The sequence below is a fragment of the Lunatibacter salilacus genome (assembly GCF_009797935.1).
GTDB lineage: Bacteria > Bacteroidota > Bacteroidia > Cytophagales > Cyclobacteriaceae > Lunatibacter > Lunatibacter salilacus.
This window is the reverse complement of record NZ_VOLC01000007.1, coordinates 171,514-229,184: the sequence shown is the minus strand read 5'-3', so window position 1 is coordinate 229,184 and position 57,671 is coordinate 171,514. Positions and strand designations below refer to the sequence as shown.

The following is a 57,671-nucleotide window of genomic DNA, read 5'->3' as shown; positions in this document are numbered from 1 at the left end:
CCGGCCCGGGCATGAACCCATAGAGGAAATAAATAATTATCCCATCAATCCATTTGAATACACGAAAAGGGAAGCGTTTGAAGTGGTGAATTTTGGTGGAGGAAATGTGCCCCGCGTTATCACAGACCTTTCTGTAATTCCGGAAATAACAGAAAAGGAGCTTAAGAACGTTGGACATTTTTACCTTCCTGAACTCGATAAATGGAAAATGAATGATCAGGGTTGCGACTATGTCTACTCTGGATCCAATCCCATTTCATTTATGCTGCCCAATGGGTTGAAAGAAATCCAAGACGCATCCGTCTGGCAGAAGGCGACAGATCAAAAGAATACCTTTCCCTTATACGGCTTGGAATCATTTCGGGATGCTGAAATCTTTCATCCTATCTTGAATTTTCTGAGTATATCGGATCAAGAAGTGAACGAAGCAATCCCACTGATTCATGGAAGAAACGATGTTGTTATTCTGCTAAGAACAGATAATCAGCATGCCATGCCTGCACTACGGAGGGCGTTTGTCTCGTTTATACAAGAGAAGGTGACTAATCCCATCGTAGTTCAGGTGTCTTATACGCGGTTGGAAACCGATCAGGTGATGCTTTATCCGGCTACCGACGTAGGCGGGTTGCTGATTGATGGTTTGGGAGATGGCATCATGTTGGGGCTGGGAGCTTATTCGGGCGATCCAAGGGAAGATTTATTGGTACAGGTCAAGGTTCACAATGCCGTAAGTTTTGGGGTGTTGCAGGCTGCTCGTACGAGGATGTCAAAGACGGAATACATTAGCTGTCCTTCCTGTGGGCGTACACTTTTTGACTTGCAGGAAACAACTGCCATGATTCGGAAACGTACCGATCACCTAAAGGGTGTTAAGATTGGGATTATGGGTTGTATTGTAAACGGTCCCGGGGAAATGGCTGATGCTGATTATGGATACGTTGGATCAGGAAAGGGCAAAATCACCCTATATAAGGGAAAGGAAGTGATGAAAAAATCAGTGCCTTCCGAAAAAGCGGTTGATGAACTGATTGAAATAATACGGAAGGGCGGTCAGTGGATTGAGCCCGAACACGTAGATTAAATGAATGATTACTGCTAAGAAATCGAGCAGGAAGAAAACCTCACACGGAAGATGATTATCATAGCGAGATTCCATAGCTTGCCCCGACTCATCGGGGTGACCTCTGAAAAACAAATTAATAACACATGAAAAATATGACATGGCAAATAAAGTAAAAGAGTTTTTCCAATTGGGAGAAGTTGGAAATTATTTCATTCGGGTTTTTAGAAAGCCCGATCCGGATAACAAGCCAAACTTCAACCTTCGGATGATGCATGGGATTAATAAAATCTCCATTCTAATGTTTCTGTTTGCATTTATCATTTGGCTGGTCAAGCGTTTGGCCTGATTTTCCAAAAGTTTTAAGGTTGTGATTAATGGAAATTACATTTTTTCGATCGTATTGCCTTTCTAAAAATGGAGTGACAGAGGACACACCATTTGATCCTGACACGCTATGTTTTCGTGTTGGTGGGAAGATTTTTGCCATCGTGGATATATTGGCGTTTGAAAGTGTTAATTTGAAATGCGACCCTGAATTGGCGATTGATATTAGGGAGAGATATAGTAGCGTCACCCCTGGTTACCACATGAATAAGAAGCATTGGAATACCGTGCCTTTTGATGGAAGTGTGCCGGATAGTATTATTCTTGAATGGGTAGACCATTCCTACGAATTAGTTTTCAAAAGCCTTCCTAAAAAGGTACAAGCCGATCTTTCCCTGTGACATTTTTAACAATTGAGGGACTTCACAAGCGTTATCAAAATGCGCCGGGGACTGCGTTGAATGATTTCTCACTTTCCTTGATAAAAGGTCAGCGGCTTGCCATTATCGGTGAGAGCGGTTCAGGCAAAAGCACCCTACTTCGGATTATTGCAGGATTGGAAGTGCAGGATGAAGGTACTGTGACCTTGAGCGGGAATCCAGTTTTGAATCCATCGCAAAAGTTGGTGGCTGGGTACGATGATATTCAGTTGATTCATCAGCAATTCAAACTTTATCCATTTTCTACCGCGGAAGAAAATATCAAACGTCCCCTAATCCAGTACGATAAAACCTATGTGAAGGAGCGGACTTCTTTCCTGCTTGATTTGTTTGGCCTGACCGACAAAAAAGATCGGCTGCCGAAGCAGCTGTCTGGGGGAGAACAGCAGAAAGTAGCTATTGCCAGAGCCCTAAGCATAGAGCCTGAACTGCTACTGCTGGACGAACCTTTCAGTAATTTGGATGCCATCCAGAAAAGAGTTTTGCTGGAGGAACTGCATGATATTTTTGAGGAAATTGACCTGACAGTTATCTGGGTGACGCATGATTTGTCAGACGCATTGGCGGTAGCCGATGAGCTGTGTGTGATGCGTGGAGGAAAGATCGTGCAGCGGGGAAAGGCCGCCGAAATATTCAGTAAGCCAAAAAACCGCTACGTAGCTTCCATGTTTAGCAGACTTAATCAGCTAGGTCAGGAAAAAAACAAATACATAAGACCGCAACATGTACTTGCGGATACATCAGGCACAGGAATGGTAGGTGTAGTGAAGAAATGCCAGTTTCGATTGGGTTATAATCACCTTACTGTTTTGCTTGAGGAGGAAAATATTTACTGGAGGATACAGGATAGCAGGCGGGTATTTAACCTGGGCGACCGTCTTATACTTACTTATAATGAAAAAGATGTGCTTGTTTTAGAGGAGGATTGACTCTGCGTTTTCGCAAAGTCAATCCCTTGAGCCTATGTGAACTCCTATGTGGTGTAAAATAGACCACGGAGGACACAAAGAAGGCATAAAGAGCACGGAGTTATTTTTTGATACTGCCTCTCCTTTTTTCACGCAACGGACGCAACGATGGCGCGGCGGAGGCACCTGATTTCGAAAACTGCTATGTGAACTATGTGGTTTAAAATAGACCACGAAGGACACAAAGAAGACACAAAGATCACAAAGTTTTTTTTAGATAACTCTCCGTGTCCTCTGTGTAACCTCAGTGTCCTCTGTGGTTCTATTCAAAAATTTACTTTGAGTGGTCGCTGACTAACCGTTATCCGCTATACTTCCGTTTTCCACTTCTTCTCCAGTAGCCTCCCGAACTTCAAAGACCTCCCCGTTAAAATGAAGATTCATGCCTACCAAAGGATGGTTGAAATCCAAAAGTAACTCCTCTCCCAGATCCTTTAGTATTTTAGCCTGCATCGGGTATCCGTCCTCATCCAGTAACGGTAAAAAATTGCCTTCTTCCAACATCCCTTCCTGAAATCCCCTTTCCTGGGTAAACTGGGATTTTGGAACTTGTACGATCATCTCTTCGTCGGGATTCCCGTAAGCTTCTTCTACATTCAGGCTAAATATGAAGGTGTCACCTGCAGCTTTGTTTTCCAGTTCAGTTTCAAACTTTGGCGGTAAACCACTATTTCCAAAGACAAAATAAAAGGGATCTTCTTGATCTCTTACTTCCGCGGGAAATGGATCAGAGCCATCTTCGTTGTTTGTTACTTTTAATTCATAGGTCAATCCGACCACCGTATTTTCACTGATTTTCATAAGTATGTATTTCAGCGTACAAAGGTAAGGGTTATTGAATGGAAAAAAAACCTATAAAGCGGTTCCGACTTATTATGCGGATGGAAATTCTTATCGGTGGTTCGCAGGCAATCAGTTGGCGAATTATTCAGTTACCTAATTCCAGCAGAAATCCGAATCCAAATCAATATCATGGCAATCACAAAACAAAAAAACACCCCTTTCCATTTTCCTAAAATGCTGAAAACTAAAGAGGAAATCCCAATAAGCAAAAACAATATTCCAAAACTCAATAAAGCATTTGGGGAAAGGACCATTTCTCCGGTATAAAAATGAATGCTGTCCGCCTCACTGGGTTTGGGGCTATTGGATTCCTCGCCACTAATCCACCATTGCGATAGGTGGGCATAGGCCAACACTAAGGAGGCCCCAATACTTGCAAGGGAGAGAAAGATCCGATTTAGCATGAATGAGCGGTCTTGCGGTATTTGAAGTTAGGATTATAATATAGGAAAAAGCCCCGGAATCAAATCTTGGTTTCGGGGCTTTATTTTTACATAACGATATTGACGATTTTTCCTGGAATGACGATCACCTTTTTTGGAGATTTTCCTTCTAGCCATTTTTGTACTGTTTCATTGGCCAGAGCCTGTTCTTCGATCGCTTCTTTCGATAGGTCCAAAGATAGACTCACCTTTGCCCGCATCTTGCCGTTGATCGACACTGGGTATTCGTGGGATTCTTCAGCAAGGTATTTCTCCTCAGCAATAGGATATGTGGAATGAATGATGGAAGTCTCATGTCCCAACTGTGCCCATAATTCCTCCGCTATATGTGGGGCATAAGGAGAAAGGATAATTAGAAATGGCTCCAAAATAGCCCGTTTATTGCATTTCAATGCGGCCAATTCATTGACGCAAATCATAAATGTAGAGACAGAAGTATTGAACGAATACTTGTCAATATCTTCTTCAACCTTTTTGATGGCTTTGTGCAGGGCTTTGAGTTCCTCCTTGCTCGGTGCCGTATCCGTCACCTTGAAATTGTCTTGGGCATCGTGAAAGAGCCGCCACATTTTCTTCAGAAACTTAAACACGCCGTCTATACCGTTAGTATTCCACGGCTTAAACTGCTCCAATGGACCCAAAAACATTTCATAAAGCCGCAGTGTGTCAGCTCCATATCGCTCGATTACATCGTCGGGGCTCACAACATTGTATTTGGATTTGGACATTTTCTCCACTTCAGCACCGCAGTGGTACTTGCCGTCTTCCAGGATAAATGCCGCATCCGCCAAGTCCGGTCGCCAATTTTTAAATGCCTCCAGGTTAAGCTGGTCATTGTACACGATATTGACATCCACATGCATGGGTATGGTGTCATGGTTGTCTTTCAATCCGGCGCTGACAAAGGTATTTGTTCCTTTTTGTCGGAAGACAAAGTTAGACCTGCCTTGGATCATCCCCTGGTTGATCATCTTTTTGAAGGGCTCCTCGATGCTTACAAAGCCTCTATCATAAAGAAATTTTGTCCAAAACCTGGAATATAGCAAGTGTCCGGTGGCATGTTCCGCACCTCCTATATATAAGTCAACGGCACCCCAATACTTTTCCGCCTCTTCTCCCACAAACTGGGATTCATTGGTTGGATCCATGTACCGGAAAAAATACCAGCTAGATCCTGCCCATCCCGGCATAGTGCTTTTTTCAATCGGGAATTCGCCATCTACGGCTTTGTAGGTCCAATCCTGCGCCCTTCCGAGAGGAGGGTCTCCGTCTTCGGTCGGAAGAAATTTATCCACTTCCGGCAACACCAATGGCAGGTCTTTTTCATCCATCAGGTAGGGAAGTTCGTCTTTGAAATAAACAGGAAGGGGTTCTCCCCAATACCGCTGACGGGTAAAGATGGCATCCCGCATGCGGTATTGGATTTTGCCTCTACCTATGTTGTTTTCCTCCAAGAAAGTAATGGCTCTGTTCATGGCATCCTGCATTTCCAGCCCGTTTAGCATGGCGGAGTTCATGATTGTCCCTCCTTTTCCGGGGAAGCTTCCGTTTTCCAAATCGCCCTCAATCACCTGTCTGATTTCCAACCCAAAATGCTTCGCGAAATTGTAATCCCGCTCATCATGGCCTGGTACGGCCATTACGGCACCAGTTCCGTATCCTGCCAACACATAGTCGGCGACCCATATTTGGATTTTTTCACCGTTAAATGGATTAATGGCGTAGCTTCCGGTAAAGGCTCCGGAAATTGTTTTCACATCACTCATTCTATCCCGTTCAGACCGATTCTTGGCCGTAGAGACATATTCACTAACTATTTCTCTCTGATCGGGGGTAATTAGCTGATCCACCCATTCATGTTCCGGGGCCAATGCGAGGTAGGTCACCCCATATATGGTGTCAATTCTTGTGGTAAATACTTTAATTTGGAGATCGTGCCCCTTTACCTTGAAGACCATCTCGGCACCTAACGATCGGCCGATCCAGTTTCGCTGCATTTCTTTTACGGGTTCGGGCCAATACACCTTTTCGAGGTCATTGAGCAGGCGTTCGGCATAGGCCGTGATGCGCATGCTCCACTGTTTCATTTTTTTACGTTCTACCGGATGCCCTCCTCTTTCGGAATAGCCGTCCTTTACCTCATCATTCGAAAGCACAGTACCCAGTGCGGAACACCAGTTAACGGTGGTTTCTGCCAAAAAAGTCAATCTATATTTGAGTAGGATTTCCTGCTGGGATTTTTCTGAAAAGGCTTTCCACTCAGAAGCACTGAAAGCAAGTGTCTCCTCATCACAAACAGCATTCACCTCTGCATTGCCGGATTTTTCAAACTTCTCTACCAAGGATTGGATAGATTTAGCCTTATCTTCATCGCTGTCATAATAGCTGTCGAAGAGCTGCATAAATATCCACTGAGTCCATCTGTAGTACTCAGGGTTGGAAGTACGTACCTCTTTACTCCAGTCAAAGGCAAACCCAATCCGCTTAAGCTGCTCTGTATACCTTTTAATATTTTCTTCAGTAGTGATGGCGGGATGCTGTCCCGTCTGGATTGCGTATTGCTCGGCGGGCAATCCAAAAGAATCATAGCCCATAGGATGCAATACGTTAAATCCTTTTAACCGCTTATATCGGGTCACGATATCAGAAGCGATGTATCCCAATGGATGCCCTACATGAAGGCCGGCACCTGAAGGATACGGAAACATGTCTAGGGAATAGAATTTGGGTTTTGATGGGTCAATGCTTGCTTGAAACTGCTGGGAAGATTCCCAAAATGATTGCCATTTTTGTTCTACTTCTCGAAAGTTGTATGCGGACATTTTAGTTTTTTGTAAGTAAAGGATATAATCGCTTCAAAATTAAAAAAAATATTCGGTATAAATTTCGAAAAGCGTAAGGGATATGCGATTACATGCCAATTAACTTATCTATACCCAATTACCAAAACCGCCAGCCTCGCCCTCTATGACGGAAGATCCAGTTATCCCAAATATCCTGGGCAAAGTAAATTTCCGCCCCAAAATTAAGACTGAAATAACCATCGTATTTGGCATTGGGCTCATTTTCTCTAGGATCGCCGCTGCCCCTCCGGGGAGCTCCTCTAGAAGATCTTATAAGCTCAACATTCGGTTCCCCATTTTCCAACAGATACCTTGTTTGTCTGACAGATAAGCGAAGTCGGTCTGGGTTTTCGCCGGAAACATAGTCGGCAATGAGCTCTTCATAAAAACCTGACATATTAAAGGCACTTACATCATCGAGATGATCGGTGAGTGTAAATCGGTAATTTCCTTCGATGAAAAAATCCATGTATACATTCACCTTGTATTTTATGCCTAGACCCATTGGGAAAACCATGACGACACCCGGATAGGCTTCATTTTCGGTCCGAAGGGGACGGAGATCTACCCATCGGTCACGGTACCGAGCCTGCGGATTGTTGGTACTAACACCTACACCCGCAAAAATATAAGGATTGAAAAATTCCCTGGTGATATTGTAAACTTTTACAGGCTTCAAGTAATATTCAGCCAAAAGTGCGGTCTCCCAATTTCGGGCCCTGAAATTTAAACCTCTTGGAATTCTTCCACTTCTAGGGTCTGCGGGATGATCTTGACCCGATATTTGATAATATGTAAAATCCGCCCTTGCTTTCAGATTGGTTCCAAATGTATAGCGGCCGCTAAATGCGACGTTGAAGTCAGGTTGTACCCCTTCGTTGTATTTCCACAATGAATATAAATCACCAAAATATTGGGTAGGGCCTAAATGTAAGGCAACTGACCAAGGTTCTTCAAACCTAAACCGATAAAAGGCCTGGGCATTGGCACTTATTGATACTAAAGTGAAAAAAATACTAATTATAAAGCCTCTCATTCCAACCTGCTTTATCAAAACTACTGATGTACAACTTCCAAATATAATGCAATCTGGTGAATTAATTCCCTATCAATCATGCTTTATTTTCCAAGCCGGATCGAATATGAAGGTCTCGCTGAGGAAACGGAATTTCTATACCTTCCGCTGTGAAGCGTTTGAATATCTCGTAATATAACTGGCTTTTTAACACTCTAGGCTTGCTGGTATATTCTGTGGTCCAAATCCTCAAATTAAAATTCAAACTACTGTCCCCATAACTGTCGAAAAGCACATCAGGACCTGGGCTTTTAAGTACCCCAGGGTTTTCTTTCGCAACCTCAATAAGGATTTCCTTTATCCGTTCTGGAGTTTCTTTATAAGAAACTCCCACTGGGATATTAAACCGAACATTTCGATCATGGTGGGACCAGTTTATAACCGGACTGTCAATAAACTGGCTATTGGGTACGATAATGGATATGTTGTCATTGGTGACTACCATGGTAGACCTTGCGGAGATTTTGATCACATCCCCATTGACTCCATTTACTTCTATCCTATCCCCGATTTTGATGGGTCGTTCAAAAAGGATAATAAGTCCACTTATAAAGTTGTTGGTGATATTCTGTAATCCAAAACCAATACCTACACCAATTGCTCCGGCCAAAATACCGAGTGCGCTTAGGTCTACATTTGTATTTTGTAAAATTGTAATGAAGCCAAGGCAAATTAGTATATACTTGACAATTGTCGCTATGGACTGCCTTGTGCCAAGGTCCAGATCGTATCTGGAAAGTATTTTATTGGCTAACACTTTCCGGATTAACTCAGAGAGAATAAAGATTGCAGAAATCGAAATGATCAGCCACAATAACAATCCCAGGGTAATTTTTGAATCTCCCAATGAAAGAATATTCCACTGCAGCCAGTCTTTGAGCTGATCCCAAAAAGACCCCAGATCGCCATCTTTAATATCTTGATATATTTCGTCCATAGAATTCGGCAATTTAACTTAATCTAATCCAACTGTTCCGCCAGAAAAGTAAGCATATTTGTTGATATTTTTAAATTCTGGTTTAACGGTAGCGTTTTAAACGCATTAAAGAGGATCTGTTCACACGTAATACAGATTCCACTGTCAATTTTTTGTACCTTTGCGGTAAATCCAACTAACTATTTTTAACCTCGGCATTTATGAGTTTAACCATTGAAAATATTTTACTGATAGGATCTATACTATTGATCCTAAGTATTTTTGCAGGAAAGACTTCCTATAAATTTGGGGTTCCTACCTTGGTGTTGTTCTTGGCAGTGGGCATGCTGGCTGGATCGGACGGGTTTGGGGGTATTCAATTCAACGATCCGCAGTTGGCACAATTCATTGGAATAATTTCGCTAAATTTTATTCTATTCTCTGGAGGGCTCGATACGAATTGGAAGACGGTTCAGCCTGTCTTTTGGCAAGGATTTTCACTGTCTACATTGGGAGTATTTCTCACAGCTATATCTTTGGGTGTTTTTGTTTGGTGGGTGACTGATTTCACCATTTATGAGAGCTTGCTGTTGGGGTCAATTGTATCTTCCACAGATGCAGCGGCGGTATTTTCCATTTTAAGGTCAAAAAATTTAGCGCTTAAAACAAACCTGAGACCAACCCTTGAACTGGAAAGTGGTAGTAATGACCCGATGGCTTACGTATTGACCATCGCTTTTTTGGGATTGGTGGTGAATCAGGACATGGGGCTTGTTTCGGTCATACCCTTATTTTTAAGGCAGATGATTTTGGGTGGAATTGTTGGGTATCTTTTTGGAAGATTGAGCAAAATAATCATCAACCGGATCAAATTGGATTTTGAAGGGCTCTACCCGGTATTGGTTATAGGACTTATGTTTTTGACCTTTTCTGCAACTGATTTTATTGGGGGAAATGGTTTTTTGGCTATTTATATCTGTGCCGTTTATCTAGGCAATCAGGATTTGATACATAAAAAGGCGATCCTGAAAATGTTTGACGGCTTGGCCTGGTTGATGCAGATTGTTCTCTTTTTGACCTTGGGCTTACTGGTTTTTCCTTCACATGTATTCCCGGTGATGGGATTGGGTTTGATGATTTCACTGTTTTTGATTTTTGTGGCACGACCGATTGGTGTTTTTATCAGCCTCATTTTTTTTAAGATGAAAATTCGAAGGAGGTTTTATGTTTCTTGGGTTGGTCTTCGGGGGGCAGTGCCAATCGTATTCGCAACCTATCCGCTGCTTGCCGGAATAGAGAAAGCGGATATGATTTTCAACATCGTCTTTTTCATTTCTCTTACCTCCATCTTGATTCAGGGTACCACACTTTCTATGGTAGCTAAGTGGCTTCATGTGTCCCTGCCTGAAAAAGCGAAGCCCATCAAACCAACAGATGCGTTTCTGGCGGAATATCCCAGAACCATTATGAAAGAAATAAAGATAAATCCGGAAAATCCCATTATTGGTACGAGGATCGTGGATCTAAATTTTCCCAAAACTGCAATCATCGCCATGATTCAGCAGGGAGACAAATTTATCACCCCAAGTGGATCTACTGTGATTGAAGAAAACGAAATCCTTATCGTTCTTTCCGATAATCAACAAGGGTTGGCAAAAGTCTATGAATGTCTGCACGTTGATCCGGTCGACGAAAAGGTTTAATGCGCAAAGATTTCTTCTCAGCGGTCAATTCGAATTTTTGGTTGTACCTGTTGACTGGGAGTAAATATTCAATGTGAAATTGCCGAGGTCACCACATTTTGTGGGTAGGGTGCAGACATTCCTTTTTTGCTTGTACACCGTTAAGGTACGCAATTGCGGACTCGATACGACTATTGCCTTTTTGGTTTGATAATATTAAATATAAGGTCGGGGCTTCGTTTACATATTTTCTTACGGGGATTATACCCATTTAATTTAGTACTTTTGTGGCATGAGTAACAAAAAAGAAGAGTTAGAACATCGACTTAAGCTTAGAAATATCAAACCTTCTGACTATGAAGGCATTCGGGAAATCATGGTCAGTATTTATAAAAATCAGGGCATGGCTTGGACTAAGGAAGAATTCCTTAATCAAGTTAAAGCTTTTCCAGAAGGCCAAATCTGTATTGAGGACAACGGAAAGGTGATAGCAGTAGCGATGAGCCTTATCGTTGACTATTCCAAATTTGGAGACACCCATACGTATGATCAGATCACCGGATATGGGAAATTTGACACCCACGACGAGGATGGGGATACACTATATGGAACTGACGTATTTGTTGACAAGGAATATCGGGGCCTAAGGCTCGGCAGAAGGTTGTATGATGCGCGGAAGGAACTTTGCGAAAATCTAAACCTACGATCCATCATTGCGGGAGGGAGAATCCCGGGCTTCAACAAATATGCCGAACAGATGACTCCCCGGAAATACATTGAATTGGTGAAAAACAAAGAGATTTTTGATCCCGTATTGTCCTTTCAGCTGGCCAATGAATTTCACGTAAGAAAAGTCATTACCAAATACCTTCCTGAGGATCTAGATTCCCGGGCTTATGCGACATTGCTCGAATGGATAAATATCTATTACGAAAAGGAAGAAAAGCTGATTGGTAACAAAAAGACCAGTGTGCGTCTTGGGTTGGTTCAGTGGAAGATGAGGCGTTTTGCCAATGTGGATGATTTGATGCAGCAGGTGGAGTTTTTTGTGGATACCATATCCAACTACAAATCAGACTTTTGCCTTTTCCCGGAATTTTTTAATGCGCCGTTGTTGTCTGAATTCAACAACATGGAAGCGTCCGAAGCAATAAGAAACCTGGCTGATTTCACCGAGGAGATCATAGGTAGGATGAGGGAATTGGCACTTTCCTACAACGTGAACATCATCGCGGGAAGCATGCCTGAATACGATGGGAAAAAATTGCGGAATGTCAGCTACCTCTGCAGAAGGGACGGTACCATGGACAAGCAATATAAGCTGCATATTACACCGGATGAACAGGCCTACTGGGGACTTCAAGGTGGCAATGGATTAAAAGTGTTCGATACGGATGCCGGGAGAATTGGAATACTTATTTGCTATGATGTTGAATTTCCGGAGTTGGGAAGAATCCTTGCTGAAATGGAAATGGATATCCTCTTTGTCCCTTTTTGGACCGATACGAAAAATGCCTACCTTAGGGTAAGTACCTGCGCAAAAGCTAGGGCCATAGAAAACGAGTGCTACGTGGCCATTACTGGTTCTGTAGGTAACCTTCCGAAAGTGGAAAACATGGATATTCAGCATTCTCAAGCTGCTATTTATTCCCCTTCAGATTTTTCCTTTCCACACGATGCTACGGTGGCAGAAGCTTCCTTAAATACCGAAACGACCATTGTCGCGGATGTGGACTTGGATCTGCTTACCAAATTAAGGAAAGCGGGAAGTGTAAGGAACCTTGAGCAGCGCCGGCTGGATCTGTATTCAATCCAATGGAAGAAAAAACGTTAATATGTACACCCCGCAAACTCTTTTACCTGAGCTGGTAAAGAAAATCCAAAATATTCGCGTGCTGATTACTGATGTAGACGGGGTACTGACAAACGGCGGAATCATTCTGGACGATAAGGGGATGGAATACAAACAGTTCCAGGTAAAAGACGGACAGATTATTGCGTTTTTGCAAGCTGCTGGTATTCAAACAGGGGTGATTTCTGGAAGAGATGTAGCTGTGGTCAAAAACCGGTGTCAACAAATGGGGCTTGATTTTCATTATCACGGCGTCCGTGACAAATATGCCAAAGTTCGGGAAATCCTTTCAGATTTGGGGTTTACTCCAGATCAGTGTGCCTATTTGGGCGATGACCTGATCGATTTGGAGATTCTTTCAAAAGTAGGTTTTTCAGCAGCACCTATGGATGCATTGCCCTATGTTAAAGATCAAGTAGATTTTATCTGCTCTTTAAGGGGCGGAGAAGGTGCTTTTAGAGAAGTTGCTGATACAATATTGGCGACTAAGGGGGCACTTCAGGGGATAGTTGCAAAATTGATAAATCGCCAGTATGAAGGTTGATCTAGCAACCGCGAGGATATAGAATTCCGTTAACACTAATAGAAATGAAAAAAAATAGGAATCAGATGAATATCCGCGAAGGGATCTCTTTGGGAGGAGATATCCCAGTTCTTTTTGCAGGACCCTGCGCAGTGGAAAGTTTGGATATCTGCTTGGAGGTAGGGGAAAAGGCAAAATCGCTGGCAGAGGCTTATGGATTTCATTATGTGTTTAAGGCATCATTTGATAAAGCAAACAGGACATCTTCCGGTTCTTTTCGGAGTGTGGGGAGGGAAAAAGCACTTCAGGTGTTACAAGAAGTTGGCAATCGCTTGAAGGTCCCCTTGTTGACTGACATTCATGAGAGTTACCAAGCGGCTGAAGTAGCTGCCGTGGTGGATGTGTTACAAATCCCCGCCTTTTTATGCCGGCAGACAGATCTGCTTATCGCCGCCGCGGAGACAGGAAAGGCAGTTAAAATCAAGAGGGGACAATTTATGGCACCCGAAGACATGCGGTATGCAGTGGACAAAGTTCGCGAAACAGGCAACCAGCAAGTTTGTCTGACTGAGCGGGGCTTTTCCTTAGGTTACCATAACCTGGTTGTAGATATGCGTGCACTTCCCATCATGAGACAATTTGCTCCTGTCGTTTTTGATGTGACGCACAGCGTGCAGCAACCCGGAGGTATGGGGGGAAGCAGTGGCGGCCAGCGAGAATTTGCTCCTTTCCTTGCCCGTGCGGCCGCGGCTGCGGGTGTGGATGGATTTTTTATCGAGACCCACCCAGACCCTTCTAAGGCCTTAAGTGACGGCCCCAACTTGATTCCACTCAATCGGTTGGAATCTTTTTTAAAAATGATTAAATCATGCTGGGAGATTGGCCATGCTTATGAAGACTACACATTAGAAAATTAGAAAAAACTTCTGCATTGATCCACATTTTTGTTACATTGTCCGAAATGGAAAGAGTTAGCGGATGGATATGTAGTGTTTTATTAGTGTTAATCTGCTCCAATGCACCTGCGCAGCAAACAATAGACCAACACCACATCGCATTCGAAATCAGAAATCTTTTTGAAGTACATGGTGGTGTTGGAAATTGGGATGTCGGTGCCCATCGCGCCTTTCATTTTAGGGAAGGATTGGATTTTTATGCCGAGAGGGGATTCAGGGAAGCCTGGATAGATGGGGATAAACTTTCCTGTACCGCATATGAAATGCGCTATGAGATCCAACAGTGTAAATTCGATGGCTTAGACCCAGAAGACTATCATTTGGACGCGATTAACATCCATTTTGAAGCTATGGAGAATGCGAGCCGTGGCCTTCGAGAACCACTAACCGCTATAGAATTGGCCATAATGGATGTATTGCTGACGGATGCTTTTTTAGAATTGGCCACTCATATCTATCAGGGGAAAGTTGACCCCAGTCATAGTGTATATGGATGGGAAATACAACGGAAGGAACCCAGAAAAGAAGTTCTTACCAAACTTAAAATAGCTATCGAATCAGGCCGTGTTAGAAATGGAGTTGCAGCTCTTTATCCTAGTTTTCCAATGTATAGCCGGATGAGGCGAAGTTTGATGGATCTATTTCAAAATGAGAAACAAATGCCAAGAAACTGGCAAAAACTGGCAGTGGCGAAATCCATCAAACCACTTGAATCCAATGCCGCCATACCAAAAATTAGGGAAAGGTTGGATTTTTGGGAGAGTAGTTTTATGGATTCAACGGTATCCCCAGAGACGTATGATTCAGCTCTTTTGAGACGGGTACAGGTTTTTCAGGAAAAACACGGTTTAAATCCTGATGGAGTGATTGGGAATGCCACCATTCGTGCGTTAAATAAATCTCCTAGAGATTTTATACTTCAAGCTACAGTAAATATGGAGCGGTTGAGATGGTTGCCCGACACGGTATTATCGGAGGTGATCTTGGTCAATATTGCCAATTACTCCATGGACTACCTTAGAGGAAAAGACACCCTGCTTCACAGCAATGCCATAGTGGGCCAGGCTTATCGAAAAACTCCAATATTCAATGCCCCTATGACTTATCTGGTTTTTAGTCCTACATGGACTGTCCCGCCAACTATCCTCCGCAATGATGTCATCCCTGCTATAAAGCGAAATGTAGGATACCTGGCGAGCAAAAATATGCGGCTATTGACGTATAGCGGGCAGCAGGTGGATCCAAAATCGGTGGATTGGAGTAGAATTACGGCAAACAATTTCCCCTACATGGTAAGACAGGACCCCGGACCATCAAATTCGCTTGGGTGGGTAAAGTTTATGTTTCCAAATTCATATAATGTTTACATACACGATACGCCATCCAGGGAGTTATTCGCACGGGACGACCGGGCTCTTAGTTCAGGGTGTATTCGTATTCAGAAACCACTTGAATTAGCCAAGCTACTATTGGCGGATCAACCGTTGTGGTCAGATGACCGCATTTTAGCGGCTATGTATAGCCGCAAAGAACAGACTGTCATGCTTAAAAGAAAAATTCCTGTTGTAATACTGTATTTGACTTTTTGGACAGATTCAAGAGGTATTCCGATGTTCAGGCATGATATCTACGAACGGGATGAGGAACTGTACAAAGCACTTTCTACGTCCATACCTCTTATCCGAGGGGTTTAAGTAAGGGAGATTTAGCTAAATACTCAGGAACTTCCGCATAGATAAAGAGAGGGCTTTTTTCTTTGATCACGTTAATGATTTCTTCATGAGTATCCATGGGCAATGCCGGACAGCCTAAACTTCTTCCCAGCCGTCCTGTCGTAGAAATGAATTTTTCGTCCACATAATCCGCACCATGTATGACAATAGCTCGGGATCTGGCCTGATCGTTAAAGCCTTTTTCCAATCCATCCAGTCGCAGGCTATACCCGTGGTTTCCCTGATAGGTTTCGCCGGTCAGGTAAAAGCCCACGCTACTCATATAACTGGAATGTTGATTCGAAAAGTTTTTGGCCAAATTTTCACCCGAATTCCTCCCATGGGCCACAAGAGATTGAAAGTGTATTTTCATTTTCTCCATATCAATCACCCAAAGGCGGTCATCCGTAGATGGCATGGAAAAATCAATAATAGTGAGTGGTCGTCCAGTGGCAATGGCTCCTTGTTCTATTAGATTGAAATAACCGGTTAATGCTTTTTCAAGCATGCTTTTTTGAGGAGATGGCTTTGATTCATCAAACTCATCGAATATTAATTCGGTAAGGTAATTGATGTCTTCCGCATATTTGGGTAAGATGGAGGCGTTGGAAAACCTTTCTTCGGAACTACTGTGAATTTTTGGGGATAATAGGGGTCCAAAAAGGGATAAAATTATAATACACCAAATTCTTTTCATTGTGTTACTTATATCAAATGGCTAAAGTTTTTTAACGATCTCTGAGTAAGATAACAAAATGTGTTGTAAATAATTGCATGGAATTAAAAATATCGCCAATTATTTATGTAGATTGGTTTGAACCCAAAACCCATTCCCGGATGTTACCTGCTTTAAAATAGACGTTTTAGTAATTCCCGGTGGTCAGGATATGTAATTTTGCTGGAACTGAAGGGATTGTGAAAAATGTTTAATTATTTTAACAAAATATTAAACAAAGTTATTTTATTCAAGTTTGTATCCATATGAAAGTAACCGTGTATCGAAAAGAACATTTTAATGCCGCCCACAGGCTTCACAACCCTAATTGGTCGGAAGAAAAAAACAAGTTGGTTTTCGGTAAATGCAATAATCCTAACTTTCATGGGCACAATTATGACTTGGTGGTAAAGTTGCGTGGATCTATAGATCCGGAAACAGGCTATGTTTATGACATGAAGTTGTTGAAAGATTTAATCCAAGAACATATCATCAAGAAATTTGACCATAAGAATTTAAACTTAGATACCCATGAATTTAAAAGCCTCAACCCAACAGCGGAAAACATTGCTGTGGTTATTTGGAATATTTTGAGAAACCAAATTGATAAAACATACGAGTTAATTGTACGATTATATGAAACAGAAAGAAACTTTGTTGAATACGACGGGAATGACCTATAGTGAAGCAATCGATGAGATTGGAGATTCTCATGTAGGTACGTCACACGAAACACCCCTGCGGGAAGATGCTTTTGAGATGGATGATGAGCTCAAAATAGAGCTTATTGAGAAACATTTCAGGGAGATCATGTACGTTTTAGGATTGGATTTGACAGATGATAGCCTTAAGGGGACACCAAAACGGGTGGCTAAAATGTTCATTAACGAGGTCTTTTCAGGTCTTGATCCTAAAAATAAACCTGATGCGAAGCTTTTCGATAATAAATACAAATATAATGAGATGTTGGTGGAGAAAGACATAACATTTTTCTCTCATTGTGAGCATCATTTTGTGCCTATTTACGGAAAAGCGCACGTTGCATATATTTCCAACGGCAGCGTCATCGGACTCTCTAAAATAAACAGAATCGTACAGTATTTCGCCAAAAGGCCACAGGTTCAAGAAAGGTTGACGATGCAAATAGGGAACGAACTGAAAGAAATTCTGGGAACAGAAGATGTTGCTGTAATTATTGATGCAAACCACATGTGTGTGTCCTCCAGAGGGGTAGGCGATGTGAATAGCAGTACAGTGACTTCATTTTACAGTGGTAAGTTTGAAAAAGACGAGCAGTCCCGCAACGAGTTTATGAAGTATCTGACTTTAAAAAAATAGTCGTTAAATAATAAGATAGTTTTTAATTTCTTCTACGTAGGCAATATTACAGAAAAAACCGAAGTCAACTTCGGTTTTTTCTGTAATAACAAAGGCAAAACAATTTGTCCACTTTTCAATTATACATTATAGAAAATGGTAAATATGGAAGATAAAAATATAGTAATTATAGGAGGGAGTAGTGGCATTGGTAAAGAAATTCTCGAAGCCTTGGAGAAACTTGGAGCAAATACGTTTGTTTATTCTAAAAGTAGGACGGATGCCAACCGGTTTGATGCAACTAAAGGCGGAGATTCACTATATGAATTACCCGAGAAGATTCATGGGGTAGTGTATTGCCCGGGGAGTATTACGTTAAAGCCCTTTCATCGTCTGTCAGTAGAAGATTTTCAGCAGGATCTGGATATTAATTTTCTGGGTGCTGTGCGGGTCCTGCAGGATTGTTTTAAGTCGTTGAAGAATTCGAAAGGTGCATCTGTGGTTCTATTTAGTACGGTGGCGGCCCAAACGGGTCTGGTTTTCCATTCGTCAATAGCAGGAGCGAAGGGAGCTGTAGAATCATTGACCCGCTCTCTTGCGGCGGAATGGGCACCTTTGCAGATTCGAGTAAATGCTGTTGCACCGTCCCTGACCGATACACCATTAGCCTCCTCATTGCTGTCCACCGAAGACAAGAAGGAGGGGGCAAAGAAGAGACACCCTCTAGGTAGGTATGGGGACGCTAAGGATATAGCCGAGGCTGCACTTTATCTGTTGTCAGATAAGTCATCATGGATAACTGGCCAGGTTCTCCACGTTGATGGTGGAATGTCGGTGATCCGTTAAAAAAAAACCGTGAAAAGTTAAAATATGAGTTGTTGAAATGGGTATTTTCCCCTGTGAATTAAGTAGAAATAGCATGAGAACTCCACCTGAAGCATATTTGATTTTTAAGGCCGAATTGAAAAATGCGCAATTGGAAAAAGAGAAGCTTAGAAAAGCCTATGAGGACAAATTAAGTGAATTAAATAAGGAATTGGCGCGTTTAAAGGAACAAATTGCTGCTCAACAGGAACTTATGAAAACTACAATTGATTATGCGATCAGGATTGAACAAGACATGGACCATTTCAAACAAGAGGTTGAGCATAATAAAACGCAACGCAAAAACACATTTCATTGAATTCCGTTGTTTAATGGTGAGGCATCATTACTAAATCGTATTTGATTTTACCTCATTCTCCTCTTGATACCAAATAATTTATTCCCGATGAAAGAAACCCTAAATAAGTCTGCTTTGGAAAACTTTGACTTGTTATTTGAGGAAAGGTATGCGAAAATTTTTGTAAATGATGATGAAGGCATTGTTATCTGTGAATTGTTGACTGACTACGTTCCCATTGAAGATTTCAAACAGACTTTTGACAAGATTTCCGAGATAATCAAACCTGGAAATTTTGAAAAATTTATTTTTGACAAAAGGGCTTTGCGTGCTTTTCATCAACCGAGTATGGAATGGTATTTCTTGGTTTGGAAAAAAGAAATGTTGCGCTATGGAGTCAGCAAGCATCGCAAAATCCTTCCCGAGGAGAAGTGGTTTGAAAAAATGGTAATGATTGCGAAAGAGCAAATCATGAAAAATAATCCAGATAATATAATTGACAAATTGGACATAAAATATTGTAGCTCAATTGAAGAGGCGATTTCAATATGATAAAGCATTTCGACAAGAAAGCCATTTTATCTGCTGATAAATCCTTTCGTAGAGACTTCGTTAATAGCCTTACAGGCTATAAAAGCCTGAATTTAATCGGCACAAAAAGTACTTCCGGAAAAACTAACCTAGCTCCATTTTCGCAAGTTTTTCATATAGGGGCAAGCCCCCCTTTGATAGGGGTTCTTTTTAGACCACACACCGTGGAGCGACACACACTGGAAAATATTCTGGACAATGGCTTTTTTACCCTGAACCATGTGACCGAAGCATTTTACAGGGAGGCCCACCACACGAGTGCTAGATGGGAGGAGTCAGAGTTTCAGGCAACCGGATTGGATGAAGAATATTTAGAGGGATTTTGGGCGCCTTATGTCAAAGCCAGTCCTTTGAAGATAGGGTGTACCCTTGCGGAAGTCCAAACCCTTCAAATTAATGGCACAGTTATGGTCATTGGAGAAATCGCACATGTCTTTGTGGAGGAAGAGGCACTCGGAGAAGATGGGTTTATCAGTTTAGAGAAACTTGGCACGGTGACTGTGTCTGGTTTGGATGAATACCATGTAGGCCGAAAGCTCGCAAGACTGAGTTATGCGCAGGCGAACAAACCGCTGAAGGAAATTTAAAAGCAGATCTCTACTATGGCACTTTTAGAATTAAGGGAAAATGGACTGTATTGTCCACAGGGAAATTTTTATATTGACCCTTGGCGTGAAGTAGACATGGCAATAATAACCCATGCCCACGCTGACCATGCCCGGTGGGGAATGCACCATTACCTCGCCCATGAAGATTCCGCAAAAATATTAAAATACCGACTGGGCGAATCCATCTCCTTGGAGACAATGGCTTATGGTAAATCCATCATAAGGAACGGGGTGAAAGTTTCACTCCATCCGGCAGGGCATATTCCTGGATCAGCACAGGTTCGGATGGAGTATAAAGGTGAGGTAAGTGTGGTAAGTGGGGATTATAAGACAGAAGCAGATGGGGTGTCAACCCCATTTGAACCTGTCAGATGCCATCAGTTTATTTCTGAATGCACATTTGGTCTTCCGATTTATCATTGGGAACCACAGGAAGTGGTGTTTAAAGCCATTAACCAATGGTGGAAGGACAATGCATCTCAGGGACGTTGTTCGGTGATTTATGCCTATTCCTTGGGGAAAGCACAGCGCATATTGAAGTATCTCAACTTGGAAAATGGGCCTGTTTATCTCCACGGAGCGATATGGAACAGCAACAGGGCATTAATAGAAAATGGAATCTCCCTACCCCAGGCCGAAAAAGTAGCCGAAGTAATTCCCAAACAGCAATATGGGACCGCCTTGGTTTTAGCGCCGCCCTCGGCAGCGGGTACCCCTTGGCTCAAGAAACTATCTCCATACAGAACGGCGGCCTGCTCAGGTTGGATGAATATCCGGGGAGCGAGAAGGAGAAGGGCGATGGATGCTGGATTTGTGTTATCTGATCATGCGGATTGGAATGGGCTCAATGAAGCAATCGCAGCTACAGGGGCAGAAGATATTCTATTGACCCATGGCTTTAGCCATACATTTGCCAGGTATCTGTCTGACAAAGGATTCAATGCCAAGGTACTTGATACACTATTTGTGGGAGAGACAGCTGACGCGTTGGACGATTGACCAACCTTGAACAGCTTTTGTTTTGGGATAAAAAACCTGTTTTATTTCGGGAATTAAGGAGGGCTGATTAACTTTGCGCATGGCAGAACAGATTTTGATCCTAGATTTTGGTTCCCAATATACCCAACTGATTGCCCGAAGGGTAAGGGAGCTAAATGTATATTGTGAAATTCACCCTTTTAATAAAATCCCAACTCTCACTGATGATATCAAAGGAATCATTTTATCCGGAAGTCCTTGTTCGGTAAGGGATGAAGGTTCTCCTGATTTGGACTTGGATAGTCTACGGGGGAAGCTTCCTATCCTAGGTGTCTGCTACGGTGCTCAATTGTTAGCTCAGAAATACGGGGGAAATGTAGCTCCCTCAGAAATTAGAGAATACGGACGTGCTAATTTGAGCCATCTTGACACCCACTCCAGTCTTTTTGTTGAAATGACCCACGGATCACAGGTTTGGATGTCTCACGGCGATACGATCAAGGAGTTGCCGGAAGGTTTTGACATCATTGCAAGCACTTCCTCCGTCCGGGTGGCTGCTTTCAAAGTTGAAGGAGAGCATACCTATGGGATTCAGTTTCACCCGGAGGTAACCCACTCAACTGAGGGGAAAAACCTCTTAAGGAATTTTGTGGTGCAAATCTGTGACTGCAATCAGGAATGGACATCCGATGTTTTCATAGATGCTACGGTTGAAGAATTGATACAGACGATTGGCAAAGATAGAGTCGTGATGGGCTTATCCGGAGGAGTAGATTCTTCGGTAGCAGCGACACTGATTGATAGGGCTGTTGGAGAGAACCTTATTTGTGTATTTGTAGATAATGGACTGCTGCGAAAGAATGAATTTGAGGAAGTTTTGGAATCCTACAAGGGATTGGGGCTAAATGTTATTGGCGTAGATGCCAAGCAGAAATTTTACGATGCCCTAAAAGGGATATCGGATCCAGAGGGAAAGCGTAAGGCAATTGGGAGAACGTTTATTGAAGTGTTTGATGAAGAGGCACATAAATTGGAAGGTGTAAAATGGCTAGGGCAGGGGACAATCTATCCGGACGTGATCGAGTCAGTATCTGTAAACGGTCCATCTGCTACCATCAAATCACATCACAACGTAGGTGGTCTACCGGATTTTATGAATTTGAAAGTGGTAGAGCCTTTAAAAACCCTATTTAAAGATGGCGTAAGAGAAGTAGGCAGGGCTTTGGATATTCCAGAAAACATAGTCGGACGACATCCTTTTCCGGGACCGGGGCTGGCCATCCGGATTCTGGGGGATATTACCCCTGAGAAAGTTCATATTCTACAAGAGGTCGATTCGATATTTATAAATGGACTTAAAGAAGCCAATCTATACGATATAGTTTGGCAGGCAGGAGCAATTTTGCTTCCAATACAATCGGTAGGGGTGATGGGAGATGAGCGTACCTATGAACAAGTGGTAGCATTGCGAGCCGTGTCTTCGGTAGATGGAATGACCGCAGACTGGGTACATCTTCCCTATGAGTTTTTGGGAAAAATTTCCAACGATATCATCAACAGGGTAAAAGGCGTAAATCGAGTGGTATATGACATTAGCTCTAAGCCACCCGCCACCATAGAATGGGAATAAGTTTTTGGACGTGTGAAGATATTGGGGATTTCAGTCTTAACTTGAATCAAAATCCACTATTTTCGTCCACGATATCCTAAAAGGTATAATAATTGATATAATCCTTTGAATCAACTTCCAACTTAATGAAGACCATTGCAATCCTTTTGTTGTTTTTGCTTTCTATACCCCAGTGGGGATTTTCCCAAGAGGGAGCAGAGAATTATAAGCAGGCAATTCAATTAATAGAAAGAGAAGAGTATAAAGTGGCCATGGATCTACTGCGTCCGTATATGGACGATCAACTATTTGGAGATTTGGCGGGATATGCTAGATATCACTTCGGAAGGGCAGCGATGAACAATGCACAGCCGGAATTAGCCAAAACCACCTTGCAACCTCTTATTGATAGAGGGACTAAAGATCAGAAAGAAAAGGCAAGCTTTTTATTAGCCTTGATTGATTTCGGACAAAATAAATTTAATGAAGCCCTGACTGCTGTCGGACGGATAGAAAGCGAGTCGCTAAAAATGGAGGCTTACAAAGCCACCTACTCTTTCATGAAATTCGTGCCAACCAGTGTGCTGATGGTACATTTGGATCTGTTTGAAGAGAATTACGGTTTAGTGCTAGCCCTTAGAGAAAAGCTTGCTGCTCAGCCCTCACTTTCATCCACAGAAAGTAGGGTGTACGAACGGATTAAGCTTGTGACACCACCAAATATAGAAGGAGAAAACGAAAAAGTTTTCGAGCCAAAGGAACAAAATCAAACCCTCGACATTGCATTAATACTTCCATTTAATTACGTTGGAGGGACTGGTGTTAATAGTCTTCCCGCTTCAAATTTTGTATTCGAACTGTACCGTGGGATTCTACATGCGGTAAATGAAGCGAAAAGAAACGGAGTAAAGGTGGATCTTAGGACGTTCGATACAGAAAGAAAACCAGAAGAAATTGAAAAAATTTTTAATGACCCTTTTTTTTCTAAAGCAGACGTAATTGTAGGACCTATCTATCCCGAAGAAATTGAAGTAGTTGCTACTTTTGCCAGCGAGCGCAAGATTCCTTTTGTTAACCCGCTTTCAAATATCAATGAAAGTCTGACATCAATGGAAGAGGCATTCCTGTTTCGTCCTTCCACCATTTCGTTGGCAAGAAGTGCTGTCAATTATTTAAAGCGTTTTCAAGGTAAACGCGTCGCCTTGGCCTATTCAGGGACAACCCGGGATGAGTTGTTGGCGAAAAACTTCGAGACTTTTTCTCGAATCGAAGGAATAACCATCGTCAAAAGCCAGAAAGTTGCCTCCAAAGATATGCGGTCCTTTTTTGACCAGGTTGGCCTTTCCAATGGCAACAGTAGTTCTAAAGCAGATATAGTCGTAATATTCTCCGATGATCCTAACATAGCTTCCCCAACATTTTCTCTGGTTGAATCTTTAAGTTCAAGTGTCCCCATTATCGTGATGGACAGTTGGCTTTACTTCAATTTTGCCAGTTATGAAATGATGGAGGCCCAGGATTTTCATTTTATAAGTAATAATACGCCCAACCTATCCTCACCTTCTGTGGAGAATTTTAGAGGATCCTATTTTGAATATTTTAAAACCTTTCCCGGTCTTAATTCTTATTTAGGGTATGAACTTATCCATTGGGTTTTAAGTGTGGCCAACACGGAAAAGGGATTTGACTTCAAAGGTAACCTCCAGAAGAGTAATTATATGGATGGAGTTTTGACATTTGGCTTTGATTTTTCCGAAGCATCATATAATAATTTTGTTCCCATATTACGATTGGAAGAGGGGGCAATCGTCATTGAATAGTATAGCATGAGCGAAACATCAAGAAGTAGATCACTATTTGCAAAAGCAAGAAATTTCATCCCGGGAGGCGTAAATTCCCCGGTAAGAGCATTCAAAGCGGTAGGAGGAAACCCTATCTTTATCAAGCGGGCCGACGGAGCTTATATTTATGATGAAGATGGCAATGAGTATATTGAATTAATCAATAGCTGGGGTCCTATGATTCTAGGTCACAACCATCCTTTAATACGTGAAGCGGTTATAAAAGCCATGGAAAATGGAACTTCCTTTGGCGCACCAACAGCTAGGGAAGTAGAAATGGCAGAACTCATCACCCAAATGGTTCCCTCTGTAGAAAAAGTCCGAATGGTAAACTCCGGGACCGAGGCGACGATGTCAGCCATTCGAGTGGCTAGGGGGTATACCGGAAAGGATAAATTCATCAAATTTGAAGGACACTACCATGGACATGGGGATTCTTTTCTTATTGCCGCAGGTTCTGGAGCCATCACCATGGGGCATCCGGATTCTCCGGGAGTTACCAAAGGAACAGCTAAAGACACCCTGCTGGCACCTTTTAATGATCTGGAAGCTGTAAAGAAGGTCGTTGAAGCTAACAAGGGCGAGGTTGCCGCAATCATTCTCGAACCTGTCGCAGGCAATATGGGATGCGTACTTCCGGAACCTGGATTTTTGGAAGGCCTGAGGCAATTATGTGATAAGGAAGGAATTGTGCTGATCTTCGATGAGGTGATGACGGGATTCCGACTTGCAACTGGGGGAGCCCAACAGTATCTGGGTGTAAAACCGGACATGACTACCTTGGGTAAAATCATCGGCGGAGGTATGCCTGTCGGTGCTTATGGAGGCAGGAAAGAAATTATGGATTATGTGTCTCCGGAGGGTCCAGTATACCAAGCGGGTACGTTATCTGGAAATCCCATTGCCATGGCTGCAGGTTTGGCTATCCTAAATCACCTGCACGAGACTCCTGACGTATATAAAACCTTGGAACACACTGGGTCGAAGATTGTAAATGGTATAAAAGATAGCCTTACTACTCTTGGGTTGCCTTTTACAGTTAATCATGTAGGAAGCATGTACAGTTTGTTTTTCACAGAACAAAAAGTGACCGACTTTGAATCTGCAAAAACCTCGGATACTGTAGCTTTTGGGAAATACTTCCAAGAAATGCTTAAGAGCGGTATTTATTTAGCACCCTCCCAATATGAAAGCTTATTCCTTTCTACTGCGTTGAAAGATACCCATATTGATCAATTTCTCTCAGCCAATGAGAGAGCACTTAAAGCGGCCGTTAAAGGATAAAAATTAAAAGGGGAAAATTTCCCCTTTTAATTTTAAGACTGGATTTAGACAAATCAAATCTGGGAAGTTTTATTCTTCCACACCCTGAATCATTTCGTCAATTTTCTGTTTTACTTTCGGGCTTTGCTGATACGCCATAGACATTTCCTGAAATTTCTGAACCTCCATACCGCTATCAGTTATTTTTTTCTGAATCTCTTGATTGGCTTCTTCTTGCACTTTCATGATCTGTTGACCTGCTTCATTAAACTTTGCGATTTCCTGTGGGTCGTCTGATGCATCCGTGATGTTTCCCTGTTGCTGGGCCTGAAATAATTGCTGAAAACGCTCTATTTCAAGTCCATTATCACTAATGGCCGTCATCATTTTCTCGTCAGCATCTTGCTGAAGTGGGATTAGATCCATGTTTATGGCTACAAATTGCTCATAATCTGCATCGGTAAAATTTTCATTGACCTGTGGCTGTTCGGTAGGCAATTGCTGTGCAATACCTGAAACCGCAAAACTCAGCGAAAATAGTATGGAAAATGACAATACTTTTAATAAATTTGAATTAGACATCTTGCGAGTTATTTAGATTCGACTTTGATTGAATAGGTTATTTCTCAAATATTATTCCAAAAATTAGATTTAAACGTGTTAATATAAGTTAAAGAAGTGTTATGGCTGTTAAAGTATACGGAATAAAGAACTGCAATACGATGAAAAAAACCTTTCAACTATTTGAAAAGGAAGGTATGGATTATGAATTTGTTGATTATAAAAAGCAGGCTCCCACTGCGGATTTGTTACAAGGGTTTCTCAAAAAAATCAGCTTGGATGAGTTGGTTAACCGAAAAGGCACTACCTATAAGAAGCTGTCGGATAATGAAAAGGCCGCCACTTTGAATGTAGATTCTGCAATTCCAATCTTACAGGAAAAAAGCAGTATGATAAAACGTCCAATTATAGTGTTTAAGGACGGGAATATTCATGCGGGCTTGAATGAAGAAGCTATCTTGGCCAAAAAATAGGACACATGAGCAAGTTAACTTGGTTGAATTATTATACCAAGTTAACTGTTTTCCACATAGCCTTGGAAGTCGCTTTCAAGGCTTCTTCATTTTCCATTGCATTTAGCTTGGCATTGAAGGGTTCGGCCCTTACCGCTCCATCATAACCGATTTTGATCAGCGCACCCATAAATCCTTTTAGATCGATTAAACCACTGTCTCCAGGCAGTTGTCTTTCTCCATCAATTTGCTCGGCTATGGATCGCCCTGCAGTAGCATCGTTAAGATCGCAGGTAATTATCTGCTCGTTTTTTAATGCCTCCAAGTCCGCGACTGTTTCAGTGGAAGTGTACCAATGATAGGCATCCAATTGAATACCAACTCCAGGCACATCTACAGCATCTATAAGTTCGAGCATTTCTTTCATCGTTCCTACAAAGGGATAACGATTAGAAATTTTCAACTTTTTCGTGCCCACATACTCAAATCCAAACCGGATATCATAATCTTTTAAAATTTGGGCCGCCTGTCTTAACCGGGTCTGATGTTGCTTGAAGTTTTGGTGATAGGTCAATTCATCATGCGAGGGCATGATCCAAGTATTCATACGGGTAATCCCGGATTTTTGGCAGATTTGGGCTATTTTGGGTAAAGCAGACAAACCTTCTTCAAAGGTAGCCTGGTCTTTTCGAAAGTCTACTGGAAGACTAGCGGAATCCCAACTTAGCTTATGATCCTTCATTTTTCCCAGAAATTCAGAAAGCTCGCCGGATGTCATTTTACCAAGCTGGTCAGGCATTGGGGAGATGGCCTCAAAATTATGCCTGACAGCGTGTCCGATTAATTCCTTTTGCGTACTAGTTACTCCAATGGCCCCTGGGTTTAGGCTTACCTTGAATTTACGGGCTGGATTTTGGCCAAAGCTCAGGGTAGGAGATAGGGCCATAGCTGCCAATGTGGAAGCACTATACTGTAAAAATGATCTTCTATTTATTGGATTCATGTTGGTAAAGGTAAGCTATAAAAGAATATAATGGGTTAGATTAAGCAAGTATGGGACGTATCAATTCACCTTCCACGTCCGTAAGCCGAAATGGACGTCCTTGGAAATCAAATGTGAACTGTTCATGATCAAATCCCATCAAATGTAAGATGGTAGCGTGTATGTCGTGTACGGAAACCCTACCTTCAATACCGGAAAACCCTATCTCGTCGGTTACACCGTGGGTTACACCCTTGCGGATTCCGCCTCCTGCCATCCACATGGTGAAGGTATCCACGTGATGGTCGCGGCCTTTGAAGCTTTGTGTTTTCCCCTCCCTGTTTTCTTGCATCGGAGTACGGCCAAACTCTCCGCCCCAGACAACGAGCGTGCTATCCAAGAGTCCTCTCTGCTTCAGGTCAAGCAATAGGGCTGTCATGGGTTTATCAATCTCAGTACATTTGTCTTTCATGCCCAAGTCAACGGCTGTGCTCTTGTCGGTACCGTGTGCATCCCATCCCCAATCGTACAATTGGACAAATCGGACTCCTTTTTCAACCAGTTTTCGCGCAAGCAGGCAATTGTTGGCAAATGATTCCTCCCCGGGCTGCGTTCCGTATAAATCATGGATGTATGAAGGTTCTTCCCGAATATCCATGACCTCGGGCACCTCAATCTGCATCCGGTACGCCATTTCGTATTGGTTGATCCGGGCAAGGATTTCCGGATCTGCATACGCATTGAACTCTTCCTGATTGATCTTGTTAATGATGTCGATGGTTTTCTTTTTTAGATCCCTGCTCATTCCTTTTGGGTCTTCCAAGTAGAGCACCGGATCGCCTTTGGAGCGGCATTGCACCCCTTGGTAGACTGAGGGTAGAAATCCGCTGCCCCAAACGGACTTGCCAGCATCCGGGGTCTTGCCTCCTGAAGTCAACACCACAAATCCAGGTAAGTTTTGGTTTTCGGAACCCAGCCCATAAGTTACCCAAGAACCCAAGCTAGGCCTTCCAAGTCTTGGGCTTCCCGTCTGCATAAAAAGCTGAGCGGGACCGTGGTTAAATTGATCGGTATGGACGGCTTTTAAAAAGGCCACATCATCGGCTACTTTTTTGAAATTTGGCAAGAAATCAGAAATCCAGGCACCCGATTCCCCTACTTGCTCAAATTTAGCCTGTGGACCCAGCAGGTTTGGAGTTCCACGAATAAAAGCGAACTTCCTTCCTTGGAGTAAAGATGGAGGGCAGGCTTGATTATGCAGTTTTTCCAGCTCCGGCTTATAGTCAAACATCTCCAATTGGGAGGGAGACCCCGCCATGTGCAAATAGATTACGGATTGTATCTTGGGACTGAAGTGTGGCGATAATGGAGACAGGGGGTTTAAATCCCTTTCGGATAAATTCAATGACTTTGGCGCTGATCCGTTACAGGACCAAAACATGGATCCCAAAGCAAGACCGCCGAGTCCTCCCGCACATTCCTTCATGAAGTGTCTCCTTGTCTTGGCCTGAACTTCACGTTGTTGTTTCTCCAGAAATAATTTGGCTATATCATTCATGTCAAGACTTGGTTAAAAACTCATCTAAATTTAGGATGGCGTTGGCCACTACCGTCAAAGCGGCCAATGCTGGACTTTTTTCCGTGTCCTCAGAAAAACTGAGGAAATCATCCATATCGTCGCTGTTGGATTTGAATCCCTCTTCTGCATATTGAAAAAGCTCTTTGAGGGCTTCCAATTTAGCTGGTGGAATAGGAATGTATAAGGCTTTTTCATACCCATATGCGATCGCTTTCAGGGGATCATTTGGGTATGCATCTTTCATGGCAGTTGCGAAATGGAAAGCAGCTTCGAGGTATACTGGGTCATTTAAAGTTACTAGTGCCTGCAAGGGAGTGTTGGTGACAGTTCGGTTAATGGTGCATACTTCCCTGCTGCCTCCGTCAAAGGATATAAAAGAAGGGTAAGGACTCGTCCTTTTTAGAAAGGTATAAACCGCCCTGCGATACCTGTCTTCCCCTGTACTTGGGGTCCAACTTTCCCCGTTATATACGGTTTGCCAAACATTGTCTGGCTGTGGAGGCATCACGCCTTTCCCATACATGCGGGAGCTAAGAAGCCCGGAAACTGCCAAGGACTGGTCTCTTATTTGCTCCGCACTCATCCTAAATCTAGGCCCTCGAGCGTACCATTTGTTTTGGGGATCTTTTTCATGTAGTTCAGGAGAGCTAATTGAGCTTTGGCGATAGGTCCCCGAAAGGACAATATCTTTAATCAGCCCCTTAAGTTGCCATTCGTGCTCATGAATCAGTCTCCAAGCCAGCCAATCTATCAGTTCCCTATGGCTTGGTTCTTCGGATTGGGTACCCATGTCTTCTAGGGTTGCTACCAACCCTCTCCCGAAGAGCTGTGCCCACACCCGGTTTACAATAGTGCGGGCGGTTAGGGGATTAGATGGGTCAGTTAGCCAATTTGCCAAACCCAACCTGTTCTCCGGCCATTCTTCCTTCCAGGTATTCAATTGCTGCGGAACATTCGTTTTCACAGATTCGCCCAGCATAAGCCAATTCCCCCTTTCAAACACCTTCGTTTCTCTCCGCATATAATCAGGGTTTTCAATCATAATCGGGACAGTCGGGGTAGAAGTATTTAACAACTTCGAAAATGCCTGATCGATATCCTTATAATCGTTTTCTTCCTTTCCGGGGAGCGGATCCACAAATGCAAACCAATTGATCGTACTAGTTGATTGCTGCTTGCCAAGACTTTTGTTTTCCATGTGCAGGTATAGATCAACCATTCCATCCACGGGTTTGAAAGGTACTTTGTGGATTATCCTACCATTTGTTTTCGGTAGGATAAATTGACTGAGGACGTCTCCTTCTGGACCGCCAAGGCGGATGGTCATCTTACTGCCTTCGTTACCAGTCCAATAGTTCAGATACATCTGGCTTGACCCGCCTGTGTAAACATCTCGGAGATAGCAGGATCCATCATCCCAAAGTCCCAACCATTTCGTGTCGATCAGTTCGCCATTCACAAAATCTTCACAGTCATGGGCATGGTATTTAGGTTCCTGATACAACAAGAAGTTTTCTGCGTCCCTGGCTGCTTCTTTACTCCCGTGTGTCCCTACCCATGCTTTAATATCTGTAATAGTTTCATTGTCCTCCTCCTTATAAAACTTTAGCTTTGGCTCCTCCGCATGAGTGTCCTCATCCCGGGTATTGTTAAAAAAAGCCATCAACTGGAAATAATCTTCGTGCTGAAAAGGATCGTAAGGATGGCTGTGACATTGCACACAGGCAATTGTAGTACTTTGCCAGACCTCAAAAGTCGTATTGATACGGTCCATGACGGCGGCTACCCGAAACTCTTCGTCTTCTGTACCGCCTTCGTCATTGTTCATCGTGTTGCGGTGGAATGCGGTAGCTGTCAATTGGTCCAACGTGGGGTTTGGCAATAAATCCCCCGCCAGTTGCTCGATGGTAAACTGATCAAAGGGCATGTTGTTATTCAGTGACCTGATCACCCAATCCCTGTAAGCCCAAATTTCCCGGCTTACATCTCTTTCGTATCCCTTGGTGTCCGAATACCTGGCTAAATCCAGCCACCAAGAGGCCCATTTTTCACCGAATGTTTCCTCGGACAGAAGCTGATCTATCAGGTTTTCGTATGGAATCTGACCTTTTTTCCACTGATCTGCCAACTCTCTACTTGGCGGAAGACCAGTCACATCCAAGGAGAGACGTCTTAATAGTGTCATTTGCTCCGCCTCCGGGGAGGGGGCTAGCTCTTGCTTTTTGAGTTTGTCAGAGACAAAGTAGTCGATCTCGTTGCGAAAAAAATTGGTTTCCGAATTTTTGGTGGGACTTGCCCATAAGGTAGGTTTAGGTACTTCGGTTTTCTCAATGGGTAGATAGGCCCAATGCTTTCCCCACGGGGCACCTTGCTGTACCCACCTTGTAAGTATATCAATTTCTTCCTTACTCAGCGCAGGCTTGTTATATGGCATTCTAAGCTCCGGGTCTTTCTCATGCAGGCGTTGGATAAAGTCGCTGGATTTTACATCGCCCGGAATGATCGCTGGAACGCCCGATTCTGTGGAGGCAAATGCTTCTTCTTCAAAAAGCAGACTGAAGCCTGCATTCTTCTTCACACCTCCATGGCAGGAGATGCAGTGTTTGTTGAGTATCGGTTTTACGTCAGCACTGAAATCTACGGCTGGATGGCTATAGAACTGAGTATATAAAGCGACTAGAACGACAACAGCAGAAACACCATATATCAAGGATCTTTTGAGCATTACCTTTTTATTTGACTGTTAAATTAGTCAATTTAACCCTTCTTTACAAGAAATGGACTTTAGCTTTCAGACCCTTGGGTTTTTTTCAGAAAATGTGGGAGATGTGTGAGCATTTCCGCTGTCATTTTTTCCAAATCAAAAGCTGGGACCCAGCCCCAATCCTCTTGAGCATAACGATCATCTATGCTCTGGGGCCACCCATTGGCTATTTCCTGTCTAAAATCTGGCTTGTAGTCTATCTTAAATTCCGGAAAATGGGGGAGGATGCTTTGATAGACTTGGTCTGGGCTGATGCTTAGTCCTGCCAGATTATAGCTTGACCGAATGGATATCTTTTCTCGGGGGGCCTCCATAAGCTCTATAGTAGCCCGGATTGCATCAGGCATATACATCATGGGCAAAAAAGTATCCGCTTTCAGAAAGCAAGTGAATGGTTCCTTCTTAAGCGCTTTGTGATAAATTTCAACCGCATAATCCGTGGTTCCCCCTCCGGGAAGTGATTGGTAACCGATGAGCCCGGGGTATCGGAGACTTCTGACATCAACCCCATATTTGTTGAAATAATACTCACACCACCTTTCCCCAGCCTGTTTGGAAATTCCGTAAACGGTTTGTGGTTCTTTAACACAATACTGAGGGGTGTTTTTCTTTGGCGAATTTGGGCCAAAAACGGCAATAGATGAGGGCCAATAGATTTTGTTTAGTTTGTTTGCTTTGGCGATTTCCAGAATATGCAATAAGCTGTCCATATTCAGTTGCCACGCCAGGAGTGGTTTTTTCTCGCCCGTTGCCGAGAGGATTGCCGCTAAATGGTAGACTTGGGTGACCTTTTTGGATTTTATTATCTTGTTCAGAGCTTTACTGTCCATGACATCTAAGGGCTGAAATGCGCACCTTTCAAAAAGGGACTCGACATCGGGGTTGATATCCGTGGCAATAACGGATTCTCCTCCATAGAGATCTACAAGTGCTTCTGTCAATTCAGTTCCTAGTTGCCCTCCGGCCCCAGTTACGAGTAGTTTTTCCATATTCATCCATCTTTTCTTCTCTTGGACTTCATAGAGCCCTTGGGAGAAATTCATTATCTTTGGTTTTCTGAAGGTCTACAAATGTACTGATTTCATCGGTGTACCTTTCAGGGTGTACAAAACTTAAAATTTATTTCCCCCAAATATTGGAATCCATGTACGACAAGTTTCAACCAATCCTAGAAAAAGAACTGGCTAATATCAAAGAGGCTGGATTATATAAAGAAGAGCGGATTATTGCTTCTCCCCAAGGTGCCGAAATCACTTTGGCAAGTGGTCAGCAGGTGTTGAATTTTTGCGCCAACAACTACTTGGGACTTTCCAGTCATCCCAAAGTAATTGAGGCTGCAAAAGCTGCCATTGACACGCATGGATTTGGTATGTCTTCAGTCCGCTTTATCTGTGGTACTCAGGATATACATAAAGTATTGGAACAGAAGATCTCAACCTTTTTGGGCACTGAGGATACAATCTTATATGCCGCGGCTTTTGACGCAAATGGGGGTGTATTTGAGCCTTTGTTAGGGCCGGAAGACGCCATTATCTCAGATGCGCTCAATCACGCATCCATCATAGATGGTGTACGCCTATGTAAAGCAATGCGCTTTAGGTACCAACACAATGATATGGAAGACTTGGAAAAACAACTAAAGGAAGCTGATGCCAAGGGGGCAAAAAATATTATTATTGTTACAGACGGGGTGTTTTCCATGGATGGGACCATTGCTCAATTGGATAAAATAGTGGCGTTGGGGGATAAATATGGTGCGTTGGTCATGTCTGATGAATGTCACGCTACAGGCTTTATTGGTAAAACCGGAAGGGGTGTGCATGAATTAAAGGGTGTTGTGGGCAAGATGGATATCATCACAGGCACCCTTGGTAAAGCTCTTGGAGGGGCTTCGGGCGGCTTTACCTCAGGCAGAAAGGAAATTATTGACCTGCTACGGCAGCGATCAAGGCCATATCTTTTTTCAAATACCTTGGCTCCATCCATTACCGGAGCGTCAATTGCTGTCTTCGACCTACTTTCGGCTTCTACTGATCTGCGGGATAAGTTGGAGGAAAATACCCTTTACTTCAGACAGAAAATGACTGAGGCTGGGTTTGACATTAAGGAAGGGACTCATGCCATAGTTCCTATAATGCTTTATGATGCGTCTCTTTCCCAAAAAATGGCGGAGATGCTTCTGGGAATGGGGATTTATGTCATTGGGTTTTATTATCCGGTAGTACCAAAGGGTCAAGCTAGGATTCGTGTACAACTTTCAGCAGCTCATGACAAAAAGCAGTTGGATGAAGCCATCGAATCTTTTTCAACTGTTGGTAAAAAATTAGGAGTGATCAGGTAACAGGTACAAGCAGAAAAAGAAGAATATCCCGGAGAGATTTGGTTATGCGATCAAACCTCGGTGATTTTATTTAAGGATTTCAAACGTTCATACTTATTTACTTCGGAAAATTTATCATCAAGGTCCTCCCCTGTAAGGTACCCATTTATTAGCTCACGGACTTCCTGAAAAGATAAATTATGTAAGATTTTTCCGTTTTTGGATAGGGATACTTGTCCTGTTTCCTCCGACACGATCAGAACCAATGTGTCGGTAGCTTCTGACATACCGATTGCAGCTCTGTGGCGGAGACCAAACTGAGCTGGTACGTCCCGTTCTGTGACAGGCAAGATACATCTTGCGGCTTTCACCCGGCCATTATGAATGATTACTCCTCCGTCATGAAGGGGACTGTATTTGTTGAAAATAGATATTAGAAGTCTTTTGGAAACAATGGCATCAATCAAATCCCCACTTTCCGCATAAAACTTGAGTTCAGAATTGCTGGATAAAACAATAAGTGCACCTGTACTGCTGCCAGATAGCGACTTACAGGCTTCTATGATGGGGGTTACATTAAAGGCACCACTTTCACGCTTTCTCCAAAACAACAATTCTTGCCAGAGATTTTCATTGGAAAAAATGGATGATTTTCCTACAATAAGCAGAAATTTACGAATTTCTTGTTGAAATAATATAATGGCCGCCAGTACACCTACACCCATAAACTGGCCTAGAATAATGGTCAGCAGTTCCATTTTTGCCGCATTAACGACTAAATAAACCAGATAGATGGAAAGAAAGCCAAGAAAAATCTTGATGGCAACACTCCCTCTCATTAATTTGTACACTTGGTAAATAAGCACACTTACCAAGGCAATGTCAATGAGATTGACAATGGAAACCTCTAAAAAACCAATTTGGAATAATAAACTCAATGGTAAATTTTTTTAAATAGATCTATCGTTTCTTTAGCTTCTTTTACATCATGTACTCTTAGAATCTGTGCACCGCCTATCAATGCTGCCATGTTCAAGGCTGTAGTTCCATTGAGCGCTTCCAACGGACCACCTCCGAGATACTTGTAAATCATCGACTTTCTGGAAATGCCTACCAATATTGGGACACCGAGAAGGCTAAAATGACTTAAATTCTTCAATAGTTGATAGTTTTGATCCAGTGTTTTGGCAAAACCGAATCCCAAATCCAATATAACATCTTTTATGCCAGCTTCACGGCATTTCTTCATTTTCATTGAAAAATAATCAACTATTTCTTTTTCAAGGTTGTGATAGCCGGTCAAGTCTTGCATATTGCCCGGATTTCCCCGCATATGCATACAAATAAAAGGAACTGCCATGGCACCCACTAAAGGAATCATGCGTTTATCCAACCGGCCTCCAGAGATGTCATTAACGATATCAGCACCTGCCCACACTGCTTTTTCCGCAACTTCGTGCCTAAATGTATCGATCGAAACAATTGCTTGCGGATACACTTCCTTTATAGATGTTATAACGGGAATTATCCGATTTAGTTCTTCTTCTATAGAAATATGAATAGCATTCGGGCGACTACTGTATCCACCAATGTCCAAGATAGCCGCCCCGTCTTCAAGCATTTTTCCTGCTTTTTTTAAGGTTTCCTCTTTTTTGCCCAAGGACCTGCTTGCTGAAAAAAAGGAATCCGGGGTAATATTTATGATCCCCATAATCCAAGGCCCGGTAAAGTAATGAAGCTTTCCTTTGATGTGAAGTGTTTTTTTTACCGGAAATAAATTATCTTCGAAGCTACTATTGAATTGATCTTTGATTACCATTAATGAAAAATCCCCTTGAAAACGCAAACTACGAGCGAATATAGAGAAGTTATTTCCCTTTGTAAAGAACTATTTAAGAAGAAAACGATTGACTACGGAACTGCCTGGAGGATATTGAGGCTTCCCTCCATCACGGATCAGATTTTTATAAAGGCACAGCGAATTCGATCCATTCAGGAAAAGGGAGTCCAGAAAGTAAACGATCCGGTTCAGGAAGAATTTATCGGTATTATAAATTATTGTTTAATTGCGCTAATCCAATCTGAGCTAGGTGATAAATTTCCGTTGGAGATGACATTTGAGGAATTGGAACCGATGTATGACAGATGGGTGTCCCAAACCCAGCAGTTGTTGGAAGATAAAAACCATGACTATGGAGAAGCTTGGCGAATGATGCGGGTTTCCTCCATCACGGATATAATTCTTATGAAGCTCTATCGGGTCAAACAAATAGAGGACAACCAGGGAGTGACATTGGTGTCGGAAGGTGTCGTAGCCAATTATCAGGACATTATCAATTATTCCGTATTTTGTATGATTAAATTTAACGAAAAAAAGCATGCTTAAGCAGATTATATTGGGATCCATCAGAGCTGTCGTCGGTGCGCTCTTTATTTTTTCAGGGCTAATAAAAGTCAATGACCCTGTAGGTACGGCTATTAAGCTTGAAGAATATTTTGATGTGTTCTCCCGGGATATTGCTTCCTTTTTTGAAGTGTTTAAAGGAATTGCCTTACCGATCGCCGTATTTCTGGTTGTAGTAGAAGTAGTATTGGGAATTATGATTTTGGTGGGTTGGAAGATAAAGCCCGCAGTTTACCTGTTATTGGTCATGATCGTTTTTTTCACTTTTCTTACTTTTTATTCAGCCTATTTTGATAAAGTGACTGACTGTGGTTGCTTTGGGGATGCAATCAAACTTACCCCTTGGGAGTCTTTTTACAAGGATATTTTCTTACTTATCCTGATATTAATATTGTTCGTCTTCCGTAGGGACCTAACCAACAATACTGCCAATTGGAGCAAATATTCAGTTTTTGGGTCTTTAGTTCTTAGCCTGATATTGGCTATTACGGCTATAAGAAACCTGCCCTTTATAGATTTCAGGGCGTTTAAAGTTGGGGTCAATATTGGTGAGGCAATGCAGCCTTCCGCACCACTCGAATATGCCTATGTAATGAGAAGGGGTGAAGAGTTGGTGACGCTGGACCAATATCCCACAGAAGATGGCTATGAGTTTGTTGAGATGAACCTAAAGAACCCGGATGCTCTTCCAAAGATCACCGATTTTGCGGTTTGGAATGATGAGGGAGAATATACGGATGAAATCCTGATAGATAAAAAAATTCTGATTCTTGTGAGTAATCTTTCCAAGATGTCCACCGCAAACATCTCCGAAATATCTTCCCTAGTGAATGATGCAACAGCGGCAGGCGTCGAAGTAAAACTAATTTGTGCCTCGTCTGAGGAAGAAACGCGGGAATTGATAAAAGAAAACGGCTGGGCTATTGGATATTACCTGGGAGATGCCACAGTTGTGAAAACCATCATACGTGCAAACCCAGGTATAGTGGTACTAAATGGAGGCACAATAGTAGGGAAATATCACCACAACAATACTCCTACGCTTGATGAAGTATTTGCATTATGGGAGTAAATACAGGAAAAATAGTTTTGGTAGGCATGCCCGGGAGTGGTAAGACTACTTTAGGCAGGGACATTTCCAAACGCCTTGATTTTCGATTTTATGACTTGGACCACCTCATTGAGGCAAAAGCTGGAAAACGGATTTCCACTATATTTTCGGAAAATGGAGAGGGTTTTTTCAGAGAAATGGAGTCAGAAGTGCTTCTTTCATGCCTAAAAAAAAATGAATCGTTTGTCTTGTCAACTGGTGGTGGGGCACCCTGTTTTAACGGAAATATGGAGGTGATCAATAAATATGCGGTATCCATTTATTTAGAAGTTCCTTTGAGTCAGCTGTTGTCAAGGCTAACTGGCGGCCAAGTTCAGAAACGCCCGCTTTTTTATGGTCTGGAGCCAGGAGACATTATATCAAAACTAAAAAGCATGTACGAGCAGCGTTACCCCTTTTATGAGATGGCAAAAATAAAGCTCAGCGGGGAGGATATTTCCGCTGAGCTCTTAATAGGGGAATGGATGGCTATGTTAAAAGGAAAATCCGAAGGATAACATCCCTGAAATCCTTTGATTGTCTGTAATCGCCAATGGAGAAGTAGGATAAGAGGTATAAAAGGAATTGAATCTGTTGCTCATTACGGCGAGATCCACACTGAAATTAGCCAGCTTTACACCCAAACCACCAGATAGTTGAGTCATACTTCTGTCAAAATCGCCAGGATTTAAAAATGGATCACCAATATACGAATATCCTGCCCGAATTCTCAGCATGTCTATTCTCGCTTCTCCGCCCACTCGATAGTTAAATGTCTGCCCATATAATGCTCTTATTTCTCGGTTGTCTTCACCGGCATTGAACACATTGGACCGAAGGTTCATCATACTGTAGTCTAGATAATCTACATCGGCCGAAAGAAAACCATTTTTCCCAAAAAAGTAAGTCAAACCGGATCCCAGTCGCATAGGAGATCTAAGGCTAAAACTGCTAATGTATAAGTCAGTGTCTACCCGTTCCTGATTAATGGTACCGAACTCAGGATCCTGATAAGGTGGGGTAAACTCAGCGGAGATTCCTGCAAGAAATTCTTCATTAATTCGACTCCATGTGGGTGAATGAAAAGTTACACCTATGTTCAGTTGATCAATTGGTTTGTAAATAGCACCTACGCCTATATTAACTCCCGAGCCCTCTAATAGAAGATTTTGATCCAGCGAGCTGAAAAGAGTCGTTTGATTGTTATTTAAAAATTCTTCACTGTAAATCTGAACCCGCCGGAAATTCATAGTCACTATCCCCAAATTGGCCCCCAAGAATAATTTATTTTTGTAGTTACCGCCATAGGCGAATGAAATCTGATTCTGATTGCCTTCGCTTTCTACGAGTTCGAATTTCTCCAGCTGATCGGTTGTGTTTGGAGAATACTCATATCCCCCACCATCTACCGGATTAATTAGGAACGCATCATAGAACAGGCCATCCAAGCCACCAGGAACCCCTGATTGCGAATACTGGTCTATATAATAATCCAGAATCGACTCTTGACCGAGTTGGTTGGAAAAATAACCGGAGTTAGTCCTGAAGTTGGACTGCCTGTTAAAGCTAAATCCAAAGGACCCACCTCTCCAATCTCCAGCCTGCAATGGGGCTTTGGCCCTACTGATAACTACACCAATATTTGGAACATGAAAATTTGTAGCATTATAATTACTTCCCTGGTTTAGGAAAACGGTTTCTGCATTCCAGTCTGTATATCCAGCAGTAATATTAAACTCAGATCGTTGGAAGAATCCCAATCCAGCCGGATTTCCGTGAATGTTGCTTATATCTCCACCTAAGGAATGTTGGGTACCGCCCAAGCCGGAAATTCTAGCTGCTCCAGTTGGATTAAACATACTAAATCGCAGGGCATCCTCAACATACCCACTTTGGGCTAGAGCAAAAGAGGTAATAAACAGAAAAGCAAATAAGGGTATAATCGATTTAACTGCTTTCATAAAGAAGGTTTTAATTTAACAATACGAATCAGGTTAGGACAATATTTATGCCTTAAAAGTCTAAAAAGGCGATTTTATGTAAAAAATATTGAGAAAAAAAAAGAGGGAATTAATTCCCTCTTCTTCCTCCACCGACGCTACCGCCTCCGCCGCCTCTGGAACCACCACCTCCGCTAGGAGCGCTATATGATGGTGAAGAGGATCTCGCAGGAGCCGAATAGGTGCTCCTACTTGGGGCAGTTCGTTGGTTATTATAACTTGGTGTTGAACTTCTTGTGTTGTTGTATGCTGGTGAACTGGTACGAGTACTTCTATTATATGACGGAGAAGTATTTCTGCTAGGAGCAGCATATCCAGATCTTGTATTTCCTGTATTTATTGTTCTATTATTGATACCTGGGGCACCTGTAGTTCTTGGAGAAGTACCAATCCTTGCAGGAGCTGAATAACCACTCCTCGTTCCGGATGCAGAACTTGGCCTAGTAACCGCTGGAGAACTGATATTTCTTCTTGCAGGAGTTGCAGAGGCTCTTGGATTAGAATAATAGTCATTTTGGGACCTGCTGAAATTGTTCCTAGAACTTGCAGCCGTATTTTGTCTGCTAGTAGGGCTAGTGCCGATAGCACCTCTTCTCGCATCGGATCTATTAGAGCTTGGCTGCGTTGCGGCAGACCTGCTTCTTGGAGCACCTGAGACCAAGGAAGATCCCATATTAGGTCTAGCACTTCTTACTACCTGTCGTCCACCTTCGCCTCCAGGCATGATGATAATTGGATTGTAAAAACCTGGTCGGTAAAAGCCTCCCATGCCCATCATAAATGGATCATAGAAACCCATACCCATTCCGCCACCCATCATCCATGGATTTCCGAAACCAAAACCTGTTCGCATGAAAGGACTGCCAAATCCGAATCCCATTCCAAATCCCATATTAAATCCAGGTCTGAAACCCATCATGCCCATGCCACGACCCCAAAACGGATCATACATGCCCATGCCCATCATTCCCATTCCTGGTCCCCAGAATGGATCGTAAAATCTTCCCATTCCCATCATAGGGCCAAATCCCATCCCCATGCCCATCATTGGGTTCATAAAGAAGTTGTTCGTCACATTTCCGCTTCCACCTCTGAAGTTGTCATAGGCATCCACATTTCCATTTTCTTGTCTAGTTTGACCTTGATTCTCGGAATCGTCAAAATATACTGAACCTTCTTCCACAGGTTGAGAAGGTCTCTGGTATTTGGCTATATATTCAGGATTAACGTTTCTATTCGAAAAACTCTCTGTATCCACATCCGTGGCCTGAAGCTCACCCATGTTTCGGAAATTTTCCGGAGTATTGTTTTTCACAGCGAATTCTGTAGCGACCCGAGCATCAGACGCCATGAAATACAGGTTGTCTGTTTCACCTTGCGTAGCAAGTTGGCTGGTGTTGCAGGAGGCCGCTAAGCCAAGTAGGACTAAACCGCCTACATATCGGATTGGATTTAAATTGTTCATAAGTATGCTTATTTATTTACTCTCTTACCTATATACGAAAGGAATCCAAGAGGGTTATCATTTTTTGAATTATATTTGCCTTCTATCTGACTTCGAATATATAGAGTTTTTTTAATACAACAAAAATAAAATGAGCAAAGGATTACCAAAAAGAAGTGAGGACTACTCACTTTGGTACAATGAGTTAGTAAAGCGTGCGGACCTTGCGGAGAATTCCGCAGTAAGAGGATGTATGGTTATCAAGCCATATGGGTACTCCATCTGGGAGAAAATGCAACAGCAATTGGACAAAATGTTTAAACAAACAGGACATTCCAATGCCTATTTCCCCTTGTTTATCCCCAAGTCCTTTCTTTCCAAAGAAGCCAGCCACGTGGAAGGATTTGCAAAGGAGTGCGCAGTAGTCACCCATTATCGGCTAAAGGCCGATGAAAGCGGTAAAGGCGTCATTGTTGACCCCGACGCGGCGTTGGAAGAAGAGCTTATTGTACGCCCAACCTCCGAGACCCTTATCTGGAGTACCTACAAAAACTGGATTCAATCCTACAGGGATTTGCCTTTGTTGGTAAATCAGTGGGCCAATGTAGTCCGTTGGGAAATGAGGACTAGGCTATTTTTGAGAACTACCGAATTCCTCTGGCAAGAGGGCCATACAGCCCATGAAACCAAAAAGGAGGCAATAGAAGAAACAGTTCGTATGCTTCATGTTTATGCCGAGTTTGCTGAAAAGCACATGGCCCTGCCAGTCATCAAAGGAAAGAAGTCCGAAACTGAGAAATTCGCCGGTGCTGAAGACACCTATTGCATTGAGGCCATGATGCAGGATGGAAAGGCCTTGCAAGCAGGAACCTCCCATTTTTTGGGACAAAACTTCGCGAAAGCCTTCGATGTTAAATTTGCCACGAGGGAAGGGGGATTGGAATTTGTATGGGGAACTTCCTGGGGGGTAAGTACAAGGCTAATGGGAGCCTTGATTATGGCCCATTCGGATGATAAGGGGTTGGTATTGCCCCCAAAGCTAGCGCCAATACAGGTTGTAATCGTACCCATCTTCAAAAGCGAAGAGGAGCTGTCCGCAGTTTCTGTAAAGGCCAATGAAATAATGGATGCATTACGGGCTAAAGATATTTCTGTCAAATTTGATAACCGCGACACTTATAAGCCAGGCTGGAAGTTTGCGGAGTATGAATTGAAAGGAGTGCCCCTGCGGATTGCAATAGGTCCTCGGGATTTACAGAACAATTCCATAGAACTGGCCAGGAGGGACACCCTAACCAAAGAGGTCGTCAATCTGAATGAAGTGGAAATCACCGAAAAAATTCAGGGACTTCTTGCGGATATCCAGGAAAATATTTATTCCAAAGCCCTTGCTTTCAGGGAGGAAAAAACAACCATGGCCGATACCTGGGAGGAATTTGTCCAGACGCTGGATGAGAAAGCCGGTTTTGTGTCAGCGCATTGGGACGGCACTCCAGAGACAGAAGAAAAAATAAAAGAGTTGACCAAGGCTACGATCCGTTGTGTCCCCTTGGATCAGGTGGCTGAAAGCGGTGAGTGTGTATTCAGTAGAAAGCCCTCCCAAGGTAGAGTCTTATTTGCAAGAGCATATTAATGCCAAACTCAACTGAGAAAAAAGAGTGGATGCCCACTCTTTTTTTGTGTCATTTCAGACTGCATTAACTGGATAAGTTTAAATGCGATCCTCTATTGTAAGAGGACAAATTAGCATTTAATAGGTTATTAATTGTCAGAATTTTCGAAAGCCGAAAAAATAGCCTATTTTCAAGTATTCAAAGACAGAGACTTTCATGACCATATTTATAATCTCCAGCTTAATCATATTTGGTTCGTTACTCGTAATGGTGGAAATACTGTTCGTACCGGGAACTACGATCATAGGGTTGATTGGTGTGATTTTTTCAGGGATAGGCGTTTACTATGGATATCAGGAGTTTCCGGCATCCACGGCGACGATCATCTTTGTCGTAACTGTGCTGATCAATTTGGGAATGCTGATTTATGGATTTAAAGCTGGAGTTTGGAAAAAATTTTCCCTTACGGATACCAATACGGGAAGAAGCTTTGATGGCCGTCTTCTAGGATTGGAAATTGGCCAAAAGGGAAGGACAACATCTGACTGCAAGCCGTTCGGAAAAGCGGAGTTTGGAGACATTATTTACGAAGTAAAATCTGACAATGGATTTATATCCACAAATGAAGACGTTTACATTCAAAAACTAGAAAACAATAAAATTATCATTAAACAATAACTTATGGAAATTTCAAATTCGGTTTTTATATTAATTTCAGCATTTGCGGGATTGATGGTTCTCTTCATCTTCCTGTACTTCGTTCCGGTGAACCTGTGGATTACGGCGATTTTCTCCAATGTAAAAGTTGGACTGCTTGAACTCGTCGGAATGCGTATCCGAAAAGTGCCGCCAAGCATCATTGTCAACTCATTGATAACCTCAACGAAAGCTGGGCTAAACCTGACCACCAATGATCTTGAAACGCACTATTTGGCAGGAGGAAATGTACCCAACGTAATTCGCGCATTGATTTCCGCTGACAAAGCGAACATCAACCTTTCATTCAAGCAAGCCACTGCTATTGATTTGGCAGGTAGGGATGTGTTTGAGGCAGTACAAATCTCGGTAAATCCCAAAGTGATCAATACCCCTAACGTCGCAGCGGTAGCAGCAGACGGCATTCAGTTGATAGCCAAGGCTAGGGTGACCGTAAGGGCCAACATCGCCCAATTGGTAGGTGGAGCCGGAGAAGAGACAATCCTGGCCCGGGTAGGTGAGGGAATAGTAACTTCCATTGGTTCTTCTAAAAACCATAAAAGTGTGCTCGAAAACCCGGATAGAATTTCTAAGCTTGTCCTGGAAAGGGGACTTGATGCCGGTACGGCTTTCGAGATCCTCTCCATTGATATAGCCGACATTGACGTAGGTACGAACATTGGGGCAAAACTGCAGATTGACCAGGCCTCGGCCGACCTTAAGGTTGCTGAAGCCCGGGCTGAAGAGCGGAGAGCTATGGCCGTTGCTTTGGAGCAGGAAATGAAGGCAAGAAATGTGGAAATGAAAGCAAAGGTAATCGAGGCGGAAGCGGAAATCCCTAAAGCTATATCCGATGCATTCCGATCAGGGAACTTGGGAATTATGGATTACTATAAAATGGAAAATGTCAAATCTGACACAAGCATGAGAGACTCCATTGCGAATTCCGGTTCAGAGAAAAGTTCCGACAGGTCCAAAGGTGGAGATAAAAAATAAGAATTGAAGTCACAGTGATTTAAGCTGGCAATAAAGAAAAAGGGAGCTGTTAGGCTCCCTTTTTCTTTTTCTTACCGGTATCTTCAGCCACTTCGATGATTGGGGAACCACTATGTTTTGCCAGAATTTTTTTGGTGATAGGATCAAACAGGATACTATCGTAAAATAAAGGGAGGCTAATGTCTCCGTTTTCTTTGATTACTCCGTAACGGCCATGAAGTCCAACGAGAATTTTGTCGTACTCTTCCCTTCTGATTTCATCAAAAACTGGAAGAGTGATTTCTTGTCCCATCGGGTTGACCATGCCGTATTTCCCTTCATTTTCGGTTAGGTAATAGTTTTCATCAGTCAAACAAATTCGGTCATAAGCGTCATTCAGAATTGATTTACCATCTTTGTTTATAATGGTTGACTTTCCTGCTTTTTTCACTATCGCCAAACCTCTGTAAAAATCACCTACTTCATCAAACTGGGCAGAAATGAGCTCTTCCCCATTTAGATTAATATACCCCCACCCGTTAACGTTTTTCACACCCGCCATACCTTCAGAAAATCTTTTCACGCCCTCAAATTGGGCTGGGATTACGACTTCCCCTTTTGCATCTACGTAACCATATTTGTCCATAATTTGCGCCCCATATAGGCCTTGGTTGCCTGGCTGTAGCCACTGAATATGCTGGGTGGGCTGAACATCCCATGACCCTTTGGGACTTAATAGCCCCAGTTTTTCATCCCTGAAAGCGATGTTGTAATGGGAAGAATTAACTTTTTGCACGGATGTCATGCCGACTGCGTCAAGCAGGATGCCGTCATTTTTCATCACTCGACGTAACTTGCCGTGAATGTATTCCACTATGGCGTCGTTTTCACGGGCAATTCGGTGGTAGCTGGTGTATTTGATGTCAGCGTTATTAGTTTGGGCTTTAATGAGCATATGCTGATTGCCATCATGGGCATAAAAATGATTGTCGCCCAGGTATTCAATCGTGTCTATGATGGGGTCTAAAATATATTCCCCATCCCGGTTAACTAAGCCATACCCCGTATGTTCCCTGGCAATGATTACATCTTCATTGACATCCTGAAGATCTTCATACAAGCGGTCGGGTTGGTCGGAAAGCGGCAAATAGAACCCCTGTGGAGTTTTTGCCATCAATTGACCGTTGAGTCCAAACCTGGCAGAATCAAACGGGCCAAGAGTTCGAGTTTCCTTGGTCCCCCTGTCGTAGACTGTTAACAATGGACCTTTTAGACCAAGTAACAAATTGAAATAGGATTCGATCCTATCATATTCAGTGCGGTAGACCAGGTCACCGTATTCATGGAGTGCCCCGAATTTCCCATTTGCTGATACAATAATCCAAGGCTCAAGATATTGGTATATCCTGGTGTCATCGATGGTAATGAAAGATTCGTATTCCTGACTCAGGAGACTTAACTGTTGGTTTCCAGTGTTGATACGGAGTGCGGTTCCCAATATGTTTAGGTTTCCGTTTTGGATTTTCCTTACCAATTTAAACTCCTGGTCAAAAATCTCCCAGGTTTGACCAAAGGCACTACCCGAGACGAGTAACAATAAAAGGCTGTAAAAGAATTGGTTGAATTTAAAACGCTTGCACATATCTTCTCACAATGGATGGACTGTAAAAATATGCAATTTTGTGGTCTCTGCAAGAGATTGCAGCTATTCAAAAAAATAAAATACAACAAAGGTAAATGAAGAAAACAGAAGGGGAATATCAGTGCTTCTTTACTTCCTCATTCTCCCTTTCCTTTTCCAAATCGAACAGATCTGTGATCAAGTCTATCATCTCTTCCGCTTGGTCTCGCTTACAAGCCGCTCTTAGCTGAACTACCGGTACTTTAATGATTTTTTGCATCATACTTTTGGTGATCTTGTCTATAATAGCATATTCCTTAGCATCCGCATTTTTCAAGTACCTTTCAAGCTCTTCTTTACGGATCTGCTCCAGAACGTTTTTTAACTTGTTGATGGTGGGGGATACCATCATTTCTTTTTTCCAGTTGTGGAATTCGTGAATGCTTTCCTCAATGATGTTTTCCACCTGGGGTATTGAAGCAATTCTCTTTTCAAGCGTTTCGCTTGCTTTACTTTTAATATTGTCCACATTGTAGAGCAAAGCTCCAGGAACATCTTCGATAGTTGTATCTATACTTCGGGGTACGGATAGGTCAATAAAAAGCTTATAACTCTTAATATTAAGATTATGAACCAATTGCTTTGTAATGATGGGTTCTGATTTCATGATAGAGCACACAATCACGTCCGCATCATCCATTGCTGCCAGACTTTCCTCAAAAGGAATAACCCGAAATCCATATTCAGCACCCAATTCAAGGGCTTTTGAATAGGTACGGTTAGTTATCGTAATTTGTGCGGTAGGAAGATGTACCATATTTTTGGCTACATCTTCTCCTATTTCACCCAAACCAATCAGTAGAATCCGGGGGTTGAGGGTGTTGGAAGTGAGTTCTCCGATAAGTTCTACTGCGGCGTAGGATACCGATGCCGCTCCGTCCCGGAAGGCTGTTTCTTGCACGACCCGCTTATTGGTGAAAAAGATCGTATGCATCAGCCTATGTAAAAAGGGTCCTGCCATATCTAAATCCGCAGAAGCTTGATACGCTCTTTTAACCTGATTGGATATCTGCATGTCGCCGATCACCTGAGCTTCCAATCCCATAGAAACCCTGAAAAGTTGTCCAATTGATTCTTTATCCTCGTGAAATACCTGAAAATATTCAAGCAGTGATACTGGATCTTTTAATGATTTTTCTACCCCCAGTAGTTTGATTATTTCAAGTGATAAATCGAGCTCATGGGAATAATATATCTCTGTTCGGTTGCAGGTTGACAGTATTAGCGTGTCAGATACACTGAAGAATTCTTTGAGCTTAATCAGTAATCCACGCGCTGTTGCATCGTCCATAGATACAAGTTCCCGAATATCGACAGGTGCACTTTTATAGGATAAACTTAAAGCTTTAAATTTTCTTTGCATTGATAACTGTATTCTCAGATTACAAATTTATTACAGAAAGACGATGAAATGAACAAAACTCCACAAGCAATCCTAATTTAAAATCCTTCTAAATAGTAGCGATTGCGAAAAGTTGACTTTTTATGCTTCTTATTTAAGGTATTTATTTGTGAAAAAATTCCAAAAAGTTTAAATTTACTTGCTATGAATTAACGCAACTCAATGATGGATAACTTTTTACGTCATTTTTTAAGAACGTATTTTGGATTTTCAAAAAGAGAATCCCGGGGATTTCTTTTTGTGTTTCCTATGCTAGTTTTCCTATACCTGCTTCCGATGGTTCTGGAGAAGGCAATGTCCGCAAAGCATGTGAGGGAGTATCAACATTATTTGAAAGAAGCTGAGTCCGCTTTAGATCAAATTTCTACCACATCTTCACCATGGAATCAGGCAGATTCCCTCCGCCAGGAAAAAAGAGATACGTCCAAACAAGAAGATCTGCCAACTAAAAGGATGGTGAGGATAGCGGCGCCTATATTGAATAAGGTTGCATTCCACGAGACAGACTCTGTATTGCTTCAGATGGTATCAGGAGTGGGACCAGTACTTTCTAGTAGGATCATAAAGTTTAGGGAATCAATGGGTGGGTTTCATCAACCTGAACAACTTTTAGATGTATACGGACTTACACCCGAAGTGGCGGAACGGATTTATAGTGCGTTCCCTTTTGAAGCGGTTGTTACTAAAAAAATTTCTTTAAATTCTGATGATGCAAAACAGCTTTCCAAGCACCCTTACATTTCGGCCTCCGAGGCAAAAGTGATCGTAGCATATCGGCATCAACACGGAAATTACCAGAAAGCAACCGATCTTCTCCATATCAAAATATTCAATCAGGCTTGGTTGGACCGGATAATTCCATATCTGGAATGGTGATTTTTTAATATCGTTTACTCCATACATATTTGCAGGATGAATCTTATTTCAGAATCCAAATTGAAACAATCCCTGAATTTACCCCAGGCACCCTTGACGACCTCCTTTGAGAATGGACAGTGGCTGGTGTTGGATGTGTTGAGGAAAAAGAAATTAGTGTTGACACCTGAGGAGTGGGTGAGACAGCATTTGGTGCATTACCTGATCGAATATAAACACTATTCAAAAAGTTTGTTTGTGTTGGAGAAGGGGTTGAAGTACAATCAATTAATCAAAAGACTTGATGTATTGGTGATGGATCGGGCAGGAAATCCATTTCTTCTGATTGAGTGTAAGGCACCGGAAATAAAACTTTCCCAACATACCATCGAACAGGTTTGCCTTTACAACCATACGGTGAAAGCCCGGTATATAGCGATCTCAAATGGAATCAGACACGTATGCATGAGTTATTCAGCTGATGAAAAAAGGTTTATTCCCATGACGGATTTCCCTGATTTTGATTTATAAAAAATACCCTTTGGGGGTAAGAAATAGTTCACTGATTTTTTTGCTTAAACTGGTTATCGATAAGTTAACTGATTGTTCTAGACCATATTCACCTATTAATGCGAAATATCAAAAAAAATTTAACAATGGAGCTGTTGTCCTTGACATTCTTAGCATCAATTTCATTGTATTAAAACATGTTTTTCCTTCAAATTATTTAGAGCTTAATAAAATGGGGTCCAGTTACCTAATAAGCAGTATATAAATTGCTTCAGATATGCAGGTAAAAGAGGTTTTACCCTAACACTATACAAACAATCTCAATAAAAGAACTTATTTTTTTAAAACCTTCACTATCTCCACTTTGTCAAGATAGTTGATCTCGACTATCAACAATCCTTTGGGTGCGGAGCTGACAATGGTCCCTAGGTCCACATGATTTTCTTTGGTGACAAATTGATTAGTATAAGTCATACTTGGAGAATAGATTTTAATTTTGATTAATTCCCCTAAGGGCAGTGCATTCCCAAAGTATTTAAGGCGTACCTTATCCTCAAAAGGGTTTGGAAATGCGGACCATTTCTTGTCAGACTGCACTAATGGGATGTCAACCTTAATAGTGGAGGTGTAAGTGGACTTCCCAAATTCAGGAACGAATTTAATTCTGTAGTAAATTATCCTATCAAACTTTGACAATGAACTATCGGCAAAATGATAGTTGAGAGTCTCGGTATTCCATTCAGTTACTGGCAATTGCCCCACAACAGTAAACGCATCGGTGTTTTGTAATGCCCTTTCTACTTTAAAGTAACCCGTTCCAATTCCCGAATTACGCGACCAAGTCAGTTTAACTGCTTGATTATTCTCTTTCAGTGATGCGTTAAGATCGTCTCTCAGCAAGGGAAGTGTGATGAAATAGAATATTTCGAAGTCCATCACCTCTGAACATCCAAACGCATCTGTTATGGTCAACACGTATGTTCCTTCTGAAAGTCCGTAAATATTCTGCTCATCACTCACAAAACCATTCGGTCCAATCCAGGAGAAACTAAGGGCGCTTAAAGTGTTCATCTCCAGTGTTATGGATCCATTGGGTGAATCTTCCTCCGTCTGATGGATTATTTCCGGGTCGAAATCAATAGCAGTAGGTATATCCAAATCGGCATGATAGGTGTTTACCGTTCCGTTCGCATCAGTCACCGTCAAAGTAGCTGTTCCCCGTCCATAAAAATTCAGAACTGGATCTGGTTCGGTAAAATCTGAAAGGCTGGCATTTGTAAAAGTCCAGTTATACTGATAGGGTCCCCTTCCTCCATTGGTAGTGCTACTGAATGTAACTGGGGTTTCTCCATTTTCAGGGCAGGAGTAGAAATAATCGAACTGGACAGCTAGTGGGGCATCCACTACAATATTGGATTGAAACTGACATTGCGCGGTGGGATAACTATTGCAGGCATAATCTTCTGAAAGGTCAGCTGACCCACTGGTAGTCCAAGACAGTAAGGGGTTATTTAAACTTACTTCCTCTCCACATGTCCAACTCAAGGGAAAGTTGTCCAGTGTCAAAACTCTGGAAAGGTCGGAAGCTGCTGGGAGGATTCCAAAAAAGTAATTTAAAAATCGGGTTTCTTCACCCACTTTTAAATCCGCAAATATCCGGGCATTACTGACCTCACTATTAGAAGTAGTTTGGTACCTTATCGATAAATAGGTGGTTTGTTCAAAACCTGGAGTACAGGTTAGCAAAGAATTAGTCATTGGATTGCCATTTTTATCACTTAGATATACCGACAAAATACTATAGTTTTTGGACGTACAACTTTTGTTACAAGCTCTCAAATCGAGCAAATTCGACTGATTTTGTGAGAAGGATGTTTCTATTATCCCAACCACTAAAATCATAAATAACATTATGTTATATGCAGAATGCATTTTATTTAAAACAAAAACATGTCATATATAAATATACGTATTAAAGTATAAATTTAGATATATTTTTGATAAATACATTTCTTTATTTACCTCAATTATCTATTTGTGATAGCTGATTTTTATCATGTTGGGTTGTTTTCAAGAAGCGAAAAAGTTCAAGAATATTGTTGGTTTACAGGGATATATGATAATACGGAAATGAAAACCTGTTGACTGCATTTGTTTTAAATGGTTATATTTATAAAATGCATGTAAGCTATCACAAATTTTCCGAATATTAATAATGACATTCCATTTTATTTTTTTAAGGGGTTATGCTAGCCTTTATTAGGGAGTTATTTCTGGATTTTTATTTAGAATTTAACATGAATTATTGCATCTATGCATGATGAATTATTTTCTTATTGCCTAACTGCATTGGAATTTTCTGAAAGGCGGTTATTCAGAATGAATTGCCTCGGATAATATTAAATTATTTTCATGATTTAAGTTTAACATACAGAGTCACTTTTCGCTTATGGAATAGGGCAGTTGGATACTCACTCTATTGCATGATATAAAATTATTTTAAACCCCACCACAACTTTTAAATCCAGTCATTTTGGGGATTTTGAGGGGATCAATCCCATTTGCATGTAATACCTAAGCTATAAAGACCAACAGTTTTCCCGATAATTCCCCATATTCTGACGGGAGTAATTCTTTCACCCAAATTAATACTCAAAACAATGATTTTTGTCATGAATTTTGGTATCTTTACCAACATCATTTGTAAGGTTTTAAACATATGACAGTTAAAATTAAAAACACACCATGCCAATTGTGTCTAAGCAGAAAATTTTCCATGTTTGCCGGGTTGTCCGAGGAGCATCTTTGCAACATTTCTGACTCCAAAAATTTAATTTCACACAAAAAAGGCCAAATTCTCTATTACGAAAATACGAAACCACTGGGTGTATTTTGCATCAATGGTGGGGTTGCGAAAATCTTTAAGACGGCTTCTAATGGAAAAGAACAAATAATTAGACTAGCTAAAAAAGGGGACTTTTTGGGGTACACATCGTTGATCGGTGAGGAAGTCTATTCCACGACTGCCACTATCGTGGAAGATGCTCAAATTTGTTTTGTGCCAAAAGAAACATTTTTGAATATTTTAGCGGGAGATATGAATTTTCATAATCGGATAACGCAGGCTCTTTGTAAGGATCTTGGGATCATGGAGGAGAGGTTGACCGATGCTACACAAAAAAGCATCAGAGAAAGGCTTGCACTGACTCTGTTAAAATTGGGAGATTCCTACGGGGTCGACGGAGGGGAGAGCCAGAAAATCGATATCACCCTAACTAGGGAAGAGATAGCTGGATTAGTGGGCACTGCCACCGAAACCGTCATCCGGCTACTTTCGGAATTTAAGAAAGATGGATTGATCGAACTTCAGGGCAAGAAAATTATCATTTTGGATAAAAAAGGTTTGGCAAGACTTTCTGACTTTTATGGCTGATTTGGTCAGTTTTAAGATTTAATCAAACACGTTCGCTATTTATCGGAAATCCCTTTTATTGGTCTAATAGTTAGTTTTTTGAATTCCACTTCGGATCCTTCGGCCTGCACAGCAATTTGACCTTCGGTAGCAGTGGCATTATATCCATGATTGACCAGATCTCCGTTCACCCACACTTTTACTTGGTCTTCGAAACATTCGATAATCATTTTATTCCATTTCCCCACCGGTTTTTCCGATCCATCTGTGAGATTCAAAATACGTCTGTTTAGGCCTTCAGTTACCCCCCATTTTTCCTTTGGACCCCGTCGCTCCACCATATTGGGTACTTCAATGTCCTCTACAATACACCAAAAGTCCCCAGCGTTTTCGTGCATCATCTGTACTTCTATGGATTTGGGAAACATCTGATAAAGTGACCTCGGAGTTGACGCATGGACTAAAATCCCGCAATTTCCCGGCTCACCGGGAAACCTGTACACGGCTTCAACCCTGTAATTACTGTATACTCTGTCTGTAATCAAATGTCCCTGAGGAGTTCCCAACGAAACTAACATACCATTTCGCATGATAAATGGGTTGGTGGCTTCCGAATCCTTGTCCATTTCTGGTACATCCACATGCCATCCATCTAAATTTTTACCATTGAAGAGTGACGTAGTTTGTGAAAGGACAGAATAGTGAATGAATAGAACCAGGGGAATTAAAAAAGATAATATCTTCATGCGCTGTCTTTTTAGTTTTGGTTTGTGATATCTAAAATTAAGGAATTTTTCTGCGATTGGAGCTTCGATGTAAGGAAAAGTTGAAATTTCATTATTACAATCTAAACAATGAGGTCCCAAACTAAACTCCTGGCGCCTTGGTTGAAAAAACATGACGAAAGTCATGAATGTAACCTGCTAAAGTCAATGCGGGAGTATCCCTTTGGGCTTAGCTTTGTCAAAAAATCAACGGCGATATGCAGGCAAAGGTCATTCAATCGGTGAACTTCGAAATTCCGGTAGAAATAATCACAGCTCACTATTTTAGTGAGATGCCTGAGGGTTTTGCCAAACAGATAGTTGTGGAAGGCAAAAAATGGCGTAGTCCCCAAAAGAAAACTCCAACCCTTTATACCGCTCATTTACCCAAAGTACTTGAATGGCTTCATGGAAGTGACATTCCCCGTTCTTGGGAAAAAGAACCCTGTGAAACACCTGTATTAATATATGACAATGAGCTAACGTTTGACAGGCTGCTTTTCCACTACGACGGCACTCCTGCTTCCGCAAGGCTTATTCACCATTTTATAGGGTTGTTTTCTCTTCAATTAAAGAATAGTAAGGCAACTATCATTTCGCCTAGTTTTATCCCAAAGTCTAAGTTGAAAGAGGAACAGGAGGTTATTCAGGCTGTAAGTCAAGCTACTGCGGAAACCTCTTTTATTAAATTCAACTTTAATCGAATCGGGGATTTTTGGTCTTATGCGGTTAAGCATGAATGCACCCTGTTGATTACCACCAAATATTATCAGGCGGATTTGGCCAAGGTACTTTTTCACTTTTACAAAGGGGGTATGTGGTACGATAGACTCTCCTTTTATCTGTCGCTATGAATCATGGTTTTTTATGATTTTCGTCATGTTTTTTACATACAATACCAAGTAAATTAGCCAATAATGTCCAAGTATCATAAAACAGTTGCCGATAAAGCCGCCAAGACCTGCTACCACTGCGGAGAGGTTTGTGTCGAAGAAATCATCCCTTATGATGATAAGAGCTTCTGCTGTACTGGCTGCAAATTGGTCTATGATGTATTACTTGAAAACGATCTCTGTAACTATTATGCCATAGAGAACAATCCCGGAGGCACACAACGAAATGTGTCTACCCGAGGTAACAGGTTTGACTATTTGTCAGATGAAGAGATAATCCGCAAGTTACTTGATTTTCAAAATGAGACCGAAAGTCATGTTACGTTTACTATTCCACTTATCCACTGTGCATCCTGTATTTGGTTATTAGAAAACCTACATCAGTTACATGATGGCGTGATCTCGGGAAGGGTGGATTTTTTGAAGAAAACCGTGCATGTCAAGTTTAACCATCAACGTATCAGCCTTAGGGATTTGGTTTTGCTACTTTCCCACATAGGCTATGAGCCTACCATCAACTTGGCAGACGTGGAAAATAAGCGAGCCAGGCCAATAGATAGGAAGTTAATCTATAAATTGGCCGTGGCAGGCTTCTGCTTCGGAAATATGATGTTCTTCAGCCTACCGGAGTATTTCTCCGAGGCCGAATTGTTGGGTGACGGTTTTCGTGGATTATTCAACTATCTAAATGTAGGGTTGGCCTTGCCTGTGTTTTTTTATTCGGCTACAGACTATTACCGATCTGCGTGGATTGCATTAAAAAACCGGACGGTAAATATGGACGTACCCATTGTGATTGGGATATTTGCCTTGTTTTTTTTCAGCCTCTATGAGATTTTTATTGTCGGGCAAGAAGGGTACATGGATACCTTGGGTGGGTTGTTGTTTTTTCTGTTGATCGGTAAAATCTATCAACAGAAAACCTTTGATACATTGTCATTTGACCGGGATTACAAGGCATATTTTCCAGTGGCTGTAACCCGAGTTAAGCAGGGAGCGGAAGAAGTCATTCCACTTACCAAACTTCAAGTGGGAGATATTATTCGGGTTCGGCACGAAGAACTGATTCCTTCAGATAGCATTTTAATAGAAGGGGAAGCTTCCATTGATTATAGTTTCGTGACGGGGGAGGAAGTGCCAGTGAATAAAAAACAGGGTGAGTTAGTATATGCAGGTGGTCGTCAGAAAGGAAATCCAATTACTCTGACGGTTCAAAAATCTCCATCTCAGGGATATTTGACTGATTTATGGAACAATGAGGCGTTTGAAAAAAAGGAGGATAGTTCACTCGAATCGCTAGCCACACGCATTAGTGGGAAATTTACGGTGACCGTATTGATGATTGCCTTGGCGGCGTTGGTGTATTGGAGCTATACAGATGTTGCTCTTGGTGTTCGGGCATTTACGGCAGTGCTTATTATTACCTGTCCCTGTGCCTTGGCGATGTCTACACCATTTACGCTGGGGAATACGCTTCGGATATTCGGACAGGGGAAATTTTACCTTAAAAACCCCCAAGTCATTGAACGCATGGCGAAAGTGGATACGGTTGTTTTTGACAAGACGGGAACCCTTACAGACCCCTCGGCGGCCAGCATCACCTATCAAGGGGAACCTCTTACGTTGCAAACGAAAGCGATAGTAAAAAGTCTGGTAAATAATTCCACCCATCCACTGAGCAACCGAATAAATTCCTGGTTGGAAGGTGTGCATCTTGAAAGGTTGGATAAGATAGAGGAGATAAAGGGAAAGGGATTAGTTGGACTGTACAAAGGGCAGGAAATACGGTTGGGATCGGCGGATTTTACCGGCGCGGAAACCAATGGGCAGACCGGAGGAAATCAGGTATTTCTCGCTGTCGAGGGATCAGTGCTTGGCTGTTTCTCCATACAAAGTGGACTACGACCAGGAATAGCCCAAGTCGTGCAAAAGATGGGCAAGGATCGGGACGTCCATTTCTTATCCGGAGATCATGACCATGAACGGGTTCACCTACAGGGAGTTTTTGGTCCAGATGTAACCATGAACTTCAACCAAAGTCCTCTGCAGAAGCTTGACTATCTTAAGAAGTTGCGGCAGGCAGGAAGGCAATGTGTGATGATTGGGGATGGCTTGAATGATGCCGGAGCACTTAGGGAAAGTCGGGTAGGTGTTGCGTTAACTACACAGGCATCAAATTTTTCCCCGGCAAGTGATGCGATTATGGATGCAACAGCCTTGACTAATTTGCCCACTTACCTGGATTTTGCCAAAACCAGCCGAAAAATCATTAAAGCAAGCTTTGGACTTAGCTTTACCTATAATGCAGTGGGTGTTTTCTTTGCCGTACAGGGCTTGGTAAGTCCCTTATTCTGTGCCATCCTGATGCCGCTCAGTAGTATTTCTGTTGTAGTATTTACGACAATAACAACAAATTATATAGCCTATACCATGGGATTGAAAAAGAAAATAATCTAGTTATGGAAGTAATCTTCATATTAATAGGGATAAGTATCGTGATGGCATCCTCTTTTTTGTGGCTTTTTATACGAGCCATGAGGAGTGGACAATATGACGATACATACACGCCCTCCATCCGCATTTTATTTGACCAAAAAGTGAAAACTAAAGAAAAAGAAGTACCATCAACAAAATCAAAGTAATATGTCTGAAACTACACTGGAACGGTTTTATTACGACAATAAGATCGTAAAATTCTTCGGCGCCGCCACCGTTATATGGGGGCTGGCAGGCATGCTAATCGGCGTTTTGGCCGCTTTGCAACTCTTTCTTCCCGAGGCCAACCTAGGCAATCCATATACCACATATGGAAGGATTAGGCCGCTGCATACCAATGCGGTCATTTTCGCCTTTGTGGGAAATGCCATTTTTGCGGGGATCTATTATTCGATGCCCAGACTACTAAAAGCCCCCATGTGGAATAAGACATTGAGCTGGTTTCACTTCTGGGGTTGGCAGGCCATCATCGTATCTGCGGTGATTACTTTACCGTTAGGTTTGACTACATCAAAGGAGTATGCGGAGCTGGAATGGCCAATCGATATCGCTATTGCATTGGTATGGGTGGCGTTTGGTGCCAATATGATAGGAACTCTGATAAAGCGAAGGGAAAGGCACATGTATGTCGCTATTTGGTTTTACATGGCTTCTTTCGTAACCATAGCCGTATTACATATCTTCAATTCGCTAGCTTTACCGGTATCTTTATTCAAGAGTTATTCCGCCTATGCTGGCGTTCAGGATGCCTTGGTTCAGTGGTGGTATGGTCATAATGCAGTGGCATTTTTCCTGACCACACCGTTTTTGGGATTAATGTATTATTTTCTTCCTAAAGCCGCAAACCGCCCAGTTTACTCCTATAAGTTGTCCATTGTCCATTTCTGGTCGTTGATCTTTATCTATATTTGGGCTGGACCGCATCATTTGCTATACACCGCTTTGCCCGAATGGGCGCAAGTGTTGGGAGTAGCATTTTCAGTAATGTTGATTGCTCCTTCTTGGGGAGGGATGGTTAACGGGCTTTTGACATTACGGGGTGCCTGGGACAAAG

53 protein-coding genes (2 of these 53 only partly in view) are annotated in these 57,671 nt (G+C 42.2%); 34 read left to right on the top strand and 19 right to left on the bottom strand.

What is annotated here, in order from left to right; translation table 11 throughout:
- The 4 genes from ispG to FQ608_RS11830 all read left to right on the top strand — a co-directional run.
- Positions 1 to 1,081: the 3' portion of a (E)-4-hydroxy-3-methylbut-2-enyl-diphosphate synthase gene (gene ispG, locus FQ608_RS11845; RefSeq protein ID WP_158858439.1), read on the top strand. The gene continues 905 nt to the left of window position 1, outside the view; the window shows 1,081 of its 1,986 coding nt (coding positions 906–1,986); the start codon falls outside the window, past its left edge; its stop codon occupies positions 1,079 to 1,081.
- 139 nt (positions 1,082 to 1,220) lie between these two features.
- A complete protein-coding gene (locus FQ608_RS11840) occupies positions 1,221 to 1,409 on the top strand; it encodes a DUF6728 family protein (RefSeq protein WP_158858438.1) in 189 nt (62 codons plus the stop codon).
- A 28-nt stretch (positions 1,410 to 1,437) separates the two neighbouring features.
- Entirely contained in the window at positions 1,438 to 1,788 is a 351-nt protein-coding gene (locus FQ608_RS11835; RefSeq protein ID WP_158858437.1) for an MmcQ/YjbR family DNA-binding protein, read from the top strand.
- Positions 1,785 to 2,756, top strand: coding sequence for an ABC transporter ATP-binding protein (locus FQ608_RS11830; protein ID WP_158858436.1), 972 nt, complete (start codon positions 1,785 to 1,787; stop codon positions 2,754 to 2,756). The genes FQ608_RS11835 and FQ608_RS11830 overlap by 4 nt, the downstream gene beginning before the upstream one ends.
- Positions 2,757 to 3,089: 333 nt before the next feature.
- On the opposite strand, the gene FQ608_RS11825 is transcribed toward FQ608_RS11830, so the two are convergent.
- The 5 genes from FQ608_RS11825 to FQ608_RS11805 all read right to left on the bottom strand — a co-directional run bounded on the left by FQ608_RS11825 (position 3,090) and on the right by FQ608_RS11805 (position 8,936).
- Entirely contained in the window at positions 3,090 to 3,596 is a 507-nt protein-coding gene (locus FQ608_RS11825; RefSeq protein WP_158858435.1) for an FKBP-type peptidyl-prolyl cis-trans isomerase, read from the bottom strand.
- A gap of 131 nt (positions 3,597 to 3,727) precedes the next feature.
- A complete protein-coding gene (locus FQ608_RS11820) occupies positions 3,728 to 4,042 on the bottom strand; it encodes a hypothetical protein (protein WP_158858434.1) in 315 nt (104 codons plus the stop codon).
- An 86-nt stretch (positions 4,043 to 4,128) separates the two neighbouring features.
- A complete protein-coding gene (leuS, locus tag FQ608_RS11815) occupies positions 4,129 to 6,903 on the bottom strand; it encodes a leucine--tRNA ligase (RefSeq protein WP_158858433.1) in 2,775 nt (924 codons plus the stop codon).
- 118 nt (positions 6,904 to 7,021) lie between these two features.
- Positions 7,022 to 7,960: a DUF6089 family protein gene (locus FQ608_RS11810; protein WP_158858432.1), complete on the bottom strand. Its 939-nt coding sequence runs from the start codon at positions 7,958 to 7,960 to the stop codon at positions 7,022 to 7,024.
- Between the two features lie 76 nt (positions 7,961 to 8,036).
- Positions 8,037 to 8,936: a mechanosensitive ion channel family protein gene (locus FQ608_RS11805; RefSeq protein ID WP_158858431.1), complete on the bottom strand. Its 900-nt coding sequence runs from the start codon at positions 8,934 to 8,936 to the stop codon at positions 8,037 to 8,039.
- 200 nt (positions 8,937 to 9,136) lie between these two features.
- On the opposite strand from FQ608_RS11805, the gene FQ608_RS11800 reads away from it, so the two are divergent.
- The 5 genes from FQ608_RS11800 to FQ608_RS11780 all read left to right on the top strand — a co-directional run bounded on the left by FQ608_RS11800 (position 9,137) and on the right by FQ608_RS11780 (position 15,622).
- Entirely contained in the window at positions 9,137 to 10,618 is a 1,482-nt protein-coding gene (locus FQ608_RS11800) for a potassium/proton antiporter (protein ID WP_158858430.1), read from the top strand.
- Between the two features lie 271 nt (positions 10,619 to 10,889).
- The gene (locus FQ608_RS11795) at positions 10,890 to 12,431 is read left to right on the top strand and encodes a GNAT family N-acetyltransferase (RefSeq protein ID WP_158858429.1); all 1,542 of its coding nucleotides are present in this window, start codon (positions 10,890 to 10,892) and stop codon (positions 12,429 to 12,431) included.
- A 1-nt stretch (position 12,432) separates the two neighbouring features.
- The gene (locus FQ608_RS11790) at positions 12,433 to 12,993 is read left to right on the top strand and encodes a KdsC family phosphatase (protein ID WP_158858428.1); all 561 of its coding nucleotides are present in this window, start codon (positions 12,433 to 12,435) and stop codon (positions 12,991 to 12,993) included.
- Positions 12,994 to 13,037: 44 nt separating this feature from the next.
- On the top strand, positions 13,038 to 13,889 hold the full coding sequence (gene kdsA, locus FQ608_RS11785) for a 3-deoxy-8-phosphooctulonate synthase (protein WP_158858427.1): 852 nt from the start codon (positions 13,038 to 13,040) through the stop codon (positions 13,887 to 13,889).
- Between the two features lie 44 nt (positions 13,890 to 13,933).
- On the top strand, positions 13,934 to 15,622 hold the full coding sequence (locus FQ608_RS11780) for a L,D-transpeptidase family protein (RefSeq protein ID WP_158858426.1): 1,689 nt from the start codon (positions 13,934 to 13,936) through the stop codon (positions 15,620 to 15,622).
- On the opposite strand, the gene FQ608_RS11775 is transcribed toward FQ608_RS11780, so the two are convergent.
- Positions 15,606 to 16,337, bottom strand: a complete 732-nt coding sequence (locus FQ608_RS11775) for a murein L,D-transpeptidase catalytic domain family protein (RefSeq protein ID WP_158858425.1) — start codon at positions 16,335 to 16,337, stop codon at positions 15,606 to 15,608. The genes FQ608_RS11780 and FQ608_RS11775 overlap by 17 nt on opposite strands.
- Before the next feature lie 284 nt (positions 16,338 to 16,621).
- On the opposite strand from FQ608_RS11775, the gene FQ608_RS11770 reads away from it, so the two are divergent.
- From FQ608_RS11770 to hemL, 10 genes are all read left to right on the top strand, one after another.
- Entirely contained in the window at positions 16,622 to 17,038 is a 417-nt protein-coding gene (locus FQ608_RS11770; protein WP_158858424.1) for a 6-pyruvoyl trahydropterin synthase family protein, read from the top strand.
- Positions 16,992 to 17,693: a GTP cyclohydrolase I FolE gene (folE, locus tag FQ608_RS11765; RefSeq protein ID WP_158858423.1), complete on the top strand. Its 702-nt coding sequence runs from the start codon at positions 16,992 to 16,994 to the stop codon at positions 17,691 to 17,693. Before FQ608_RS11770 ends, folE begins: the two co-directional genes overlap by 47 nt.
- Positions 17,694 to 17,837: 144 nt before the next feature.
- Positions 17,838 to 18,518 (top strand): SDR family NAD(P)-dependent oxidoreductase, encoded by a 681-nt coding sequence (locus tag FQ608_RS11760; protein ID WP_158858422.1) that lies wholly within the window; start codon positions 17,838 to 17,840, stop codon positions 18,516 to 18,518.
- Positions 18,519 to 18,591: 73 nt separating this feature from the next.
- Entirely contained in the window at positions 18,592 to 18,855 is a 264-nt protein-coding gene (locus FQ608_RS11755; protein WP_158858421.1) for a hypothetical protein, read from the top strand.
- Positions 18,856 to 18,942: 87 nt separating this feature from the next.
- Positions 18,943 to 19,386, top strand: a complete 444-nt coding sequence (locus FQ608_RS11750) for a hypothetical protein (RefSeq protein ID WP_158858420.1) — start codon at positions 18,943 to 18,945, stop codon at positions 19,384 to 19,386.
- Entirely contained in the window at positions 19,383 to 20,012 is a 630-nt protein-coding gene (locus tag FQ608_RS11745) for a flavin reductase family protein (RefSeq protein ID WP_158858419.1), read from the top strand. Before FQ608_RS11750 ends, FQ608_RS11745 begins: the two co-directional genes overlap by 4 nt.
- Positions 20,013 to 20,027: 15 nt before the next feature.
- Complete coding sequence (locus FQ608_RS11740; protein ID WP_158858418.1) at positions 20,028 to 21,032, top strand: ligase-associated DNA damage response exonuclease; 1,005 nt, start codon at positions 20,028 to 20,030, stop codon at positions 21,030 to 21,032.
- A 79-nt stretch (positions 21,033 to 21,111) separates the two neighbouring features.
- Positions 21,112 to 22,641 carry a glutamine-hydrolyzing GMP synthase gene (gene guaA, locus FQ608_RS11735; RefSeq protein WP_158858417.1) on the top strand — a complete coding sequence of 510 codons (1,530 nt, stop codon included), beginning with the start codon at positions 21,112 to 21,114 and terminating at the stop codon, positions 22,639 to 22,641.
- Positions 22,642 to 22,766: 125 nt separating this feature from the next.
- Entirely contained in the window at positions 22,767 to 24,440 is a 1,674-nt protein-coding gene (locus FQ608_RS11730) for an ABC transporter substrate-binding protein (RefSeq protein WP_158858416.1), read from the top strand.
- 6 nt (positions 24,441 to 24,446) lie between these two features.
- Positions 24,447 to 25,745, top strand: coding sequence for a glutamate-1-semialdehyde 2,1-aminomutase (gene hemL, locus FQ608_RS11725; protein WP_158858415.1), 1,299 nt, complete (start codon positions 24,447 to 24,449; stop codon positions 25,743 to 25,745).
- Between the two features lie 69 nt (positions 25,746 to 25,814).
- On the opposite strand, the gene FQ608_RS11720 is transcribed toward hemL, so the two are convergent.
- Positions 25,815 to 26,306 (bottom strand): DUF4168 domain-containing protein, encoded by a 492-nt coding sequence (locus FQ608_RS11720; RefSeq protein WP_158858414.1) that lies wholly within the window; start codon positions 26,304 to 26,306, stop codon positions 25,815 to 25,817.
- Positions 26,307 to 26,407: 101 nt separating this feature from the next.
- Between FQ608_RS11720 and FQ608_RS11715 the strand changes: the two genes are divergently transcribed.
- Positions 26,408 to 26,758 carry a Spx/MgsR family RNA polymerase-binding regulatory protein gene (locus FQ608_RS11715; protein WP_158858413.1) on the top strand — a complete coding sequence of 117 codons (351 nt, stop codon included), beginning with the start codon at positions 26,408 to 26,410 and terminating at the stop codon, positions 26,756 to 26,758.
- A gap of 31 nt (positions 26,759 to 26,789) precedes the next feature.
- On the opposite strand, the gene FQ608_RS11710 is transcribed toward FQ608_RS11715, so the two are convergent.
- Genes FQ608_RS11710 through FQ608_RS11695 form a run of 4 tightly spaced genes read right to left on the bottom strand, consistent with a single transcriptional unit; the run spans position 26,790 to position 33,051 of the window.
- Positions 26,790 to 27,740, bottom strand: coding sequence for a sugar phosphate isomerase/epimerase family protein (locus tag FQ608_RS11710; RefSeq protein WP_234364177.1), 951 nt, complete (start codon positions 27,738 to 27,740; stop codon positions 26,790 to 26,792).
- A gap of 40 nt (positions 27,741 to 27,780) precedes the next feature.
- Entirely contained in the window at positions 27,781 to 29,277 is a 1,497-nt protein-coding gene (locus tag FQ608_RS11705; RefSeq protein WP_158858412.1) for a DUF1501 domain-containing protein, read from the bottom strand.
- Between the two features lies 1 nt (position 29,278).
- The gene (locus tag FQ608_RS11700) at positions 29,279 to 32,023 is read right to left on the bottom strand and encodes a DUF1553 domain-containing protein (RefSeq protein WP_158858411.1); all 2,745 of its coding nucleotides are present in this window, start codon (positions 32,021 to 32,023) and stop codon (positions 29,279 to 29,281) included.
- A 59-nt stretch (positions 32,024 to 32,082) separates the two neighbouring features.
- Complete coding sequence (locus FQ608_RS11695; protein WP_158858497.1) at positions 32,083 to 33,051, bottom strand: NAD-dependent epimerase/dehydratase family protein; 969 nt, start codon at positions 33,049 to 33,051, stop codon at positions 32,083 to 32,085.
- Between the two features lie 155 nt (positions 33,052 to 33,206).
- Here FQ608_RS11695 and kbl point away from each other — a divergent pair, with 155 nt between their 5' ends.
- Entirely contained in the window at positions 33,207 to 34,403 is a 1,197-nt protein-coding gene (gene kbl / locus FQ608_RS11690; RefSeq protein WP_158858410.1) for a glycine C-acetyltransferase, read from the top strand.
- 50 nt (positions 34,404 to 34,453) lie between these two features.
- On the opposite strand, the gene cdaA is transcribed toward kbl, so the two are convergent.
- Both cdaA and folP read right to left on the bottom strand, forming a co-directional pair.
- Entirely contained in the window at positions 34,454 to 35,320 is an 867-nt protein-coding gene (cdaA, locus tag FQ608_RS11685; protein WP_158858409.1) for a diadenylate cyclase CdaA, read from the bottom strand.
- Entirely contained in the window at positions 35,317 to 36,201 is an 885-nt protein-coding gene (gene folP, locus FQ608_RS11680) for a dihydropteroate synthase (RefSeq protein WP_158858408.1), read from the bottom strand. Before folP ends, cdaA begins: the two co-directional genes overlap by 4 nt.
- A gap of 15 nt (positions 36,202 to 36,216) precedes the next feature.
- On the opposite strand from folP, the gene FQ608_RS11675 reads away from it, so the two are divergent.
- From FQ608_RS11675 to FQ608_RS11665, 3 genes are read left to right on the top strand one after another with little or no spacing between them, the layout of a single operon-like run.
- The gene (locus FQ608_RS11675; RefSeq protein ID WP_158858407.1) at positions 36,217 to 36,768 is read left to right on the top strand and encodes a DUF1599 domain-containing protein; all 552 of its coding nucleotides are present in this window, start codon (positions 36,217 to 36,219) and stop codon (positions 36,766 to 36,768) included.
- Positions 36,761 to 37,858, top strand: coding sequence for a BT_3928 family protein (locus FQ608_RS11670; RefSeq protein ID WP_158858406.1), 1,098 nt, complete (start codon positions 36,761 to 36,763; stop codon positions 37,856 to 37,858). The genes FQ608_RS11675 and FQ608_RS11670 overlap by 8 nt, the downstream gene beginning before the upstream one ends.
- Entirely contained in the window at positions 37,849 to 38,394 is a 546-nt protein-coding gene (locus FQ608_RS11665; protein ID WP_158858405.1) for a shikimate kinase, read from the top strand. Before FQ608_RS11670 ends, FQ608_RS11665 begins: the two co-directional genes overlap by 10 nt.
- Here the strand turns inward: FQ608_RS11665 and FQ608_RS11660 are convergent.
- Both FQ608_RS11660 and FQ608_RS11655 read right to left on the bottom strand, forming a co-directional pair.
- Positions 38,371 to 39,837: an OmpP1/FadL family transporter gene (locus FQ608_RS11660; RefSeq protein WP_158858404.1), complete on the bottom strand. Its 1,467-nt coding sequence runs from the start codon at positions 39,835 to 39,837 to the stop codon at positions 38,371 to 38,373. The genes FQ608_RS11665 and FQ608_RS11660 overlap by 24 nt on opposite strands.
- 109 nt (positions 39,838 to 39,946) lie before the next feature.
- Positions 39,947 to 41,341 carry a hypothetical protein gene (locus FQ608_RS11655; RefSeq protein WP_158858403.1) on the bottom strand — a complete coding sequence of 465 codons (1,395 nt, stop codon included), beginning with the start codon at positions 41,339 to 41,341 and terminating at the stop codon, positions 39,947 to 39,949.
- 130 nt (positions 41,342 to 41,471) lie between these two features.
- Between FQ608_RS11655 and proS the strand changes: the two genes are divergently transcribed.
- From proS to floA, 3 genes are all read left to right on the top strand, one after another.
- Entirely contained in the window at positions 41,472 to 42,953 is a 1,482-nt protein-coding gene (gene proS, locus FQ608_RS11650; RefSeq protein ID WP_158858402.1) for a proline--tRNA ligase, read from the top strand.
- A gap of 196 nt (positions 42,954 to 43,149) precedes the next feature.
- Positions 43,150 to 43,611, top strand: a complete 462-nt coding sequence (locus tag FQ608_RS11645) for an NfeD family protein (RefSeq protein ID WP_158858401.1) — start codon at positions 43,150 to 43,152, stop codon at positions 43,609 to 43,611.
- Positions 43,612 to 43,614: 3 nt separating this feature from the next.
- Positions 43,615 to 44,625 carry a flotillin-like protein FloA gene (gene floA / locus FQ608_RS11640; RefSeq protein WP_158858400.1) on the top strand — a complete coding sequence of 337 codons (1,011 nt, stop codon included), beginning with the start codon at positions 43,615 to 43,617 and terminating at the stop codon, positions 44,623 to 44,625.
- Between the two features lie 49 nt (positions 44,626 to 44,674).
- On the opposite strand, the gene FQ608_RS11635 is transcribed toward floA, so the two are convergent.
- On the bottom strand, positions 44,675 to 46,246 hold the full coding sequence (locus FQ608_RS11635; protein WP_158858399.1) for a WG repeat-containing protein: 1,572 nt from the start codon (positions 46,244 to 46,246) through the stop codon (positions 44,675 to 44,677).
- A 118-nt stretch (positions 46,247 to 46,364) separates the two neighbouring features.
- Complete coding sequence (hemA, locus tag FQ608_RS11630) at positions 46,365 to 47,648, bottom strand: glutamyl-tRNA reductase (RefSeq protein WP_158858398.1); 1,284 nt, start codon at positions 47,646 to 47,648, stop codon at positions 46,365 to 46,367.
- 288 nt (positions 47,649 to 47,936) lie between these two features.
- Here hemA and FQ608_RS11625 point away from each other — a divergent pair, with 288 nt between their 5' ends.
- A complete protein-coding gene (locus FQ608_RS11625) occupies positions 47,937 to 48,563 on the top strand; it encodes a ComEA family DNA-binding protein (protein WP_158858397.1) in 627 nt (208 codons plus the stop codon).
- 36 nt (positions 48,564 to 48,599) lie between these two features.
- Positions 48,600 to 49,073, top strand: coding sequence for a type I restriction enzyme HsdR N-terminal domain-containing protein (locus tag FQ608_RS11620; RefSeq protein ID WP_158858396.1), 474 nt, complete (start codon positions 48,600 to 48,602; stop codon positions 49,071 to 49,073).
- A 312-nt stretch (positions 49,074 to 49,385) separates the two neighbouring features.
- Here FQ608_RS11620 and FQ608_RS11615 read toward each other — a convergent pair whose 3' ends face one another.
- Positions 49,386 to 50,810 (bottom strand): hypothetical protein, encoded by a 1,425-nt coding sequence (locus tag FQ608_RS11615; protein WP_158858395.1) that lies wholly within the window; start codon positions 50,808 to 50,810, stop codon positions 49,386 to 49,388.
- Positions 50,811 to 51,771: 961 nt separating this feature from the next.
- On the opposite strand from FQ608_RS11615, the gene FQ608_RS11610 reads away from it, so the two are divergent.
- Entirely contained in the window at positions 51,772 to 52,485 is a 714-nt protein-coding gene (locus tag FQ608_RS11610) for a Crp/Fnr family transcriptional regulator (RefSeq protein WP_158858394.1), read from the top strand.
- Between the two features lie 35 nt (positions 52,486 to 52,520).
- Here the strand turns inward: FQ608_RS11610 and FQ608_RS11605 are convergent, their stop codons facing one another.
- Positions 52,521 to 53,210: a 3-keto-disaccharide hydrolase gene (locus FQ608_RS11605; RefSeq protein WP_158858393.1), complete on the bottom strand. Its 690-nt coding sequence runs from the start codon at positions 53,208 to 53,210 to the stop codon at positions 52,521 to 52,523.
- Positions 53,211 to 53,446: 236 nt separating this feature from the next.
- Here FQ608_RS11605 and FQ608_RS11600 point away from each other — a divergent pair, with 236 nt between their 5' ends.
- From FQ608_RS11600 to ccoN, 4 genes are all read left to right on the top strand, one after another.
- A complete protein-coding gene (locus tag FQ608_RS11600) occupies positions 53,447 to 54,082 on the top strand; it encodes a hypothetical protein (protein WP_158858392.1) in 636 nt (211 codons plus the stop codon).
- Between the two features lie 63 nt (positions 54,083 to 54,145).
- On the top strand, positions 54,146 to 56,578 hold the full coding sequence (locus FQ608_RS11595; RefSeq protein ID WP_158858391.1) for a heavy metal translocating P-type ATPase: 2,433 nt from the start codon (positions 54,146 to 54,148) through the stop codon (positions 56,576 to 56,578).
- A gap of 2 nt (positions 56,579 to 56,580) precedes the next feature.
- On the top strand, positions 56,581 to 56,763 hold the full coding sequence (gene ccoS, locus FQ608_RS11590) for a cbb3-type cytochrome oxidase assembly protein CcoS (protein ID WP_158858390.1): 183 nt from the start codon (positions 56,581 to 56,583) through the stop codon (positions 56,761 to 56,763).
- 1 nt (position 56,764) lies between these two features.
- On the top strand, positions 56,765 to 57,671 hold the 5' end (the start) of the coding sequence (ccoN, locus tag FQ608_RS11585; RefSeq protein WP_158858389.1) for a cytochrome-c oxidase, cbb3-type subunit I. 1,226 nt of this gene lie beyond the right edge of the window; only the first 907 of its 2,133 coding nucleotides appear in the window; it begins with the start codon at positions 56,765 to 56,767; its stop codon lies off the right edge, out of view.

Coding starts and splice junctions, on each gene's coding strand:
- proS (WP_158858402.1), top strand. CDS start 41,472: ATGAGCAAAGGATTACCAAAAAGAAGTGAGGACTACTCACTTTGGTAC.
- FQ608_RS11730 (WP_158858416.1), top strand. CDS start 22,767: ATGAAGACCATTGCAATCCTTTTGTTGTTTTTGCTTTCTATACCCCAG.
- FQ608_RS11805 (WP_158858431.1), bottom strand. CDS start 8,936: ATGGACGAAATATATCAAGATATTAAAGATGGCGATCTGGGGTCTTTT.
- FQ608_RS11610 (WP_158858394.1), top strand. CDS start 51,772: ATGACAGTTAAAATTAAAAACACACCATGCCAATTGTGTCTAAGCAGA.
- leuS (WP_158858433.1), bottom strand. CDS start 6,903: ATGTCCGCATACAACTTTCGAGAAGTAGAACAAAAATGGCAATCATTT.
- kbl (WP_158858410.1), top strand. CDS start 33,207: ATGTACGACAAGTTTCAACCAATCCTAGAAAAAGAACTGGCTAATATC.
- FQ608_RS11665 (WP_158858405.1), top strand. CDS start 37,849: ATGGGAGTAAATACAGGAAAAATAGTTTTGGTAGGCATGCCCGGGAGT.
- FQ608_RS11760 (WP_158858422.1), top strand. CDS start 17,838: ATGGAAGATAAAAATATAGTAATTATAGGAGGGAGTAGTGGCATTGGT.
- FQ608_RS11700 (WP_158858411.1), bottom strand. CDS start 32,023: ATGCTCAAAAGATCCTTGATATATGGTGTTTCTGCTGTTGTCGTTCTA.
- FQ608_RS11800 (WP_158858430.1), top strand. CDS start 9,137: ATGAGTTTAACCATTGAAAATATTTTACTGATAGGATCTATACTATTG.
- FQ608_RS11840 (WP_158858438.1), top strand. CDS start 1,221: ATGGCAAATAAAGTAAAAGAGTTTTTCCAATTGGGAGAAGTTGGAAAT.
- FQ608_RS11600 (WP_158858392.1), top strand. CDS start 53,447: ATGCAGGCAAAGGTCATTCAATCGGTGAACTTCGAAATTCCGGTAGAA.
- kdsA (WP_158858427.1), top strand. CDS start 13,038: ATGAAAAAAAATAGGAATCAGATGAATATCCGCGAAGGGATCTCTTTG.
- FQ608_RS11745 (WP_158858419.1), top strand. CDS start 19,383: ATGATAAAGCATTTCGACAAGAAAGCCATTTTATCTGCTGATAAATCC.
- folE (WP_158858423.1), top strand. CDS start 16,992: ATGAAACAGAAAGAAACTTTGTTGAATACGACGGGAATGACCTATAGT.
- FQ608_RS11625 (WP_158858397.1), top strand. CDS start 47,937: ATGCTAGTTTTCCTATACCTGCTTCCGATGGTTCTGGAGAAGGCAATG.
- FQ608_RS11620 (WP_158858396.1), top strand. CDS start 48,600: ATGAATCTTATTTCAGAATCCAAATTGAAACAATCCCTGAATTTACCC.
- FQ608_RS11605 (WP_158858393.1), bottom strand. CDS start 53,210: ATGAAGATATTATCTTTTTTAATTCCCCTGGTTCTATTCATTCACTAT.
- folP (WP_158858408.1), bottom strand. CDS start 36,201: ATGGTAATCAAAGATCAATTCAATAGTAGCTTCGAAGATAATTTATTT.
- floA (WP_158858400.1), top strand. CDS start 43,615: ATGGAAATTTCAAATTCGGTTTTTATATTAATTTCAGCATTTGCGGGA.
- FQ608_RS11660 (WP_158858404.1), bottom strand. CDS start 39,837: ATGAAAGCAGTTAAATCGATTATACCCTTATTTGCTTTTCTGTTTATT.
- hemA (WP_158858398.1), bottom strand. CDS start 47,648: ATGCAAAGAAAATTTAAAGCTTTAAGTTTATCCTATAAAAGTGCACCT.
- FQ608_RS11740 (WP_158858418.1), top strand. CDS start 20,028: ATGGCACTTTTAGAATTAAGGGAAAATGGACTGTATTGTCCACAGGGA.
- FQ608_RS11775 (WP_158858425.1), bottom strand. CDS start 16,337: ATGAAAAGAATTTGGTGTATTATAATTTTATCCCTTTTTGGACCCCTA.
- FQ608_RS11715 (WP_158858413.1), top strand. CDS start 26,408: ATGGCTGTTAAAGTATACGGAATAAAGAACTGCAATACGATGAAAAAA.
- FQ608_RS11710 (WP_234364177.1), bottom strand. CDS start 27,740: ATGAATCCAATAAATAGAAGATCATTTTTACAGTATAGTGCTTCCACA.
- FQ608_RS11635 (WP_158858399.1), bottom strand. CDS start 46,246: ATGTGCAAGCGTTTTAAATTCAACCAATTCTTTTACAGCCTTTTATTG.
- FQ608_RS11790 (WP_158858428.1), top strand. CDS start 12,433: ATGTACACCCCGCAAACTCTTTTACCTGAGCTGGTAAAGAAAATCCAA.
- ccoS (WP_158858390.1), top strand. CDS start 56,581: ATGGAAGTAATCTTCATATTAATAGGGATAAGTATCGTGATGGCATCC.
- FQ608_RS11720 (WP_158858414.1), bottom strand. CDS start 26,306: ATGTCTAATTCAAATTTATTAAAAGTATTGTCATTTTCCATACTATTT.
- FQ608_RS11820 (WP_158858434.1), bottom strand. CDS start 4,042: ATGCTAAATCGGATCTTTCTCTCCCTTGCAAGTATTGGGGCCTCCTTA.
- FQ608_RS11780 (WP_158858426.1), top strand. CDS start 13,934: ATGGAAAGAGTTAGCGGATGGATATGTAGTGTTTTATTAGTGTTAATC.
- FQ608_RS11770 (WP_158858424.1), top strand. CDS start 16,622: ATGAAAGTAACCGTGTATCGAAAAGAACATTTTAATGCCGCCCACAGG.
- FQ608_RS11645 (WP_158858401.1), top strand. CDS start 43,150: ATGACCATATTTATAATCTCCAGCTTAATCATATTTGGTTCGTTACTC.
- FQ608_RS11825 (WP_158858435.1), bottom strand. CDS start 3,596: ATGAAAATCAGTGAAAATACGGTGGTCGGATTGACCTATGAATTAAAA.
- FQ608_RS11810 (WP_158858432.1), bottom strand. CDS start 7,960: ATGAGAGGCTTTATAATTAGTATTTTTTTCACTTTAGTATCAATAAGT.
- guaA (WP_158858417.1), top strand. CDS start 21,112: ATGGCAGAACAGATTTTGATCCTAGATTTTGGTTCCCAATATACCCAA.
- FQ608_RS11615 (WP_158858395.1), bottom strand. CDS start 50,810: ATGACTAATTCTTTGCTAACCTGTACTCCAGGTTTTGAACAAACCACC.
- FQ608_RS11595 (WP_158858391.1), top strand. CDS start 54,146: ATGTCCAAGTATCATAAAACAGTTGCCGATAAAGCCGCCAAGACCTGC.
- FQ608_RS11655 (WP_158858403.1), bottom strand. CDS start 41,341: ATGAACAATTTAAATCCAATCCGATATGTAGGCGGTTTAGTCCTACTT.
- FQ608_RS11795 (WP_158858429.1), top strand. CDS start 10,890: ATGAGTAACAAAAAAGAAGAGTTAGAACATCGACTTAAGCTTAGAAAT.
- FQ608_RS11695 (WP_158858497.1), bottom strand. CDS start 33,051: ATGGAAAAACTACTCGTAACTGGGGCCGGAGGGCAACTAGGAACTGAA.
- FQ608_RS11670 (WP_158858406.1), top strand. CDS start 36,761: ATGCTTAAGCAGATTATATTGGGATCCATCAGAGCTGTCGTCGGTGCG.
- hemL (WP_158858415.1), top strand. CDS start 24,447: ATGAGCGAAACATCAAGAAGTAGATCACTATTTGCAAAAGCAAGAAAT.
- FQ608_RS11750 (WP_158858420.1), top strand. CDS start 18,943: ATGAAAGAAACCCTAAATAAGTCTGCTTTGGAAAACTTTGACTTGTTA.
- FQ608_RS11755 (WP_158858421.1), top strand. CDS start 18,592: ATGAGAACTCCACCTGAAGCATATTTGATTTTTAAGGCCGAATTGAAA.
- FQ608_RS11835 (WP_158858437.1), top strand. CDS start 1,438: ATGGAAATTACATTTTTTCGATCGTATTGCCTTTCTAAAAATGGAGTG.
- FQ608_RS11705 (WP_158858412.1), bottom strand. CDS start 29,277: ATGAATGATATAGCCAAATTATTTCTGGAGAAACAACAACGTGAAGTT.